55 protein-coding genes and 1 pseudogene (2 of these 56 only partly in view) are annotated in these 57,671 nt (G+C 38.9%); 23 read left to right on the top strand and 33 right to left on the bottom strand.

Going from position 1 to position 57,671, the window contains the following annotated elements:
- Positions 1-931: the 3' portion of an Hsp33 family molecular chaperone HslO gene (hslO, locus tag AC2D3N_RS06070; RefSeq protein WP_079677195.1), read on the top strand. Its footprint begins 2 nt before the window's first position; only the last 931 of its 933 coding nucleotides appear in the window; the start codon is cut by the window's left edge — 1 of its three bases falls inside, at position 1; its stop codon occupies positions 929-931.
- A gap of 168 nt (positions 932-1,099) precedes the next feature.
- Here the strand turns inward: hslO and AC2D3N_RS06065 are convergent, their stop codons facing one another.
- From AC2D3N_RS06065 to AC2D3N_RS06050, 4 genes are all read right to left on the bottom strand, one after another.
- Positions 1,100-2,083: a GNAT family N-acetyltransferase gene (locus AC2D3N_RS06065; RefSeq protein ID WP_079677396.1), complete on the bottom strand. Its 984-nt coding sequence runs from the start codon at positions 2,081-2,083 to the stop codon at positions 1,100-1,102.
- 669 nt (positions 2,084-2,752) lie between these two features.
- Positions 2,753-3,880: an esterase-like activity of phytase family protein gene (locus AC2D3N_RS06060; protein WP_484693085.1), complete on the bottom strand. Its 1,128-nt coding sequence runs from the start codon at positions 3,878-3,880 to the stop codon at positions 2,753-2,755.
- A 50-nt stretch (positions 3,881-3,930) separates the two neighbouring features.
- Positions 3,931-4,404 carry a YidH family protein gene (locus tag AC2D3N_RS06055; protein ID WP_079677193.1) on the bottom strand — a complete coding sequence of 158 codons (474 nt, stop codon included), beginning with the start codon at positions 4,402-4,404 and terminating at the stop codon, positions 3,931-3,933.
- 48 nt (positions 4,405-4,452) lie between these two features.
- Positions 4,453-6,003, bottom strand: coding sequence for a TM0106 family RecB-like putative nuclease (locus tag AC2D3N_RS06050; RefSeq protein ID WP_079677192.1), 1,551 nt, complete (start codon positions 6,001-6,003; stop codon positions 4,453-4,455).
- A 91-nt stretch (positions 6,004-6,094) separates the two neighbouring features.
- Between AC2D3N_RS06050 and AC2D3N_RS06045 the strand changes: the two genes are divergently transcribed.
- Positions 6,095-7,270, top strand: a complete 1,176-nt coding sequence (locus AC2D3N_RS06045; protein WP_484693084.1) for an aminotransferase class V-fold PLP-dependent enzyme — start codon at positions 6,095-6,097, stop codon at positions 7,268-7,270.
- A 185-nt stretch (positions 7,271-7,455) separates the two neighbouring features.
- Here AC2D3N_RS06045 and AC2D3N_RS06040 read toward each other — a convergent pair whose 3' ends face one another.
- Positions 7,456-8,841 (bottom strand): helix-turn-helix domain-containing protein, encoded by a 1,386-nt coding sequence (locus AC2D3N_RS06040; RefSeq protein WP_484693083.1) that lies wholly within the window; start codon positions 8,839-8,841, stop codon positions 7,456-7,458.
- Between the two features lie 223 nt (positions 8,842-9,064).
- On the opposite strand from AC2D3N_RS06040, the gene AC2D3N_RS06035 reads away from it, so the two are divergent.
- From AC2D3N_RS06035 to AC2D3N_RS06025, 3 genes are all read left to right on the top strand, one after another.
- Positions 9,065-9,625 carry a hypothetical protein gene (locus AC2D3N_RS06035; RefSeq protein ID WP_484693082.1) on the top strand — a complete coding sequence of 187 codons (561 nt, stop codon included), beginning with the start codon at positions 9,065-9,067 and terminating at the stop codon, positions 9,623-9,625.
- Positions 9,626-9,820: 195 nt separating this feature from the next.
- A complete protein-coding gene (locus AC2D3N_RS06030) occupies positions 9,821-10,087 on the top strand; it encodes a hypothetical protein (protein ID WP_484693081.1) in 267 nt (88 codons plus the stop codon).
- Positions 10,084-10,404, top strand: a complete 321-nt coding sequence (locus AC2D3N_RS06025) for a type II toxin-antitoxin system RelE/ParE family toxin (protein ID WP_484693080.1) — start codon at positions 10,084-10,086, stop codon at positions 10,402-10,404. The genes AC2D3N_RS06030 and AC2D3N_RS06025 overlap by 4 nt, the downstream gene beginning before the upstream one ends.
- Before the next feature lie 227 nt (positions 10,405-10,631).
- Here the strand turns inward: AC2D3N_RS06025 and AC2D3N_RS06020 are convergent.
- Together AC2D3N_RS06020 and AC2D3N_RS06015 are read right to left on the bottom strand one after the other, a co-directional pair.
- Positions 10,632-10,910, bottom strand: a pseudogene (locus AC2D3N_RS06020) (type II toxin-antitoxin system VapC family toxin); the annotation flags it as partial.
- A 131-nt stretch (positions 10,911-11,041) separates the two neighbouring features.
- Positions 11,042-11,305, bottom strand: a complete 264-nt coding sequence (locus AC2D3N_RS06015) for a hypothetical protein (RefSeq protein ID WP_234996596.1) — start codon at positions 11,303-11,305, stop codon at positions 11,042-11,044.
- A 597-nt stretch (positions 11,306-11,902) separates the two neighbouring features.
- Here AC2D3N_RS06015 and AC2D3N_RS06010 point away from each other — a divergent pair.
- The 3 genes from AC2D3N_RS06010 (at position 11,903) to AC2D3N_RS06000 (ending at position 13,668) form a co-directional block, all read left to right on the top strand.
- Positions 11,903-12,343 (top strand): KGK domain-containing protein, encoded by a 441-nt coding sequence (locus tag AC2D3N_RS06010; protein WP_079677180.1) that lies wholly within the window; start codon positions 11,903-11,905, stop codon positions 12,341-12,343.
- Positions 12,344-12,581: 238 nt separating this feature from the next.
- Positions 12,582-13,184, top strand: coding sequence for a hypothetical protein (locus tag AC2D3N_RS06005; RefSeq protein ID WP_079677179.1), 603 nt, complete (start codon positions 12,582-12,584; stop codon positions 13,182-13,184).
- Positions 13,185-13,443: 259 nt separating this feature from the next.
- On the top strand, positions 13,444-13,668 hold the full coding sequence (locus AC2D3N_RS06000) for a DUF4327 family protein (RefSeq protein ID WP_079677178.1): 225 nt from the start codon (positions 13,444-13,446) through the stop codon (positions 13,666-13,668).
- 167 nt (positions 13,669-13,835) lie between these two features.
- On the opposite strand, the gene AC2D3N_RS05995 is transcribed toward AC2D3N_RS06000, so the two are convergent.
- The 7 genes from AC2D3N_RS05995 to AC2D3N_RS05965 all read right to left on the bottom strand — a co-directional run bounded on the left by AC2D3N_RS05995 (position 13,836) and on the right by AC2D3N_RS05965 (position 23,168).
- The gene (locus AC2D3N_RS05995; protein ID WP_079677177.1) at positions 13,836-15,044 is read right to left on the bottom strand and encodes a protein kinase domain-containing protein; all 1,209 of its coding nucleotides are present in this window, start codon (positions 15,042-15,044) and stop codon (positions 13,836-13,838) included.
- A gap of 213 nt (positions 15,045-15,257) precedes the next feature.
- Complete coding sequence (locus AC2D3N_RS05990; RefSeq protein WP_079677176.1) at positions 15,258-17,291, bottom strand: serine/threonine phosphatase; 2,034 nt, start codon at positions 17,289-17,291, stop codon at positions 15,258-15,260.
- A 130-nt stretch (positions 17,292-17,421) separates the two neighbouring features.
- Positions 17,422-19,797, bottom strand: a complete 2,376-nt coding sequence (gene recJ / locus AC2D3N_RS05985) for a single-stranded-DNA-specific exonuclease RecJ (RefSeq protein ID WP_484693079.1) — start codon at positions 19,795-19,797, stop codon at positions 17,422-17,424.
- 16 nt (positions 19,798-19,813) lie between these two features.
- On the bottom strand, positions 19,814-20,623 hold the full coding sequence (locus AC2D3N_RS05980; protein WP_484693078.1) for a PD-(D/E)XK nuclease family protein: 810 nt from the start codon (positions 20,621-20,623) through the stop codon (positions 19,814-19,816).
- A 182-nt stretch (positions 20,624-20,805) separates the two neighbouring features.
- A complete protein-coding gene (locus tag AC2D3N_RS05975; protein ID WP_484693077.1) occupies positions 20,806-21,732 on the bottom strand; it encodes a glycosyltransferase family 2 protein in 927 nt (308 codons plus the stop codon).
- Between the two features lie 15 nt (positions 21,733-21,747).
- The gene (gene mraY, locus AC2D3N_RS05970; RefSeq protein WP_484693076.1) at positions 21,748-22,854 is read right to left on the bottom strand and encodes a phospho-N-acetylmuramoyl-pentapeptide-transferase; all 1,107 of its coding nucleotides are present in this window, start codon (positions 22,852-22,854) and stop codon (positions 21,748-21,750) included.
- Positions 22,855-22,922: 68 nt separating this feature from the next.
- Positions 22,923-23,168, bottom strand: a complete 246-nt coding sequence (locus tag AC2D3N_RS05965) for a DUF3134 domain-containing protein (protein WP_079677171.1) — start codon at positions 23,166-23,168, stop codon at positions 22,923-22,925.
- A gap of 152 nt (positions 23,169-23,320) precedes the next feature.
- Here AC2D3N_RS05965 and AC2D3N_RS05960 point away from each other — a divergent pair, with 152 nt between their 5' ends.
- From AC2D3N_RS05960 to AC2D3N_RS05930, 7 genes are all read left to right on the top strand, one after another.
- Positions 23,321-23,914, top strand: coding sequence for a PAP/fibrillin family protein (locus AC2D3N_RS05960; RefSeq protein WP_079677170.1), 594 nt, complete (start codon positions 23,321-23,323; stop codon positions 23,912-23,914).
- Positions 23,915-23,937: 23 nt separating this feature from the next.
- Positions 23,938-24,639 carry a Uma2 family endonuclease gene (locus tag AC2D3N_RS05955; RefSeq protein ID WP_079677169.1) on the top strand — a complete coding sequence of 234 codons (702 nt, stop codon included), beginning with the start codon at positions 23,938-23,940 and terminating at the stop codon, positions 24,637-24,639.
- A gap of 270 nt (positions 24,640-24,909) precedes the next feature.
- Positions 24,910-26,205, top strand: a complete 1,296-nt coding sequence (gene purB, locus AC2D3N_RS05950; protein WP_484693075.1) for an adenylosuccinate lyase — start codon at positions 24,910-24,912, stop codon at positions 26,203-26,205.
- A 166-nt stretch (positions 26,206-26,371) separates the two neighbouring features.
- Entirely contained in the window at positions 26,372-27,079 is a 708-nt protein-coding gene (locus AC2D3N_RS05945; protein ID WP_079677167.1) for a M15 family metallopeptidase, read from the top strand.
- 166 nt (positions 27,080-27,245) lie between these two features.
- Positions 27,246-27,434, top strand: coding sequence for a hypothetical protein (locus tag AC2D3N_RS05940; RefSeq protein WP_079677166.1), 189 nt, complete (start codon positions 27,246-27,248; stop codon positions 27,432-27,434).
- Positions 27,435-27,451: 17 nt separating this feature from the next.
- Positions 27,452-28,261, top strand: a complete 810-nt coding sequence (gene menH / locus AC2D3N_RS05935; RefSeq protein ID WP_484693074.1) for a 2-succinyl-6-hydroxy-2,4-cyclohexadiene-1-carboxylate synthase — start codon at positions 27,452-27,454, stop codon at positions 28,259-28,261.
- Positions 28,258-29,211, top strand: a complete 954-nt coding sequence (locus AC2D3N_RS05930; RefSeq protein WP_484693073.1) for an o-succinylbenzoate synthase — start codon at positions 28,258-28,260, stop codon at positions 29,209-29,211. The genes menH and AC2D3N_RS05930 overlap by 4 nt, the downstream gene beginning before the upstream one ends.
- A gap of 93 nt (positions 29,212-29,304) precedes the next feature.
- Here AC2D3N_RS05930 and AC2D3N_RS05925 read toward each other — a convergent pair whose 3' ends face one another.
- The 7 genes from AC2D3N_RS05925 to AC2D3N_RS05895 all read right to left on the bottom strand — a co-directional run bounded on the left by AC2D3N_RS05925 (position 29,305) and on the right by AC2D3N_RS05895 (position 35,881).
- Positions 29,305-30,111 carry a hypothetical protein gene (locus tag AC2D3N_RS05925; RefSeq protein WP_079677163.1) on the bottom strand — a complete coding sequence of 269 codons (807 nt, stop codon included), beginning with the start codon at positions 30,109-30,111 and terminating at the stop codon, positions 29,305-29,307.
- An 82-nt stretch (positions 30,112-30,193) separates the two neighbouring features.
- The gene (locus tag AC2D3N_RS05920; RefSeq protein WP_079677162.1) at positions 30,194-30,673 is read right to left on the bottom strand and encodes a tellurite resistance TerB family protein; all 480 of its coding nucleotides are present in this window, start codon (positions 30,671-30,673) and stop codon (positions 30,194-30,196) included.
- 34 nt (positions 30,674-30,707) lie between these two features.
- A complete protein-coding gene (locus AC2D3N_RS05915; RefSeq protein WP_484693072.1) occupies positions 30,708-32,495 on the bottom strand; it encodes a M61 family metallopeptidase in 1,788 nt (595 codons plus the stop codon).
- A gap of 101 nt (positions 32,496-32,596) precedes the next feature.
- Entirely contained in the window at positions 32,597-33,277 is a 681-nt protein-coding gene (locus AC2D3N_RS05910) for a Crp/Fnr family transcriptional regulator (RefSeq protein WP_079677160.1), read from the bottom strand.
- Between the two features lie 153 nt (positions 33,278-33,430).
- Entirely contained in the window at positions 33,431-33,784 is a 354-nt protein-coding gene (locus tag AC2D3N_RS05905) for a DUF1257 domain-containing protein (protein ID WP_079677159.1), read from the bottom strand.
- A 151-nt stretch (positions 33,785-33,935) separates the two neighbouring features.
- Complete coding sequence (ycf46, locus tag AC2D3N_RS05900; RefSeq protein WP_484693071.1) at positions 33,936-35,456, bottom strand: stress-responsive protein Ycf46; 1,521 nt, start codon at positions 35,454-35,456, stop codon at positions 33,936-33,938.
- 74 nt (positions 35,457-35,530) lie between these two features.
- On the bottom strand, positions 35,531-35,881 hold the full coding sequence (locus AC2D3N_RS05895) for a slr0373 family blue light stress response protein (protein WP_484693070.1): 351 nt from the start codon (positions 35,879-35,881) through the stop codon (positions 35,531-35,533).
- 287 nt (positions 35,882-36,168) lie between these two features.
- Between AC2D3N_RS05895 and AC2D3N_RS05890 the strand changes: the two genes are divergently transcribed.
- On the top strand, positions 36,169-39,930 hold the full coding sequence (locus AC2D3N_RS05890; protein ID WP_484693069.1) for a class I SAM-dependent DNA methyltransferase: 3,762 nt from the start codon (positions 36,169-36,171) through the stop codon (positions 39,928-39,930).
- Between the two features lie 361 nt (positions 39,931-40,291).
- On the opposite strand, the gene AC2D3N_RS05885 is transcribed toward AC2D3N_RS05890, so the two are convergent.
- Together AC2D3N_RS05885 and AC2D3N_RS05880 are read right to left on the bottom strand one after the other, a co-directional pair.
- On the bottom strand, positions 40,292-40,501 hold the full coding sequence (locus AC2D3N_RS05885; protein WP_079677155.1) for a type II toxin-antitoxin system HicA family toxin: 210 nt from the start codon (positions 40,499-40,501) through the stop codon (positions 40,292-40,294).
- Positions 40,498-40,701 (bottom strand): type II toxin-antitoxin system HicB family antitoxin, encoded by a 204-nt coding sequence (locus tag AC2D3N_RS05880; protein ID WP_079677154.1) that lies wholly within the window; start codon positions 40,699-40,701, stop codon positions 40,498-40,500. The genes AC2D3N_RS05885 and AC2D3N_RS05880 overlap by 4 nt, the downstream gene beginning before the upstream one ends.
- 130 nt (positions 40,702-40,831) lie before the next feature.
- Between AC2D3N_RS05880 and AC2D3N_RS05875 the strand changes: the two genes are divergently transcribed.
- The 4 genes from AC2D3N_RS05875 to AC2D3N_RS05860 all read left to right on the top strand — a co-directional run bounded on the left by AC2D3N_RS05875 (position 40,832) and on the right by AC2D3N_RS05860 (position 45,733).
- Positions 40,832-42,814: an ABC transporter ATP-binding protein gene (locus tag AC2D3N_RS05875; protein WP_079677153.1), complete on the top strand. Its 1,983-nt coding sequence runs from the start codon at positions 40,832-40,834 to the stop codon at positions 42,812-42,814.
- Between the two features lie 105 nt (positions 42,815-42,919).
- A complete protein-coding gene (locus AC2D3N_RS05870) occupies positions 42,920-43,759 on the top strand; it encodes a YaaW family protein (RefSeq protein ID WP_079677152.1) in 840 nt (279 codons plus the stop codon).
- Between the two features lie 34 nt (positions 43,760-43,793).
- Positions 43,794-45,107 (top strand): O-antigen ligase family protein, encoded by a 1,314-nt coding sequence (locus AC2D3N_RS05865; protein WP_079677151.1) that lies wholly within the window; start codon positions 43,794-43,796, stop codon positions 45,105-45,107.
- 35 nt (positions 45,108-45,142) lie between these two features.
- Positions 45,143-45,733 carry a Uma2 family endonuclease gene (locus AC2D3N_RS05860; RefSeq protein WP_079677150.1) on the top strand — a complete coding sequence of 197 codons (591 nt, stop codon included), beginning with the start codon at positions 45,143-45,145 and terminating at the stop codon, positions 45,731-45,733.
- 3 nt (positions 45,734-45,736) lie between these two features.
- Here the strand turns inward: AC2D3N_RS05860 and AC2D3N_RS05855 are convergent, their stop codons facing one another.
- The 5 genes from AC2D3N_RS05855 to AC2D3N_RS05835 all read right to left on the bottom strand — a co-directional run bounded on the left by AC2D3N_RS05855 (position 45,737) and on the right by AC2D3N_RS05835 (position 50,842).
- Entirely contained in the window at positions 45,737-46,033 is a 297-nt protein-coding gene (locus AC2D3N_RS05855) for a putative quinol monooxygenase (RefSeq protein WP_079677149.1), read from the bottom strand.
- 39 nt (positions 46,034-46,072) lie between these two features.
- Complete coding sequence (locus AC2D3N_RS05850; RefSeq protein ID WP_079677148.1) at positions 46,073-46,942, bottom strand: sensor histidine kinase; 870 nt, start codon at positions 46,940-46,942, stop codon at positions 46,073-46,075.
- A gap of 72 nt (positions 46,943-47,014) precedes the next feature.
- Positions 47,015-48,238 (bottom strand): geranylgeranyl reductase, encoded by a 1,224-nt coding sequence (gene chlP, locus AC2D3N_RS05845; RefSeq protein ID WP_079677147.1) that lies wholly within the window; start codon positions 48,236-48,238, stop codon positions 47,015-47,017.
- Between the two features lie 156 nt (positions 48,239-48,394).
- The gene (locus AC2D3N_RS05840; protein WP_079677146.1) at positions 48,395-49,063 is read right to left on the bottom strand and encodes a response regulator transcription factor; all 669 of its coding nucleotides are present in this window, start codon (positions 49,061-49,063) and stop codon (positions 48,395-48,397) included.
- A 192-nt stretch (positions 49,064-49,255) separates the two neighbouring features.
- The gene (locus AC2D3N_RS05835) at positions 49,256-50,842 is read right to left on the bottom strand and encodes a glucose-6-phosphate isomerase (protein WP_079677145.1); all 1,587 of its coding nucleotides are present in this window, start codon (positions 50,840-50,842) and stop codon (positions 49,256-49,258) included.
- A gap of 139 nt (positions 50,843-50,981) precedes the next feature.
- Between AC2D3N_RS05835 and AC2D3N_RS05830 the strand changes: the two genes are divergently transcribed.
- Positions 50,982-51,629 carry a ParA family protein gene (locus AC2D3N_RS05830; RefSeq protein WP_079677144.1) on the top strand — a complete coding sequence of 216 codons (648 nt, stop codon included), beginning with the start codon at positions 50,982-50,984 and terminating at the stop codon, positions 51,627-51,629.
- Here the strand turns inward: AC2D3N_RS05830 and AC2D3N_RS05825 are convergent.
- Complete coding sequence (locus tag AC2D3N_RS05825) at positions 51,622-52,581, bottom strand: M48 family metallopeptidase (RefSeq protein ID WP_079677143.1); 960 nt, start codon at positions 52,579-52,581, stop codon at positions 51,622-51,624. The two genes, AC2D3N_RS05830 and AC2D3N_RS05825, sit on opposite strands and share 8 nt — an antisense overlap.
- Before the next feature lie 73 nt (positions 52,582-52,654).
- Here AC2D3N_RS05825 and AC2D3N_RS05820 point away from each other — a divergent pair, with 73 nt between their 5' ends.
- Positions 52,655-53,317, top strand: coding sequence for a chromophore lyase CpcT/CpeT (locus tag AC2D3N_RS05820; RefSeq protein ID WP_484693068.1), 663 nt, complete (start codon positions 52,655-52,657; stop codon positions 53,315-53,317).
- Position 53,318: 1 nt separating this feature from the next.
- On the opposite strand, the gene rimI is transcribed toward AC2D3N_RS05820, so the two are convergent.
- The 4 genes from rimI to AC2D3N_RS05800 form a co-directional block, all read right to left on the bottom strand.
- Complete coding sequence (gene rimI / locus AC2D3N_RS05815) at positions 53,319-53,915, bottom strand: ribosomal protein S18-alanine N-acetyltransferase (RefSeq protein WP_079677141.1); 597 nt, start codon at positions 53,913-53,915, stop codon at positions 53,319-53,321.
- A gap of 123 nt (positions 53,916-54,038) precedes the next feature.
- On the bottom strand, positions 54,039-54,395 hold the full coding sequence (locus tag AC2D3N_RS05810; protein ID WP_079677140.1) for a PEP-CTERM sorting domain-containing protein: 357 nt from the start codon (positions 54,393-54,395) through the stop codon (positions 54,039-54,041).
- 23 nt (positions 54,396-54,418) lie between these two features.
- Positions 54,419-55,495 (bottom strand): site-2 protease family protein, encoded by a 1,077-nt coding sequence (locus tag AC2D3N_RS05805; protein ID WP_484693067.1) that lies wholly within the window; start codon positions 55,493-55,495, stop codon positions 54,419-54,421.
- A 19-nt stretch (positions 55,496-55,514) separates the two neighbouring features.
- Positions 55,515-56,519, bottom strand: a complete 1,005-nt coding sequence (locus tag AC2D3N_RS05800) for a hypothetical protein (RefSeq protein ID WP_484693066.1) — start codon at positions 56,517-56,519, stop codon at positions 55,515-55,517.
- A 490-nt stretch (positions 56,520-57,009) separates the two neighbouring features.
- Between AC2D3N_RS05800 and AC2D3N_RS05795 the strand changes: the two genes are divergently transcribed.
- Positions 57,010-57,671 carry the 5' portion of a DUF8189 domain-containing protein gene (locus tag AC2D3N_RS05795; protein ID WP_484693065.1) on the top strand. It continues 12,652 nt past the right edge of the window, so the window shows 662 of its 13,314 coding nt (coding positions 1-662); it begins with the start codon at positions 57,010-57,012; its stop codon lies beyond the right edge, outside the window.

Below are 57,671 nucleotides of genomic sequence, written 5' to 3'. Positions count from 1 at the left end.
GGCAGATCAACTGATTCGGGCAACGGCGGCAGAGGGCGGAATTCGGGCTGTAGGAGTGATTACCACCCGTCTGACGGAAGAAGCCAGACAACGACACAAACTCTCCTATGTGGCAACCGCAGCCCTAGGACGCACCATGGCCGCCGGGTTGCTCTTAGCATCGAGTATGAAACGGGCTACATCCCGAGTTAATATCCGCATCAAGGGCGATGGGCCATTGGATGGAGTCTTAGTGGATGCCGGGTTAAATGGCACTGTCCGAGGTTATGTGGGCAACCCCGAGGTGGAATTACCGCCGAATTCCCTGGGCAAATTGGATGTCGGTGGGGCCGTCGGCCAGAATGGTTATGTGCGGGTGGTGCGAGATGTGGGTTATGGCTATCCCTATACCAGCACAGTTGAATTAGTTTCCGGTGAAATTGGTGATGATATTACCCACTATTTGGCTAATTCTGAACAGACACCTTCGGCTTTAATTTTAGGGGTATTTGTGGATAAACAAGGGGTACAAGCGGCGGGGGGTTTATTATTACAAATCTTACCAAAAGCAGCAACGGATGAAGAATTAATTGCTAAGTTAGAATCCCGGGTGGCGAGTTTATCTGGGTTTACTCCTTTATTGAGAGCGCGTCAAACCCTACCGGATATTTTACAGGAATTACTAGGAGATATAGGATTAGTAATTTTGCCCGAATCTCAATTAGTTCGCTTTGACTGTAGTTGTTCTTTTGAACGGGTATTAGGGGCTCTAAAAATGTTCGGGACGGAAGAACTTCAAGATATGATTGAAAAAGATAACGGTGCGGAAGCTAAATGTGAATTTTGCGGAGAAATGTATCAAGCCAATTCCGATCATCTCCACCAACTGATTGAAGATTTACGCATAAAACCAGAACCGGAAGAAGTGAGAAAAAATTCAATTTTATTTTAAAGGAATATTAATGGTTGACAATTAATACTTCCCATATTTTCCCCTAAAATATTTAATGAAATTGAGAGAATTTTAGGAGAAAATCTAATATGAAATCTGTCAATGTTTTCTACACATTCCCCGGTAGAGACGTTGTATGCAACGTCTCTACCTTATTTTATACCTGATTTAAGCCGTGACTTGTTGGGGGAAAAGTTGGCTGATATTTTGACGGGATAAGGGTTTGACCCAGGATAACCAAGTGGCTACTGGTCGGAAACCAACGGATTCATAGAGCTTAGTGGCTCCGGTCAAACTATCGGCATCTACGCTCAGTTTTGCGGTAGTTGCTCCGGCTTTTTGCAGTTGGGATAAACCAGCAAAGAGCATGGCTTTTCCTAGACCTAATTTCCGAAATCCTCGTCGAGTTCCTAACCATTGAATCCAACCGATTTGATCAGAGTTTAATTGAGCCTTACAGAAGGCTGCAAAGGTGCCATTAGGAGCAACGGCGACTAAATCTAATTCAGGTTGATATTCAGGTTGATTCTGCCAATATTTGGCTTGTTCTAGGGTGAGTTCATGATGATCCCAATGATCAATAAAGGATTCATTAAATAAATCGACCCAAGCAGAAATATCTTGTTTTCCTTGGCAATGAGATAATCTAAAATCCGAGGGAAATGGGGGAATGGAAAGGGGAGATTCTAAGGATTTCGCCATGGTAATAAATTGACGATCTACTTTGAATCCTTGTTTTTTTAGGAGTTGATTTTGTTGGTTTTGGTTTTCTAAAGTATAGGTTCGTAGTTGTACGGGTTGTCGTTTTTGTTGTCCGATTTCTCGCAGGCGAGTTTCACACCAGCGCAACATTTCTTTTCCTAAATTGCTAGAGCGGATACTCGGATGAATATATAGACCAAAATATCCATCAATTACCAGTTTAGAGGCTAAGGGTTCAATCCCAATTAACCCTAAAAGTTGATTCTCCGTATCTGTCCACAGACGAATATCTTTTTGAGGATTAACATTAGGAGAAGATAGTCCTAATTTTAATTCTGCTAAACTTTCATCTTCGCTAAGATGATCAACGGTTTGACAGGCTTTAAATAAATGAGCGATCGCAGACCAATCTTTTTGACCTTCGTAGGATTTAATCATTAAGGTATTCATAATAAACTTTTCCGAATATTCGGAGGGTTTTAACTTAATCTTGAACTGAAAAATTTGTACCAAAAACTGGAGGTTGTTGTAGGAATACAACCTTTGATTCTTCTCCATTAATATTAATAACGGAGAGTTTTAAACCTAACCAAAGCTTCGCCGGAAATATCTCAAGACTGAGGTTTTCCGACTTCAATTGATATAGTTCTAGGGTTAAAAATTAATGCTGATGATAAAACTCTGCCCTGTGTGGGGACACAGTAATAGTCAGGTTTTATCGAGTTAGACACTCATAAAAATGGGTTAATAAATTAATTAAATTTTGTTCTTTTAATCGACTTTATGCACAGGTTAAATGGATATTGCCAGTTCGACCACTGGCCCTTGGAAAGTCACCAAACCCGATACAAAAGTCCTTATAATCCGACGAAAAAGGTGTTGTCCTGCTAGGTAAAGAAGAATTTCACCCCCAATGAGGTTTGGTTTTTGATCCCCTCTCAAACCCGACAAGCGCGGGCTGGACTACTCCATTTAAGAGCGAGAGACTGAGTACCGACGTTTCTCCCTTAAGCATAGCCGATCACCCCAATCGGTTGTCAAGTCTCCCAGGTTAAACTTTGGTTATGCTCTTGTAGTCAGGTGTTCACGCCTCAAAGCTTGTAGTGAGGCGTTTACGCCTCAAAGCCCTGAAGGGCTTACTACGTTGGGATTAATTCTTAATGCGATAATTTGGGTAGTTTGTAAACTCATAAAGTTATTATCACTAATTAGAATGAGCGATCGCCCGCCGTCGGGTAAGGGAGAACCCCAAGTTAATCCTTCTATATTATCAATTAAAATATTTAAACGGTTTAAATTGAGTAATAATGTTTTTTCTGCGGGTATAATTGCTGATTTTGCTGGTTTTATACTCTCCAATTCTTGAATATTATCGGCTAGTTCTAAGTTAACTAAAAATAATTTAATCGTATATCCTAAGCCCAAGGAAAAAGATCGTTCTAAACTGATTAAATGCTGATCGTCAATTGCCAATAAATCAACTAAACCCTGTCTATTATACTGTTCTGCAATAAAAGAAGAATTGGCTAAGGGATCGGTAATATATAAAAACTCTTGATCCGGTTGATTGGTTTGCAAATTATATCGCAAAATTCGAGAGGGTGTTCCCCGATCTAAATTCGCTATTTCTCCATCCTGAATTAAGGCATTTTCACTCGCTGTAAATAAATAGTTTTGATCGGGCGTTAGAGTTAAACTTTCTAAGGATAAATTAGAACGGAGTCCTTGATTTTTATTTCCATTCTCATCCATAAATTTTTCAGGAATAGGTAAAGAACGCAATAGTTTACCCTCTAAAGAAAACTCCTTAATAAAAGCTGGAATATTTTGATAAAGATTCCCTTCCGAAACAATAAAAATACCATTTCCAGAAAAAGCAATTCCTTCAGGATCAAGACTATCTTTAGTAAAGGGTTCTCCGGTTTCTGTTAATAACGAAGTCACGCCAATTACACTTACCCCTGTTTCCGTAAGAGAACCGGAACTTAAATCAATCTTTAGGGTATAAAATCGAGCTTTATTGATATTACTAGGGTCATCGGATATAACATAATAAACCTGTTGTTCGGGGTTATAGGTGATTCCTGATAAACCACCGACTTCTGTATTATTATAGATCAATCCCGTGGATAAATCCCCTTGACCCATAAAATCAATTATTGTGGAAATCGCCACACTTGAGGTACTAAAAATCAAGAAAAAGGTTAGGGTTAAAATTATGAATAAAATAGATAATAAAATTCGCATGAAATTCACCTATGCTTTTATTTTTGCGAGATCATCTAAGGGATAGGAAATTAATATCGAAGCCCAATTAAAATATTGGCAATAAAAGGTAAAGATCGATTACTTTGTAATTCCAAAGAATTAGGAACATTTTTTTGAGGTAAATCTCGACGGAAAAATAACGGTAAACTCATCAATCCTAGGATAATAACAATGGCTGTCATCATCCAAATTAACAAACGGTTGGGTTGATAATTTCCCTGTTCAATTTGCCAAAAAACTTGATTATAATTCCAAGCTGCAATTACAATAATAATCATTCCGGTAATCACTAGAATAATCCCAATATTATCGGAGTTAAAAATATGATTATTATAAAAACTTTTTTCTGAAAAAGAGGATTTTAATTGATGTAAAAACAAACTAAATTGAGTGATAGCAAACCCCAAAGCAATTAAAGAAATAGAGGTTCTTAACCAGGCTAAAAATGTCCGTTCATTGGCTTGATGTCCTCGTTGACGATCGGTTTTTTGTTCTTGAGTCATAGATTTAATCTTCCTTTAAAGCTCTATAATTTTCATGATTAATCTATATTACATTGAATCATTAAGAAACTCTGTTAACCATTTTTTAACATGAAATGTAGCGCGACAGTCATCTTCATTATATTGAACAATAGCATCTAATAATTTGCGATCGCCTGTTTTTAACCATTGTTCATACCAACAAACAGATTGAGCCCCATTTGCTTTCGGATCACGCCATTCAAATCCTAACCATTTCGCCACGGGTTTCAGAGCGTAACTTTCCACCGGAAGGGTGACGGTTTCTGTCATTTTGGCATGAAGATCAATAAATCGGTTTAACACGGGTTTCCACCAATAATCTGGGGTATTATAAACCATTGCCAATCGTTTAATGGTTTTAGGTTCATAGTCACAAAAATGGAAAATAGGAGCGATGGGATACATCCAAACTAATTCTAAAAACTGTTTCCAAATCAATTCCTCTTGGTTCTGATTTTCTGCTAAAAACGGATAAAATTTTTGTTGATTTGAACGGTTATCTACCACTAAAATTCCATGGAGATAATCCAAGTTTAATTCGGGTTGAGCTTCAATATCAAAATAAATTTCAACGGGAAATTTTTTTAATTTTGTTTGAGAGTTATCATTAAAAATATCAATCCATTCGCTAGAATTAAAATGTTGTTCAAAACTGATAAATTCTTCCCGACGTTTAATCGCTTTATTCTCTGAATTTGATTCTGCTTGTTTGATAATTTGTAAGGCAATTCCTTCGGCAAATTCGGGATACACTTCTAATTGTTCCTGGGTAGCCTTTGCTAAGGTTTCAACGGTGGTTAAATTAAGTTCTTGTAACCGTAAATAACGGGTCGGAGTCACCCCCGGAATTAAAGAAATATGATTTTGCGATCGCGCCACCTCCAAACAATAACTATGCCATTGACATAAATTACATTTTTGTCTCGCAATAAAGACCTCCGGTTCCTGACCCGATAAAACCATGTTTAAATAATTATTTAAAACCTTCTCCATCTGCGGCAGACGTTGCTCTAAATTAACCGCATAGGGTGCTTTTCCTCGTAAAATCAACCAACCTGTTTCCGGCTGTATTCCTTGAATATCTGTTAATAAATAAGCATGAAACGCCGATATCACTTGATAATCGAGTTTAGGACGTTTACCTAACTTAATATCCTGGGAAACATAAATCCAATCTCCAAATTTAGAAATTCCCGGCTGTTTAACCAATAATTCAGGAGAACTCAATAATCGGATCTGAATCATCTCATCAGATTCTATGGATGACCCATCTACAATAAAATCAGAAGCATTAATTACCTCTGACTTCAGCAAAACCCCTTGGTAGATTCGCTCCACTCCTTGCTGCATTAATTCTATCGTTTGTTTTGCCCCCAACTCCCAATTTCTAAAAAAAGAATTTAGTTTAGAATAGGGATAATTTGATAAAATACTTTGCTGATAGGCAAAACTATCCTGGATTAGTTTGAGTAAAAAATCACTCGGCGGATCTTGTTGAGAAATATCGCCATAACGGTCTAAAAATGCCCGCCTCTGACAGCGTTGATAAAGTAACAGTTGTTTATCGGTGATTAACATGATGATTTGAGTGTCAATAATAAATTCAGATATCCCCTTCAGATTAAACTTAAAAGTGTTCCTTAACAAAAAATAACGAATACTCAGGATTATGACAACTCCGTCCCTAGAAACCCATCGCCAAAATTTTCCCGCATTAACGAATAAAGCCTATTTTAATTATGGTGGACAAGGGCCATTGCCCCAGGTGTCAATAGATGCCATTGTTGAAGGGTATAAATATATGCAATCCCATGGCCCTTTTTCGGGAAAAGTCAACCAATGGCAAAACCAAGAAACCCAATTAACTCGCCATTTACTGGCTACGGAATTAGGAATTTCACCGGAAACCCTAACTTTTACCGAAAATGTTACCGTAGGCTGTAATATTGCCCTGTGGGGAATTGATTGGCAATCCGGAGATCATCTGTTAATTTCCGATTGTGAACACCCCGGAATTTTGGCGATTATTCAAGAAATTCAACGTCGTTTTGATCTGGAAGTTTCGTTTTTTCCCCTGAGAGAAACCTTAAATCAAGGTGATCCCGTAGCGATGATTTCTGAGTATTTAAAACCCCATACTCGTCTATTAGTCATTAGTCATATTTTATGGAATACAGGACAAGTATTACCCTTGACAGAAATTGTTAACCTTTGTCACAATAATTATAACACAAAAGTATTAGTAGATGCGGCTCAATCCGTAGGAGTTTTACCCCTAAACTTAACAGAAACTGGAGTTGATTTTTATGCCTTTACGGGTCATAAATGGTTCTGTGGGCCAGATGGATTAGGGGGGTTATATATTAGCGCTGAATCTTTATCAGAATTATCCCCAACCTTTATCGGATGGCGGAGTATTATGGGGGATGAACAGGGAAAACCCATCTCTTGGACACCGGATGGAAAACGCTATGAAGTGGCAACTTCCGCTTCTCCATTATATGCGGCTTTACGCCAGGCGATCGCTCTCCATCATCAATGGGGAACGGCAACAGAACGCTATCAAAAAATTTGTCAAAATAGTCAATATTTATGGCAAAAATTATTAGAAATTCCCCAAATTAAATGTTTAAGAACCTCTCCCCCAGAAGCGGGTTTAGTTTCCTTTAAACTCACTGATCGAAAATCCCATAAATCCTTAGTTAATACTTTAGAAACCCAAGGTATTTTCCTGAGAACTCTCCTCGATCCTAATTGCGTTAGAGCTTGTGTTCATTACTTTACCCTAACCTCAGAAATTGATCAACTTATAGACGCCATTAACCGGTTTATTGCTGTTCCTTAAATGCCTAGGGTGCGTGAGATACATCTGACGCACCACGCCACTACAATATCCCCAAAAAAATCTCCGACAAATTAATATAAATATCGTTAAAACCTGGAACTAAAACCAATTCATCTTTAAGAAAAATTCGTTTAGGTTTGTAGGGGCGAGGCGCGCATCGCCCCTACGATTATTTAGATTCCCAGCTATTTGTACAACTGATTTAGACTTTCTATATATTGCTTAATTAAAGGTAAAACAGTATAAAAATTCCCTTGTTGTTCGATTAAACACCGTTTTAATAAAGACTGTAGGGCATTAATTAAATCCGATGAATTAGTTTTACTATTTTGTAACAATTTAACTAAATTAACCGGATGGTTTTCCTTTGCCAATAAAGATATCACTTGTTTTTCTATTTCCGATAAGCGATCGCACTGTTGCTGTAAACTCTCCTTCACATCTTCAGGTAACAATAGAGTATTATTTAGTAATGCCTCAATGTCACATTTTCCCAAATCCTGCATCAAATTTGCTATACTTTTTAACCAGAAGGGATTGCCTTGATAGCGTTGAATTATTGCATCCCAGTGAGCAATTGCTGTTAACCCATTATCTCTCAATATTTCCCGCGCCGCTACAATATCTAAACCCGTCAGTCGTAAAGTCCGAATTAGAGAATTTTCGCTTTTAACCTCAGTTATAATTCTAGGTTGTTCCCAACCCGTTAACACCACACAACTTTGATGATGTAATTCTTTAATTTGTTTAAATAAAGTGCGATAGTCTTCATATTCTGGTTTATATTTTCCTGCTAATTCGCCGCTACTAAAAAGATTTTGAATATTATCTAAAATAACTAAACAGCGATACTTTTGCAAATATTTAATTAGAGGTAAAAATTTCTGATTATTGGCAGATAAATCTAACTGTTCAGACTGACAAATTATCTGAATCAAATTACTTTGAAATTCGGCTAAAGTCGGCAATGAGTCAAAATCACACCAAATTACAGACTCAAATTCATCCTTAATTTGTTGAACCAGTTGCACTGTTAACGCCGTTTTCCCAATACCACTAATACCCGCAATAGCAATTAGGCGACATTGTTCTTGTAAAATCCAATTTGTCAGGGTTTCTAGTTCAGGAGTGCGATCGTAAAAAACACCCAAATCAGGCATTTCACTTAAATCATTATGCAGAGTTTCAGTTGATTTAGACTGAGAAATATCCTCATTTTGCTGATAGGGGTTGGGTATATCTGGCGGATGTCTACTTTCTCCACAAATATTAAAACTATGATTAACAGTTTGACCAATGTTAAAAAAATTAGCGTTTTGTAACCTCTCCATTGCGGCTCTAAAATTCGATTTATTAACATCTTCGCCTATCTCTTTTGAAAGAATCTGCCATAATTTTGAACCCGCATTTCTCACATTACTCTCGGAACAATCAAAATCCCTAGCAATTTGTTTGTATGTTTCCCGTTCTAGTGTTCCCCGCAATACCGCTTCCTCTAAATCATCAAGATGCCTACCCGTTTTAGCAAATACTATTTTATCCGCCACTTTTAACATTTCTTTAAGGTTCATTTGGGCCAGGAGATACGAGAGTTTTGTATATCATAGCGTACATGGGCTGATTTTTTTAGACAATTTTGTATATTTTTGTATAAAACTAGATTTCAAGAAGACAAAGGTCGGTAAAAATTGTTGTCAAAATAGGATGTTTTTGACCTAGACAAATCTGTGATTTATAAATATTATAAGGGAAATATTTAAGATATTTTGGGTAATTTGGTAAGAAAAATATTTTATGTTTAACAAAACGGTAGCAATTAGTTTAGCAACAGCAATGATCAGTTTTGCTCCATCTCCTGTCTATGCTGATGGCGTATTTTCAACTGCAAATTTGAAGATTGGTAATATCAATCTTTCTTTGAGTAATTCGGGTAAAGTGCTTACTAAAACAGACGCAGATACAGGAAAATGGTTGGGTCAGCAAGACTTTGTTGAGTTTTATGGCATGATGTGGGAACCTCAAAACAGTGTTCTCTTTGTAGCAGGCAAACTAGCGGGAAGTAATCAACCTGTCCTTGTGAAAATTCGATCTACTGGTGGAGGTGGACAGAATATGTTTGCTTTAGCACCAGATGGAAGCTCAGTTTCTGGATATAATTATCGCTTAGGGTCGCAGTTGATGAAAGTCAAAAATATGAATTATAATGGCGTGTTAGCAATTGATAACGGTTCAGGAGTTATCTACAGAATCAACGGTGTAGGTGGTACTGGAAATAATATGTTTGCACTTGCTAATAATACAGCGTGTCAGACATTGCCAAACTATAATTACTTTGTCGGTTGCAGCTACTATTAATCGCACTCTTAAAAAAAGAGCGATCGCTCTTTCTTGTGATAGTTTTATAGGGAGCGATCGCGTTTCACCAGAAACCGGGTTTCTCAGAAAGCTTTTGTATCCCTACGGAGATTGTTGTTAAGAAACCCGGTTTCTCAGCTTTGTCTGGAAAAACTCGTTATAATCTAAAACTATCAATCCTCTTGAGATGTGGCGATGACTATCAAAGAACTCCTCCTCCAAGAAATCAATAGCACCCCTGACGAACTGCTCACCGATCTTCTCAGCCTGGTGCGATCGCTCAAATCCTCTCCAAACCACCAACTCAATATCTATGAACAACTGCTGGATCGAATCGACTACCTCGAAGCCATCATCGGCATCCGCAAAGGACTCGAAAGCTTCGATCAAGGTGAAGGTATTCCAGCCGATCAAGCCATGACATCGCTACAGCAGCAGTTCAACATTCCCCCTCGTCTATGACGTATCAAGTCCTAATTCAACCACCCGCCTTTGAAGAAATTGAAACCGCCTATCGTTGGATGTGTGACTATCTGAGTGCTAATGCCGCAAACCAGTGGTACTACGACCTCCAAGACGCGATCGCATCACTGCAACAGTTTCCTTACCGTTGCCCAGTTGCACCCGAAGCTGACATAATTGGTCGGGAAATTCGACAACTGTGGGTTGGTAAAGCAAGAACCTATCGGATTCTGTTTGTGGTGGAGGGCGATACCATTGCGGTATTACACATTCGTCACCGCCGTCAAGCTCCTCTAGGTACTGGGCCCTCAGAGTAATCGCATCAAATATTTCATCAAGGGTGATCGCGCTTGTCTAGCGTTAGGGATTTCTCTTAATCAACCTGTTCTGACAACTGATAGATTGGGTCGCAATCTTAGCCTTGCAGTTGAAGTCCGAGTAGTGCGTTAGATTAAAGCGAATTAATTAGAATATTCGGTTAATCGGTGTAGTTTTAATTGTAGGGAGAGCGATCGCCTTCTTAAAAAAGAGCAGTTATCTAACATTAATTAGCAGCCCAAAGAACGGAAATATCGCTGTATTGCTTGAATATTGAATCAGCACTCACCAGCGTCATATTCTCAATTTGAGCCTGAGCAATCAACATACGATCAAAGGGATCTCGATGATGTATTTGAACAGCGTTACTCATTAGATCTTTTGTTGAAATGACTTTAAATCGTAGTGCTTTTAAGTCACTTAAATCGGCTTTAACCTGTTCAGCCGTGTAGAGGTTGGCGCGTACATACTTCCAGAGAACATTAGCACATTCAATATAAAAAAGATCGGGTACAAAAAACTAAACAGAAGGATCATCAAGATGAGTAAATAGTTGATTAACTTTAGAGGTCAATAGATCAGCAACAAATAACTTAATACAAATATTTGTATCAATTACGCATCGTAAAGCAACGGTCATCTATTCCGATCCTCTTGAATTAAAATAGTGCTATCTGTTAATCCAAAATCCCTGGGGTTAACTCTCGGACGATTACTAATTCTTTGTAGAATTGCTGACATAGGTTGGTTATTTATCATTATTTTGTCAGGCTCAAATGATAAGGATTGCGTCAACAGATGAATAACTGCGTCATTAAGAGTAAAATTTTTCTCTGAGGCAAGACACTCAATCTGACTATATAGTTCATCAGGCAAGTTTTCAATCTGAAGTTTAGCCATGGCGATTCCAGAATTACTTAATTTATTATATCACCAGTTTCCATCATATCAATATGATAATTGTAGGGAAAGCGATCGCAGTCTTAAAAAAGAGCGATCGCACTTTATTGGGATAATTATAGGGAGAGCGATCGCATTCTTAAAAAAAGCGATTGCAATTTCTTATAATAATTTTAGGATAAGTGAGTGCTTGAGTTAAAAGAAATAGCACTCGATGTTTGCGGTACAATACCAATGTAGCGATCGAGAGTTAAACTATGCAAACCATCCTTTTAAGTCGTGAAGAAGTGGCACGGCGTGCAAGACAGTTGTACGAAAACACCATCCGTCAACAAGTCGAGGTGAGTAGACATGAGGGCATATTTTTTATAATTTAATTGTGCTATTGAAGAAATAAAACCAGTTAAAATTACATAATTTTTTTAAACTTTATCAGATAAAATCTTGAGGACAAAACAACATGAACAATATATTTTATACGCTGAGTGATGATTGTATGTTAATGTATAAAAAGAATATTTAGATGAACTTAGACAACAACTACAAATTTACAAATAAAACCAACTTTTTAGCTCAAATCTTGAGGATAATATCAAAATGAATAATTCGTTTTATCCGTTAAATAATGATGATATTTTGATGTTCAATAAGAATACATTTACCGTGGAAAATTTTAAAGAAATCCTGATAGATATTCTTAACAAAAAAATGTATATTAAGGGGTATAAAACCGATGGCATAACTGCTTTTGATTTTCATTTATTAGAGAGAATTAACTCCGAATATAATATTGAAAAAAAGGTGATTTTAACAGTAAATCAAAGTAGCGTAAATACCGTCAGTGAAGAAATTGATTGTAAACTCTTAAAATTAGGTGCTGCCTCTTGGAAAACCGGAAAATTGAGATTTAAAGCGATCACCAGCTATCATAACTTATCAGAACCTCAACTTGCCATTGAAATTGAACTAGAATTTTGTCCCGAAGAACCTGAACCATCAGAAACCTCCGATGCTTTCCCCGATAAATTGATACAATAATTACAAATTTACAAATAATACTAGGATTACGGTATTTTTCATAAAACATAAACCTGTAATATCCTGAGATAATTTTTCTTAGTACCTTAGTTTATTTGGGTTTCCTTATATCATAATAAGTACCACAAAAATCCAATTAATTCTGTTAATTTTTATAATATTTTTTGCAAATAATCTTGTGAGTTTTTAAAGACTCAAGTAGAGTATATAAAATATTGTTAACTGGAGATCAACATTGATGTTAGTTCCTAATCGAGACCAATACCGTCCTTCGGAAGAAGAAATTGAGCAAATGTGGCAAGAATTACAAGTCGTATATACCCCCCTAGAAGATCCATCTGTTAATAAACTCCTGCAAGAATTAAGAAAAATTCTGGTTAATGGGGGGGCGGAGTTCGCCCGATTTAAGGTTTCTCCTCACGCGGTGTTAAATTGGTTTGGCTCCAGGGACTTACTGAATGAAATTAATTTTTTTGAACAATTTGTCACCCTACCCCCAGTGATGGATGGTTTATCAGCTTTAGAAATTGAAACCCCCTTAACCACAGACTTAGATCTAACGGAAGACACCAGTGCCTTCACCTTAGATGGAGAATTAGCAGAGGCCTTATTTTTAGGGGGAGCAGATGAAGAATTTGAAGGAACTGCCAAACAAGCGAAGGATATTGGGATAAAATTTTGTGAGGCTTTGTTTGGGAGTCGCTATGATGAAATTCAGATGTATATTTCTCAAGAACCTTGGACAGAGTGGTTTGCGGGTGTTTCTTGGGATGTGACTTGGTTTGGCATCGATAAGCGAAACTATCAAATTTGGGTATTGTGTATTACGGATACCGATTAATTAGAGATCGATTCCTGGTCAATCAGTTGGGATGACACTTTTGGGTTTTCCCCGCTATAATTGGCTTTAGGGTGAAATTCCAGCCATTGTCATCGAGAATTAACACCTAAATTCAAAAAAAAGATTGCTTTTTCAAAGTTTGTGCTATACTCATGATCGAGGAAGTTGCTTTGAACGGCATCAGCCCTGTATGCAAAGAAAAATCGTTCAGGTTGGAAAGCGTTAACCCTTTAGAAATTAGAACAATTTAAGAGGTATTATGAGCCAAAAGGTTATACACCCGATGGATAAATTACAACGTCAGGTGCATTCCCTAGTCAAGTCTGACATTATCAAACCTTCCGATAGTGTATGGAAAATTGCCCTTCTCTATGGCGATGACTGGAAATATTGGAAACAGGAATTGTTAGAGTTTGGTTTCTCCATGCAAGATCCCCTCAGCGAGCTATTAGCCGTTGAAGCGTGGGACGAAGACGAAGATTAGAAACCTATTTATCAAACCCTCCCTGATTTCAGTTAGTCTGTAATCAATCAGGAATTCGCCCTTTCAAATTCCACTGTTTAAAGTTTTGTATTCCTGTCTATCCATAGCTTTTAGTCCTTTGCCCTTTCCTCCTCCTCTCCTTTGCATAAATCTTCCTCACGATTTTATCAATTTAGGCACTGGGCTAAGGCTTGAGATAGATGTTGAGCCGTTGGATAGCGATCTTTGGGTCGGTATTCCGTGGCTTGTTCAATTACTTTTCGCAGTTGAGGCGTAATAGTCGGAACGTTATCGAGTTCAAAACCATAACTGTTTCCTCGTTTACCATAGAATTTGAGGGGTGTTTCGGCGGTCAGTAAAAAAATTAAGGTTGTACCGATCGCGTATAAATCCGATTGAGTCAGGGGTTGTCCCCGATCCTGTTCCGGGGCGCTGTATCCTTCCGCCCCAATGCGGGTTCCAGGGGGTGTTCCGATTTCCTTCACGGCTCCGAAGTCCAAGACGACAATTCGATGATCTCGTCGTCGCAAAAGCAGGTTTGCAGGTTTGATATCTCGGTGGATCAGAGGCGGATCGAGGGAGTGAATATAGTCTAATATCTCGCAGGTTTGGATCATCCACTGAATCGCCTGTTGGGGAATCACTGGCCCCCGTTGATGGATATACTTTTCCAGATCCGTGCCATGGATCATTTCCATGACTAAATATTTTTTGCCATCTTCGACAAAAAAGTCATAAAACTGGGGAATTCCCTCATGGTTTAAGGCTTTTAGGGTACGGGCTTCCCGTTCAAATAATTCTTGGGCTTTGGCAATTTGTGCCATATCCGCATTCATTTCTTTGAGCACAACGACAACAGGTACAGCCGATTTAGCGGTGGTAGAATCCCAGGCTAGGGTGGTTGTTCCCATTCCTCCCCGTCCGATGGTTCTCAATACTTGATACTGTCGGATTGTGCGTTCAACCTGAATGGGAAGCCCACAATGAATACAAAATAAATTCCCTGGCGTATTCCCCTCATGCTTACAGGAGGGAGGAGTAGCCGGAATCGCAATTACACTGGCCTGGAGTTGAATTTGTAATAAGGGGCCATCTTTTGCTAATTCAATTAAAGCGCCATCCCCCACTAATCCCTGATTCGTGAGAACCCCATTCACAAAGGTTCCATTCGTTCCCTTGCTCACGAGTAACCACGGTGAATTCTGGGTTTCATCCGTTGGGCGGTGTAACTCCAGATGATAACGGGAAACCAAGGTATCAACGATTACAACTTGATTATCCGCCGCCCGTCCAACTCGAATTACCGCCTCCTGTGCAAATGTCCACTGTCTCAGGGGGGTTTTTTGTTTGGAGTCTAACAACGTTAGAATTAACATAAATCAGTTATAGCGCTACGCACGAGGGAACAGGGAACAGGGAACAGGGAACAGGGAACAGGGAACAGGGAACAGGGAACAGGGAACAGGGAACAGGGAACAGGGAACAGGGAACAGGGAACAGGGAACAGGGAACAGGGAACAGGGAACAGGGAACAGGGAACAGGGAACAGTAGAGACGTGCCATGGCACGTCTCTACCAGCCCAGATTCACTACACCCAAGCTCGAACCACAATGGCCGTAATGTTATCGTGACCATTATGTTGATTCGCCAGAGCAATTAAACTGTCTACGGCTGTGGCTAAAGAGGTTTCGGGCTTAAGTAGGGGAGCCAGTTGAGTTTCGCCGAATATTTCTAAGAGGTTATTATCCGTTAAGCCGTCCGATGCTATAATCAGAACCGTATCTTCCTCAATTTCCAAAAACTGCACATCGGGATGAACAAACTGCTCCTCCCGCGGCCCTAGGGCTTGAGTTAATTGATAGGCGTCGGGACGAGAGTAAGCCAGTTCAGGGTCAATTCCTTTTTGAATTTCCCGTTGTCCGACTTCATGGTCAACGGTGACTTGCTGTAACCCATGGGTGCGAGTTAAACGATATAATCGACTATCTCCCACATGAGCCACTGCCACTTGGTGACCAACCACTAAAGCCATCACTAGGGTTGTGCCCATGCGACCCACACCGGAACGGACTCCCTGTTGATTTTCAGTATAAATCGCTTCATTGGCTTTAAGAATTGCATCCTGTAGGATTTCTGCCGTGGGGAGTCCCTCGGGATATTGGTTTTGGAAATAGTCTTTCAGGGTGTCAACCGCCATTTGACTCGCCACTTCCCCTCCAGCGTGTCCTCCCATCCCATCACAGAGAATATATAAACCCCGGACGGAGCTTGTTTGTCCCAGGGGTGTTTCTTCGATCTTGATTTGGGTTTCCATGCCAAAACAGTCCTCATTGTGATCCCGTTGACGTCCGATATCCGTACGTCCCACCGCCTCTAGGGATTTGAGTTTCTGAGCCAGAATCACCGTTGGAGCTTGAGTTAAGCTCGGTAATAGGGGTTCCGTTGGGTCGATGGGTCGGGAGGCTGGAGTCGAGGGACAATTAATTTCTTCTAAAACCACCGTTAAGGCCTGTTGCAATTGTTCAATAGTTGTAATTTTTCCTTCGAGTAAATCGCGTAATATTTCTGTTAAGGAGCCCACTAAAGTTCGTTGGGATTGTTGAAATAACTCCTGCCATAATAATCCTAAATCCGATAAACTCAGGGCAGAATTGGGCGATTCAAAATACAATTGTTTTAAACACAACTGTTGAGAATCTTCAGAGAAAACTCTTAAATTCTGGGTTTCCAATAAACTTTGACGACAGTTCCAAGGTTCCAACAATACCCAGAGTTTTACTAAGTCCTCTAACCAATAAACAATTTGTTGGGCTGTGTTTTTCTTGTTACTCCACAGGTCAGATAATAGGGGTAAATTAGTAAAATCTTCTAAAAGAATCACACTATAAAAAGGCTGTTCCCAGGCATCTTGTAACCGAGGGAAATAGTTAGAATGCTCGGAAGCCAAGGAAAAATATGGCCCGGCCGCCGTAATAATAAAGGTCTCTAATTGGGGGTCTGAGGGGGTAGATGCTTGTTTTTCTAGGGCGTTTAGGGGAGACACCTGCAAGGGCTGGGTATCTAAAACCTTCACCGTAACGGTTTTTCCTGACTCTAGGGGCGGTAAGGAATCAAGGAGTTGATAACGCTGCTGGGGGTCTAAATAGGCTCCAATGGGGAGTTCGAGCGATTGTAGACTATCCTCCTGCGGTGACGGGTCTGCGACGGGACTCAGGGCATCCTGGGGCGCGATGGTAATGGCCTCGATATCCGCTTGGGAGAAAATTTCTTCTTCAGGTTCAATGGCCGCAGGTGTTGGGTCTGACTCTTGAGGAGTATCAGGGGTGAGGGGTTCAGTCTCAATTCGATCTAAAATCGATTCTGCGACGGTATTAGCCCCCTCTAAATGGTCATTATTTAAAGATTCTAATTGATCGGGTTGAGAAGCAACTAAGGACGAAGGGCTAACCACGGCCAGATAAACTGTTCCAGTTACTGTCCCGCAGTTGTGACATTCCAGGGTGTTTAAGGGAACAGTCGCCCCACATTCAGGACAATATTTCTGGGTGAGGGAAGTACCGCAGCTTTGGCAAAACTTATTTAGATTTGGGTTTTCAAATTGACACTGGGGACAAACGACCATAGTTAGATTCCCTGCCTTTTTAGAAATCACACAGGGATATTTTAAGAGTACAATTTTTTATTGTACAACAAGATTAGGAGAAATGGGTCATTCCCAATTCAGGAATTTTTAACACCATTATGTTTAATGGTTAATTTAAGTTTTTGTTTTCTTCCTTGATGATGGTTTGAATCGCGATTGATTCCAGGGTTGATAAAGGAACATTACAGAAATATTGACGACGGAATTGTTCTTCTTGGATGGTAGCCAAGAAGGTTTGGATTAATTGATTGAGGGTTTCAGAAGGATGAAAACTGGATAATTTTTGCCAGCTAATATCTAGCCTCTGATCTTGATATTCAATGTTAAAGCCTAATCGTTTTAAGATTTTCAAACCAATTTTTAAGGGAATTATTCCTAAGTTTAATTGATTTCGGAGTTGTTGAGTAGTAACGGGTTGGTGAGTGCGACTGAGATATTTGGCAATGCCGATCAGTTGTTCCCAAATTTTTTCGGGAGGTAGTAATTCTGGTAGGGTATAAGCGATCGCTAAGGGTTTTTTTTCAGTATGGGCGCGTCGAAACCAAGATTGTAAGTCCTCCCAACAGGTGGGACAGTCTTTAATAATTAGTATATCGGATAAAGGTTGATTAATGTTTTGATTACGATAATCTAAAATAGGATGATCAGCCAGATGAATCGATGCTGGGGGAGTCTGATCTTGAGCAGATTGTAATTCTAAGATTCTAATTTCATATTGTTTTTTAAATGTATTAAAATCTAGTTCTACAATCACATCTGATATTCCAACGGGTAACTCATCTTTATAGTGTCCCCACCATACCCCAGGAAATCCCGTTGATATGGACTGATCCCATAGTTCAAAGGTGGTTTTAATATATTGAACTTTTTGTCCTCTTAAATCCTTTTCTGAAGTATTCCAAGCATTAGTAAACCAACAATTTTGAATTAAGATTTTAGGAACTGGGTTTCCCATCCCACAGGGTTCTAAGAGTTTTAATTCCTGGAATAAATCAAACCCCAATTCGGCGACGGTACAAACCAAATCCACTTGAATATTTTGTTGTCCAATCTCCTGTAAATTAGTATCTAATTGTCCTCGCATTTGGCGATTAATAGCATCTATAAAGATCGAAAGATTTTCCATCGGTAAACTCAACCCGGCGGCGAAGGGATGTCCTCCAAATCGATGCAAAAGATGGGCTTGACTTTTGACTAATTCATATAAATCAATTTGATTCACTGAACGAGCAGAACCCCGGGCTAATTTAACTTCTGAATTTTCGCTTACTTCTTGCTCATAATTGCTTAAATCTATGGTTCCTTCTGTACTTAATAAAATAGTCGGTCGTCCATATTCTTGAGCCACTTGACCCGCCACTAAACCTAAAACTCCTCCTTGCCATTGGGGATCGGATAACACAATAACTTGAGTCGTAGATAGGTCAATTTTTTTCAATTTTGTCATCACATCAAGACTAACTTCTTTTTGTAATCCTTTGCGTCGGGTATTAGCTAATTCGGTTTCTATCGCTAATTCTTGACAGCGTTTTTTATCCTTGCTGGTTAGGAGTTCGACGCAGAATTTAGCATCCCCATAAATGCGACTCACGGCATTAATTCGAGGGCCAAGACCAAAGGAAATATCGGTAGGGCGATCGCCTGTTCGTTTACATAAATCTAACAGTTTGGCAACCCCTGGACGGGTAGTTTTTTTTAATTGTTGTTGTAATTTTTCGATTCCTAATTGAGCTAAATAGCGACAATCCCCTTTAAGTTGGACTAAATCTGCAATTAAACCAATGGCGACTAAATCTAATAAATCTTCTAAGGGACGTTGGGGAATATCGGGTAATGTTTCATATAAGGCTTCAATTAATTTATAAGCAACCGCCACCCCCGATAGATGATATAAAGGATGATCTAAAGACAAATAACGGGGATTAATAATAGCAACTACCGGGGGTCTTTCTGCGAGTAAAGTATGATGATCGGTAACAATAATATCAATGCCTAATTGATTTGCATATTCAATTTCTTTTAGGTTGGTACTTCCGGTATCGCAGGTAACTATTAACTGACATCCCCGTTGATGTAATTGATCAATTCCTGCATGATTTAACCCATGGGATTCGGTTAACCGATTGGGGATATAATAGGATAACTGCTGATTTTCTCGACTAAAAAATTGTCCCAAACCATCCCATAATACGGAAGTTGCTGTGATTCCGTCAGCATCAAAGTCCCCCCAAATTGTGATAATTTCTTGTTGATTTCGGGCTAAAATCAATCGTTCAATTGCTCTTTCCATCTCTATTCCAAATTCAAAGGGACTGGATGGTTGATAAAAATTATAGTTGAGAAACCCTACCAATTGTTGAGGGGTTTGTATACCTCTATGTAATAATAATTGAGCAATATATTTTCCTGAAATTTGAGGGGCGTATTCTTGAATAATCGGGATAATCCAATCAGGAGTCTCTAAATTGGGTTGAATTTGCCACATAGGAATGATGATTTATTTAAATTATAACTTCTTGAACTTGATCAATATTATATAGATTCAGAGAATTTAAAGGCTGATCAAGAGTTAATTCTTCAGAAACCCGTTGACAACGGATAGCAAATTGACAGGATTTACAATGTCCTTGACTTCTATCAACTTGGGGGAAAGATTCACCTTTTTGATAATGGTCTAAATAGTGATGAAATTGATCAATTAGTTGATTTAAGTCCTGTTGATTTTTCTGATGTTGTTGTTGAGTATAGGGAAAGTGTAAATATTGAGGTGGTTGTTTTTGGGGAGACTTAACAAACCAATAGGTCATTGAAACTTGTTCAGGTAAATATTGACTGGTTTCAACTAAAAGATAAGGATATAAACGAGTTTGCCAATTATTTTCTAAAAGCTGGCGATTTTGAGGGCGGGGATAGGTTTTCCAATCAAAGATTTGGGCCTGTTTTTCTTCGGCTTTAATTAAATCATAAATAACGACTAATAAATCCTGATTAAAATTTAAACTGCGATAATGTTCTGCTTCTCTAAAAACGCAGGTTGCAGGATCGGAATTTAACCTAAAAATATCCGATGCTACACCTAAAAACTCAGTATAACAGCGTTTTAATTCTTGATCTTGGGTGAGTAACAAATCCACAGGTAATCCTAACTCATGTTGCTGCATTAACAGGTGAAACTGATTACCCCAGGCGATGCGTTCTTCCTGTTCTGGAGAAGTGGGTGAAACTAACTGATCTAAATAGGTATATTGAAATTTGCGAGGACATAGAGACAACAAATTTAAGTGTTGTTGAGACAGTCTAAATTGAGTCATAGCGATTGGATCAACAAACAGGTCTAATCTGAATTATCCCCTAAAAAAAGTTAAAATAGTTGTGATATAGCAAGAGGCAATAGGGAATAGGCAATCTCGCTATAGGTAAATACTTACTGTGAGCAGCTTTTAGCTTTCAAGAATGTCCTAATAGATGTGGCGACTGTTATAATACTTCAATTTTAAAGTCGTTCAATTACTTTTGCTTGATCTGATAATTTGGCTTGTTGTTGTCCTTGGAAACGAGCATTTCTATTAAATAAGGAGATGGGGGTACTAATTAAATCCACGATTTCTGCTTTTCCGGTTGAAAGTTTGACCATATCCAGGGGTAATTCTTTTAAAACCCAACGTCCTAAGCGATACAGATAATCGGAAGGAGTTAAGGATTCCATTAAATCAATCCCATGGAGTTCATGCAAATACCGATTCGATTCTCCATAGCGTCGCCACTGACTTTTTAATGCTTTTAAGGTAGACCGATGACGGTGTTTAACTATTGCTTGGGATGCTAATTCTAATTGATAATTGGTTTGTTGTTGAATCCGCCAACACATATCAGCATCGCCCCCGGTGGTGAGGTAGGGACGAAATAAACCCACCTGTTCAAAAATTTTACGCCGAATGGCTAAATTAGCGGTTTGACCATAGGGTAAAAAGCTATTATTTAAGGTATGTTTTTGGGATAAAGTTTCTTGTTTATCGGCATATTTTTCTAATAGATTTTGACTGGGTAAGGCGATGATTTCACCTGCTACCAAACCAATATTAGGGTTAGAAAAGGGTTGAATTAATTGCTCTAACCATTGGGGTTCCGGTCGGCAATCCATATCGGTAAAGACAATAATATCACTGGTTGCAACTCTAATTCCGGCATTGCGAGCGGCATAGGAACTTTGGATATTATTTTCTGATAATGAACGAATATTAATTGCAGTAGATGTGGCTAATTCCTGAACAATAGAGACAGAATTATCCCGACTATTGTTATCAACTAATAAATATTCTACTTGATCTGCCGGATAGGTTTGCGATCGCAAATATTCAATTAAATCCGGCAAATCAGTCTCGCCATTATAAACCGGGATAACAACAGAAAGGTTAATCATGATTCGGCAAAAAACCTAGAAAGGATTGTATCCTAGAAGCAGGGTAATTAACACTAAGATAGCATTAATTAAATAAAAACTCCCGACCACTTGGGTTTCTTGCCATCCTGATAATTCTAAATGGTGATGTAGAGGAGCCATTTTGAACAGACGTTTGCCCACACCCTCGGCGTTTTTTGTAGCTTTATAATAGCTAACTTGAGCAATCACAGAGAGGGTTTCCACAAAGAAAATTCCGCTAATTATTAATAACACCCATAAACTATTGGTTAATAGGGCAACCGTGGCTAAACCGCCTCCCAATGCTAAGGCTCCCGTATCTCCCATAAATACTTTTGCGGGGTTGCGGTTGTGGGTGACAAATCCTAAACAACTGCCACTCATACAAGCACAAAAAGTGGTTAATTCCGGTGCGTTGGGGGCGACATAGGCTCCTAAACCCAAAAATGCGATCGCACCTAACCCGCCCATTAACCCATCCACACCATCGGTTAAATTGGTGGCGTTACTTTCAGCAACCTGGACAAAAATTGCTAGGGGCCAGAATAACAATCCCAGAGGAATTGCCAGTCCTAAAGGTAAAGCAACGGTGGTGAAAGTGGCAGATTGAGTCACTGCTAACCACACACAAAATAGCGTTGCAAAACCTACCTGCAACGCCAATTTCATTCGAGGAGAAATCCCTTTATTTGATTTACGTCTTAAAATCTGCCAATCATCTAACCAACCAATAAATCCGTAGGCTAAGGTGAGGGCAGAAACGGCGATCACATGGGGATGAAATTGAGTTAGAATTAAAGATATCGCCACTCCCACAGGAATAAAAAATATCCCTCCCATGGTTGGAGTTCCGGCTTTTTGTAAGTGAGCTTGGGGGCCATCTTCTCGAATAAATTGTCCGGCTTTAATCTTGACTAAAAGCGGGATTGCCCAATATCCTAAGACAGAAACGGCGATCGCACCAATCAAAGCGGGTAAAAATAACGAGCCTTGAACTTGAAATGAATTACTGTTCACCCGGTCTAAACTAAAAGCGAACACACCCAACCCTAAACTTAAGAGGAACAATAGGGTTTGTCCAGACCAGTTGGACGATTTAACCGAATAAAGTTTGCTATCCACAGAAATTTTTAATCCTCAACACCACAAAATCACAATCCCAGAAATCGCTAGTTTCCTAGCGTCTATTTCTAGCTTTCTGATAGATCATCATCATCATCATCATCATCGTCATAGGCAGAGTCATCAACGGAAATCAGATCGGTGATTTCTTCTTCCTCCTCCAAATAGTCAACGGTTGTGGTACTACTGACGGTATCTCGTTCGATTAGACGTCCGGTGGACTCCAACCAAGCTATCAGTGAAATTTCTTGTTTGGAAGGAATCACATCAGCCGGTTCATGGGCTGGGATTTCTCGCAAGGATGGGTTAAGCATTTTTAGTTTTCGGCGTCAAATAGAATTGAGTTAGACTTAATCTAATTTTACACAATCATTGGTTATGGACAGTATCATATTTTTTTAATCTATTTTGAGTCTTATAGATTTAAAAAATCTAACCAATAATTCATTAAACATAAGATAAAACTATGATCAACTCCAAAAAAGCCCTTTTATTAGAAATGATTGCCGGGAAAAATCGCGGTCTACTCGCCACCCCGGGGGATAAAGCGGCTATTTTATCCGCCCTGACTCAACTGGAAGAATTTAATCCCAACCCCCAACCCCTAGAAGTTCCTGAACTCCTGAATGGAAATTGGCGACTATTGTACACCAGTAGTGATGAATTACTCGGAATTGGTCGATTTCCCTTGCTTCAGTTGGGGCAAATTTATCAATGTATTCGGGTGGCGGATCGAAAAGTTTATAATATTGCAGAAGTGCAAAGTTTACCATTATTAGAAGGAATAGTCAGTGTAGCTGCCGAATTTGAACCCGTTTCGGAAAAACGAGTGAATGTTAAATTTAATCGCTTTATTATCGGTTCTCAAAGATTTATTGGTTATCAATCTCCTGATAGTTTTATTGCGGATATTGAAGGTGGGAAAAAGTTTATTGCAATTGATTTTAGTTTACAAGCGCGTGATCAAAAAGGTTGGTTAGATATTACCTATTTAGATGAAGATTTAAGAATCGGACGGGGAAATGTTGGGAGTGTTTTTGTATTAACGAAAGTTCTTTAATTACCCATTACCCAAAATCCATTATGCTATTAAAATACGATCTGAATCTTTGTTTACCTTCTGCGGAAGATTTGCCCGACTCCGACGATACCCCTGTGGATAACGAACTGCAAGATTTAATCCCTGGACTGTTAAAAATCCTCCTGGCTTCTATTTGGTCTGAACGCATGGATTGGTTTTTTGGCGTGGATATGGGAATTTATTATGATCCTGAACAACCTGCTATTGTCCCTGATGGTTTTTTAAGTGTGGGAGTTCCTCGAATTATCGATGAAGATTTACGCTTGAGTTATGTACTTTGGGAAGAACAAGAAGTTCCTATTTTAATCATTGAGGTTGTATCCCATAAACGCCGAGGAGAATATACGAAAAAGAAACAGTTTTATGCAGAAATGGGGGCATTATATTATGTGGTTTATAATCCCCTACGGAAACGTAAACCGCCTTTAGAAGTTTATAAACTAGAAAAGGGTGAATATAAATTACAACCTGGGGAACAGGTTTGGTTGCCGGAATTACAATTAGGAATAGGTCGAGAACGGGGAACCCATGTAGGAATTACGAGGGATTGGCTATATTGGTATAATCAACAGGGAAGCCGTTATTTAACTGCCGAAGAACGTCTACAACAATCTCAAGAACAAACCTATTTAGCCGAACAAAAAATACAACAACTGGAAGAACAATTACGACGTTTAGGAATTAATCCCAATCAACTCGATTAATATTAATTCCAGGTAATGGTTAACCCCTGAAATGAATTTTACCACGGAGAGAGACGCGCCATGGCACGTCTCTACCATGATTTCTTTTTTAAGGCTTGCGATCGCTAATCCACATCAAAAGTTAAAATAGGACAGTTGTGCTAAATGGGATGTGAGTGACCGACCTCGGATGCAGTAGATAGGAAATTGGGCTACAACTGTTTCACCCGTCTACTGTTGAACGATTAACGTCTGTTTTAACATCAAAGCGATCAAATCCAAACCCAGAATATGATAGAACGGTATACTTTGCCTGAAATGGGCAATTTGTGGACAGAGACTTACAAGCTGCAAACTTGGTTACAAGTAGAAATAGCCGTCTGTGAGGCTCAGGCGGAGTTAGGATATATCCCATCGGAAGCCGTTGCAGAAATTAAGGCTAAGGCGAATTTTGATATCAAGCGGGTGCTGGAAATTGAGGCAGAAGTCCGCCATGACATGATTGCCTTTTTAACCAATGTCAACGAATATGTTGGGGATGCCGGACGCTACATTCATTTAGGCTTAACCAGTTCCGATGTCTTGGATACAGCCCTAGCTTTGCAATTGGTAGCCAGTGTGGATGTGTTGTTAGAACGTACGGAAGCCTTAAGTCAGGCCATTCGTTACCAAGCGCAACAACATCGAGATACGGTGATGATCGGTCGATCCCATGGTATCCATGCTGAACCTATCACCTTTGGGTTTAAATTGGCCGGATGGTTAGCGGAAGTTTTTCGTAACCGGGAACGTTTGGTGCGTCTGCGTCAAACCGTGGCGGTGGGCAAAGTCTCTGGAGCCGTGGGAACCTATGCTAATGTTGATCCGAGGATAGAAGCGATCGCTTGTCAAAAATTAGGACTCGAACCCGATACCGCCTCCACCCAAGTCATTTCCCGGGATATTCATGCGGAATATGTGCAAACTTTGGCCTTATTAGCCGCTAGTATTGAACGGTTTGCCGTGGAAATTCGCAACCTGCAACGGACGGATGTTTTAGAAGTAGAAGAATTCTTTGCCAAAGGTCAAAAAGGTTCCTCTGCCATGCCCCATAAACGCAACCCTATTCGCAGTGAACGCTTAACCGGAATGGCGCGAATTATTCGGGGAAATGCGGTAGCTGCATTAGAAAATGTTGCCCTTTGGCATGAACGGGATATTTCCCATAGTTGCGTGGAACGAATGATCTTACCTGATTCTTCAACTGTGGCTCATTTTATGTTAGTTGAACTGACGGATTTAGTCAAAAATCTGTTAGTTTATCCTGAAAATATGCAGCGCAATATGAACCTTTATGGTGGTGTTGTTTTCAGTCAACGGGTATTATTAACCTTAGTTGAAAAAGGGATTAGCCGCGAAGAAGCCTACAAAATTGTCCAATCTTGCGCTCATATTGCTTGGAATAAAACCGACGGGGATTTCCAATCTTTAATTAGGGAAAATGATCAAGTTAAAGCAACATTATCTCCCGCAGAAATTGATGCTTGTTTTGATCCAAAACATCACCTGAAAAACCTTGATCAAGTTTACCAACGGTTAGATATATAAACCTCAAGAAATCGGGTTTTTAAACCTAATTTTGGGGATATATAGCAAGTCTAATCAGTTGCACATAAAAGTATGAAAATCTAATTCATCTTATTCATCGTAGGGGCGAAGCGCGCCTCGCCCTTACGGGAATTTGTACTAATCACATCACCATCATTTTAACCTTATGCTTTCTAAACTCATGATGCGATTATTCTTATTTTTATTCCTAATTTTGGGTATTAACTGTAATTCCGTTCATGCTCAAAATTTAACCGCCCCTCCTGCTGCCCCTCCTAAGTCTCCTCCTTTAGTTATCCAAGATTATAACCAAGTGCCAGAAGCAGACAAATTAGTTGATATTAGAAGCGTTAACCTGAACATTCGTCACGATATTCGCTACGCCACAACTAACAATTTTTTAAAGAAAAAAATATATTCCACCCCTCGATGTTTATTACGTTCTGATGTTGCCCAACGCCTATCAAGAGTTCAACAGGATTTAGAACAAATGGGGTTAGGATTAAAAGTCTATGACTGTTATCGTCCCCTATCTGTAACTCGGCAAATGTGGGCAATTTTACCCGATAATCGTTATGTTGCTAACCCCGCCAAAGGGTCTCGTCATAACCGAGGGGCAGCGGTTGATTTAACCTTAGTTGATTTACGCACCGGGGCAGAATTAGAAATGCCAACCGCCTTTGATGATTTTACCAATAAAGCCGCCAGAGATTACTCTGGAAATTCTCCCCAAGTTCGTCGGAATAGTGACTTACTAGCTGCTAAAATGAAGCAACAGGGATTTATTCCCTTAATTACAGAATGGTGGCATTTTGATGCTCCAGGATGGGATAAATACGGCCTTTTAGATATTCCTTTGGAAAATATTCGTTAAAACTCATTTATTATTAATATCCCGGCAAGTAGAGACATTCCATGGAACGTCTCTACTACAGCGTTTTTTCAAGTTATTTCAAATCTGCCCCTATTTAACAAAAGTTTAGTACAATAATTAGTAAAGCTACTTAAAAGTGGCCGAATCTAAATTGAGCTAAAACACAATGCAATATTATTTTACCGCATTCATCATTACTTTTTTTATCGCCTGTTATGGTTACAGCTATTTAATTGTTAAACTAGCTAAACAAAAAGGAGAAGAATTTCTATTATTTGGAATGTTATTCGGATTATTTGGATTTATGGCGTTTTGTGCCGCTTCTGTTCCCTTTTTACATTGGCTACTAGATTAATAAATTCACCAAATTCCATGCCGTTCTTAAAGCTAAAGAACTACGATTTTCATTATACCCTAAACGGCTATCTTAATCAACCTATTATTCTATTTCTACATGGATTTTTGGGAAATAGTCAGGATTTTGATGCCCGAATTTCTCCACTTTTCCCCCAGTTTTGTTGTTTAACCCTTGACCTGCCTGGACATGGAGAAACCCAAGTTTTAGGAGAGGATAGCTGTTATAAAATGCCGGAAACAGCAGCCGCATTAATAGAGGTTTTAAACCGTCTGCATATTTCTCAATGTTATTTAATGGGATATTCTATGGGGGGAAGATTAGGATTATATTTAACCTTATATTTTCCCCAATATTTTAAAAAAGTAATATTAGAATCTACATCCCCAGGACTTAAAACCGAATCTGAACGCTTACAACGGTTGATTTCAGATACCCAAAAATCCCAACAACTGCAAACCATAGAATTTTCCATATTTTTAGAACAATGGTATCATCAACCTCTATTTAAAACCTTAAAAAATCATCCTGAATTTGATCAAATTTTTGAGCGTCGGTTAAAGAATAATCCCATGGAATTATCAAAATCTCTGCGTTATTTGGGAACCGGAAATCAAATGTCCCTCTGGGAAAAATTACCCAAAAATCAAATACCCCTATTGCTGTTAGTGGGAGAATTGGATCATAAATTTAAACAGATTAATCAAAAAATTAACCAATTATGTCCCGTTTCCCAGTTGCAAATTATCCCAAATTGTGGTCATAATATTTTAATCGAAAATCCTCAAGCGTGGATTAATGTAATTGTTAAATTTTTATCGGAATGAATTATCAATTTCAATTTAAATCCTATCAACGTCCGTTTAAAACCCCGCTTAAAACCGCTCACGGAATTTGGAATATTAGAGAGGGAATTATTTTAAATTTAACCGATGAACAGGGTAATATAGGATGGGGGGAAATTGCCCCTTTAAGCTGGTTTGGGTCGGAAACATTAGAAGATGCGATCGCTTTTTGTCAACAACTTCCCTGTCTGATTTCAACAGAAACTATTTTTACTATTCCTGACAATTTACCCGCTTGTCAATTTGGGTTTGAGTCTGCATTAATAGAGTTAAATCCTAACAGTTTATTTGATTTAGCTAAACTTCAATATAGCGGATTATTACCAACTGGAGAAACGGTATTAACTACTTGGAAAACCCTATTTCAGCAAGGATATCAGACTTTAAAATGGAAAATAGGCGTTGATGATATTACGGAAGAAATCAATATTTTTCAACAGTTAATTAATAGTATAACTGAAACTTTAGAAACCGTGTTTCTGAAAATCCGTCTCAGGTTAGATGCAAATGGCGGTTTAACCTTTGAGCAGGCGCAAAAATGGTTAGAAACCTGTGATTTAATTAATATTCATCAAGACTTGATTGAAATTGAGTTTTTAGAACAACCCCTATCTATTGATCAGTTAGAATTAATGTTAGAATTATGCGATCGCTATTCTACCCCCCTCGCCTTAGATGAATCCGTTGCTAATTTAGAACAATTAAACTATTGTTATCAGCAGGGATGGTCAGATATTTTTGTGATCAAACCCGCTATTTTTGGATCTCCTAAAAAACTCAAGAACTTTTGCCAAAACAATAAAATTGATACCGTTTTTTCCTCAGTTTTTGAAACCGAAATTGGTCAAAATTCGGCTTTAAAAATTGCCTCTGAACTGTTATTATATGATCGGGCAGTTGGATTTGGCATTAATCATTGGTTGGTGTCCTAAATTAGATCCCCCTGAAAAAGAAAAATCATTTCTCATAAATAATCAAACTAATTCAATTGATGGCAAATTAGACTTGGGTTTTTTGGTAAAACCTTAATTATTCATCGCATCAGCTTCTCCTTTAGCCTGTTCTTGATTTCGACGATATAATGCAGCCCGATTTTGGGCGGTAGCATAGCGTTCAAAATCGGGAGAAACTGCTTCCATATAATCGGCGGCTTGCTGCCATTTCTGGGCTATTTCTAACCATTCTTGACGGGTATCAGCAAATTTTCCCTCGGCGGAGGCTTCTTCTGCTATTTTCACTCCTCGACTAAATTGTTGGGCTGAAGATAAAGTTTCTGATGGTTTAGGAGATGATTCTATATCGGTTTGTGGCTTAGATTGTAGGGATTCTAATAATTGAAATTGTAACGCATTGTACAGAAGAAATCCCATTAATATTAATACCACAGTAACAGCGATCGCCCAAATTAAATTTTGTTGTAATTGACCTAATTTTGGCTGGTTAGATAAGGATTCAATGGGTAAATCACTTTGATTTGAAACCGAAATTTTCTTAAAAATATTAGGCTTTTTAAGAATAATTTCTTCAGACCATAATAGTTGATTTTCAGGATCTTGAGTAATATCTTCTAACCAGAGTAACTGTTTTTCTTGTCGGATGCGACCATAAATCCTAACTCGACGAATATTACGCGGTGAAATTGATTCTAAAATCCCCCAAATTTTCTTAACAATGATTGATTTTTCTAAGGATTCCGCATTTTTTGCTTCACAAAGTAATTGCAAAACATCATTAATAAAAATAGCCCGATTAGTTACCCCTAAATCCGCCATTTGTTCGTTAAGGATTTGAATGATAGCTGCAATCCGGCCCCTGTGAGCTTGTTTATTCATATTTTGAACTCGATAATGCGGTTTTTCCCCTGAAAAATATAAGGGGGATTTAGAAGTTATCCCCCATCTATTGAGTCATCTTTTATTTTTGAATAAACTCTCCTAATTTACGAGTCATGGTTTCAATTAGTTCCGCTTTAGAATGAGAGGGATTATCCATCTCAACTTCTAAGCGTTGAACCACCTCTGGAGGGAGATTCAGTAAGTCTAATAACTTTTGATACGCGGCGGCTTCTTCGGGGTTAATTTTAGGTTCATCTGGGGTACGAGAACTGGAGTTAATCACTTCATATCCTAAAATGAGTACCAATTCCCGTTCGGCTTGGGTTTCTAGTTTAGGAATTAACTCCTCTAAGGGGATATTTTGCATTAAATAATCCCTTAATTCCTGTTGAAGTTCCTGGTGTTGTTGTTCCTGTTTGGCAAACACACGGCTCAACTGATCTAGCATCAGATTAACTTCTTCAGTGGCTAATTCTCCATCTGACCAAGCCATCGATGCTACAACCCGCAGAAGATTCATTTGACGGGGTGTAATTGAAGGAGGCGGCGGGACTTCCATTAACCTAACCTGTGAATATTTCCCCCTAATCATCTCATAATTTGTGATAGGGACAGCCTAACCAACCTTCAAAGTTTCGTTTCTGTTGGGGGGTGAGTTGCGCCACGGAAACAATTTTGTAATGATTAGGACGGGGAGCGGTCAAGGTAACTTGACAAGTTCGCAATAAATCTTGATGAAAAAATGTTAATTCTATTCTATCCCCTGGTTTGTAATCTTTTAAGCGCTCATGGAATTGGTCGGAGGTGACTTTAAATCCATTGAGGGCTAAAAGTTCATCATTAATATCTAATCCGGCGGTTTCTGCGGGACTATGGGCTTCTACAAATTTGATTATTTCTCTGCCTTTTTCCGATACAACTTTGCAGCCCAAATAGGGGGTTTCATCGGTGGTTTCTGCAACTACTTGTAAACCAAAGGGTTCTAAATATTCATTGTAAGGAAGTTCGGTAACTCCATACAAATATTCTTGGAAAAAATCGCTTAAAGATATTTCCGCAACGGACTCTATAATCTGTTCCAATTGTTCGGGAGTAAAGCCAATTTCTGGTTGACCAAAGGTTTCCCACATTTGACGCATCACATCATCCAGAGAACGGGCATTTCCATGTTTATTTCTAATTAATAAATCTAGTAAAAACGAAACTAATTCCCCTTTTAAATAATAGGAAATTTGGTTATTATCACTATGGGATTCTCGCCGATAAAGTTTAATCCAAGTATCCCAACTGGATTCACTTAAAGGTTGAACTAACCGCCCGTGAGTGGTTTGTAGACGAGTAATTTCTTTGGAAATGGCATGAAAAAAGCCCTGAACATCAAAAATTCCCGCCCGATAGGGAATGACCATATCATAATAACTGGTGGTTCCTTCGGAAAACCACAGGGAGGGAGTATAGTTTTCCTGTTCATAATTAAACACTTCCAAAGCCTTCGGACGAATGCGTTTAACGTTCCATAAATGGAAAAATTCATGGGCGACTAACTGCATAAATCGATTATATTTATCGGAGCTACGGAAGCCAAATCGAGAATAAATTAAAGAGCAAGACTCTTTATGTTCTAAACCACCAAAGCCATGATTAGAAAGATGTAATAAAAACAAATAACGTTCGTAGGGGAGTCCTCCAAATAATTCCGATTCCACGGCGATAACTTTTTGGAAATCCGTAATTAACCTTTCAGGATCAAGATTTCCCTCTCCCCAAATGGCTAATTGATGGGATTTTCCCTCAACTTCAAATTCATATAAACGATGGGTTCCGATTTCAAAGGGACTATCCACTAAGGTATCAAAATCAGGAGCATAAAATGTATTAGATTGATGGGAAATAGGCGGTAAAGTAGTGCTCACCTTCCAATTTTTAGGAGGTTCTATGGTAACTTGAAAGGGTTGTTGTTCATATCCTGGGATATATAAAAATAAAGCCGCCCCATTAAAATAACCGTGAGAACTATCTAAATGATTGGTTCTCACACTTAATTCATTCGCAAAAATTCGATAATAAACGATAATTTCTGTGGCGGAATTAGTTTGAATTTGCCAATGATTTTTACTGATTTTTTGCCAATTTAAAGGGTTTCCATCCTGGTCACGAACAGCAAAATCCTGTAAATGTCGGGAATATTCCCGCACTAAATAAGAACCCGGAGTCCAAACGGGCATTTTTAAATCTAATACGGAGGATAAAATAATATCTTTTTGAATGCGTAAGGTGACTTCAAATAAATGGGATTCGGGTTTGGGAAGGGCTACCCAATACTGTAAGCTAGGAATAATTGTAGCCTGATGATCAGCAAGGGTTTGAATCGCTTCAGTCATAATTTTTATAGCTAAAAAATTGTTAATAAACAATAATTTTCCCCTCCGTTAACAGAAGGGAAAATTAACAACGCTGAATTTTAGCGTTGAATGTTTTTGATTTATTGGCTAGAAAGATGGTTTAAATGTTTGAGATTGAGTAAATGAATGACTTGTCGTTCTTCATCAATATTCATCCAACCTTTACTCATAATTTTATCCATAATTTTAGTTGTTTCTTCCAAGGAAATATCTGTAACATCCGCTAAATCTTGGAAAGGAATATTAAAAATATCCGCCCCTTTTTCCGTGGGCTGACCGTAATTTTCAGCTAATTCTACCAGGGTATTGGCAAGTTTAACCGCCGGAGGACGGTGACGAATTTGATAGCGTTGGTTGGTTTGACGCAAACGACGCACCATCAACTGCAACATTCTATGGTGAAGTTGGGGATCTTTAAACAGCGTCTGGATAAAGCGTTGGGCCGAAACACTAATTAATCGTACGGAAGATAGGGCGATCACATCATTGGCTCGGGGAGATTCATCTAAAATTGCCATTTCCCCAAAGAAATCCCCTCGCCCCAAAATGGCTAATGTGACCACTTCATCCCCTGATAAGCGTCGGACTTTCACCCATCCAGAAACGACAAAATAGACTGCATTTCCCCACGCATCCTCCATGACCACCGCCCTATCAGCCGGATATTCATGTTTGACAGCAACGGATAGCAGCCATTCTAACGTTTCAGGATTGGCTCCTTTGAATAGTGGAAAAAGCTCGCTAAAAGCTTCAGTTTGCATGAGAATTTGCTACGTTTTTTAAGTAGTAGATTACCGATCCACTTTGATGAATAGTACCAAGATATCCTATAAATTGATCTAGTTGCAAATAGAAAAACGGGTCAACCCCTATAAATTTAGGTTAACCCGCAAGCTTGGGAACGCTTAGACCAACTATTTTTGGACAACCAATTTCACGTTGGCGTTTTGCAGACCGCGCTGTTTAACATCAGCTAAGGTCTTGTTAACGGCGTATTTTTGGTTGATAGAGTTGATCAGTTCGGTTTGGTTGTGTTTTTTAGCCACACCCCACAGATCAGCAATTAAATCGAAAGTACCATCGCTGTTGCGAGACCAACCGAGGTCATATTCGCCTTCAAGGACTGCAACCAAGTCGGCACGAACCCGTTGGCCATTATAGCCACGGACATCAGCATTAGTTTTAGTGCTGATACCCAGATCACTCAGAGAAGCTTTCAGGATTTCGGAATCGGCGATTTTAGTACGCAGTGTGCTAAAGTGAGACATTTCGGTATCCTCCGTGAACTGAAAACGAAACAACAACGGTTTGGTTAGAATCGATGCCGTCTTTATAAGGGGACGGCTTTTTTCGTTTTTGGGAACTGCTAGTCAGTTTTAGGGACTAGCCTTAACTCCTATTTGGACTAGGAGCAAGCCTTTAGAACTCCATGCGCTGATATTCAGCGACGGAGGACGCAGCCGGACGTGCACGCTGTCTTGCCCAATCTCGTAGTGCGGTGACCTGTTCGTTCATGGTCTTGGACAAGGGCAGGGTGGACTTAATCGCGGCAATGATATCAAGCTGCGTAAACTCGCGGTCTTGAGCAAAGGCTTCGTACATCGAAGCGATTACGGCCTGCTCAATTTCTGCTCCAGAAAAGCCTTCGGAAACCTTAGACAGTTGTTCTATGTCGAAGCGTTCGATTTCCCGACGACGTTTGGACAGATGAATTTTGAAAATATCTTGGCGTTCTTCTTGGGTGGGTAGATCCACAAAGAAGATCTCATCAAATCTGCCTTTTCTCAGAAATTCTCCCGGCAGGCGTTCAACGCGGTTGGCCGTTGCCATCACAAATACGGGAGAGCTTTTTTCCTGCATCCAGGTGAGGAATGATCCAAAGATCCGGCTTGAGGTTCCACCATCGGAATCTGCTGATCCGCCACTACCCGCAAAGGATTTATCTAATTCATCGATAAATAAAATCACGGGGGAGATTGATTCAGCCGTCTTTAAGGCGTTTCTCAGGTTGGCTTCGGAACGGCCCACCATGGAACCGTCATAGACCCGACCCATATCTAACCGGAGTAGGGGCAATCCCCATAACCGAGAGGTGGTTTTAGCAATCAGGGACTTTCCGCATCCGGGTATCCCTAAAATTAACATCCCCTTGGGTTGGGGTAGACCATATTCCCGTGCTCTTTCGGTGAAGGCGTTGGAACGTTGATGTAACCAGCGTTTCAGTTCTTCTAAACCGCCTACGGAATCGATGGTTTCATCGACATCAATGTATTCTAAGATGCCATTGCGTCGAATCAGTTGTTTCTTTTCGGTCAGAACAACACCCACTTCTTCTTCTGTGAGGCGTCCGGCGGTGACTTGGGCTTTCCGGTAGACTTTTTCGGCCTCATCCTGGGTTAACCCTAAGGCTGCTTTGAGCAGTTTTTCTCGTCCTTCGGTGGTTAAACGTCGAGACCGGGCTTGCTCCAGTTGGGAGGTTAATACTAGATTCAGTTCCTTCATATCGGGCAGAGCGAAGTCCAGAACCACAACTTCTTTCTCTAGCTCGATAGGAATAGATTGGATCGGCGACATTAAGATGATGGTCTTATTTGTGCCTTTGAAACTGGCGATCGCATCCCGCAAACACCGGGTCACTTCAGGGGAATCCTTGAAGGGATGCAAGTCTTTAAATATATAAATACTTCCGCTTACGTTAGGCTCTTTGTGCCGAATCGCCCAATCGATCGCCGCCTGGGGAGAGACTGTGTTAGATTGAACCGCCGTTCTCGTCTGATCGTATTTGACTAAACCGCGAGTGACTGTCCACACATAAACCTCTCTCTGGCGCTTGGCTTGTGCGATTTTGGCTATAGCCTGCTCAGACCGCTCTTCCTCAGAGGTAACGAGGTAGATCAGAGGATATCGGGCTTCAATTAAGATACTGAGTTCTTCTTGCATAGTCCTCGATCCAATAGAGACGGTTTGACGTTTACAGAATCTGCTAGTCCTAACCTTAGACCAAGCTTAAGGATTTAGCAGGGAACCAATTCTTCTTCTCCTGGTTGGGCTGTGCTAGATTCCATCTCTCTCACAGACCCGACAGGCAGTTCATCATCGTTATTAATGCTGGGTTGCTCTGTTAATGAGGCTAATTCCCCGTCCTTAATAATGATGGAACTAGAACAGTCTGGACAGGAGTAAACCCGATGGGTTTGTCCATAGGATGCCTCCACTTCATCTACCAATTCGGAATTGTTCAGGTAAAAAACAATTGCCCGTTCAGCAATGGATGACATCGGCTCTGATTCAACTGCCGCTTTTATTTTTAATTTGCGATGCAGTTCCGGCGGAATATAGAGAGTGACTTTTTGCTTATTTTGCATAAGACTGTGAACTTGTGTACCCGGGTATGTGTCCCAAGATAACGAACCTTTTTCAAGATGTCAAGACGTTATGCCTCTATGACGGCATTTTTGTAATATTTCGTTACATTGTGTCGGTGGGCGGGTAATATAGCTATCCGAATCATCGTAGGGGCGAGGCGCGCTACTACACTACACTACACACCGAATTTGTGTCCATTTTTTAGGGTTAATAGTCTTGATCATTATGAGTGTACAATTCATTTAGACTTGCTATATAAGTAGTTGAGTAACTTTGTTGCTGATACATGAATAACCAAAGACAACCCAGAGAATCCTTAAATAAAGCCTTTCTGAAAGTCAAAGTCAGCCGCAGCGATATTGAACAATTTAAAGCTAATTTGATTAATCTCCTAGAGCAAATCAATGAAAAGGAATATGAAGAATTTCATAAAAATTTGATGGCTGATTTCCTGAAAAATACCTATTATAGCCCTAATTATTTTATTAATACCAAAGAACGTAAAGATCTAGTGATTCACAATCAAAAAGATTCTAAAAGCAGTGTAGGTATTATTCTGGAAGTCAAGAAACCTAAAAATAAAGCGGAAATGGTTAAGATTGAAAACCTGAACGCCAAAGCCTTACAAGAGTTAGTTTTATATTTTTTGAGGGAACGAATTACCCATAATAACCTAGAAATCAAACATTTAATTGCTACTAATATTAATGAATGGTTTATCTTTGATGCTCAGATTTTTGAAAAATATTTTTGTGAGAATAAACAATTAATTCAACAATTTGAAGATTTTGCAGCCGGACGCTTAACGGGTAAAACGACCGATTTTTTCTATAGGGAAATTGCCAAACCTGCCATAGAAAAGATTAAACATGAACTACAATTCACTTATTTTAATATTCAAGACTACGAAGCATTTGTTAGAGATGATAACCCCGAAAATGATGAAAAACTGATCGCTTTATTTAAGTTACTTTCGCCGCAACATTTATTAAAATTACCGACCGCTAATGATAGTAATACCCTGGATAAAGGCTTTTATAGTGAATTACTCTATCTGATCGGTTTAACAGAAACCAAAGAAAAGAATAAAAAACTGATCAAACGTCAACCCGAAGGACAAAGAAATCCAGCTTCACTACTAGAAAATGCTATTTTACAACTTGATAGTTTAGATAAAATTTCCCGACTAGAAAAACCCGAACAATTTGGAGAAACTGCACCCGAACAGGTTTTTAATATTGCTTTAGAGCTATCAATTACTTGGATAAACCGAATTTTATTCTTAAAATTATTAGAATCTCAACTCATTAGTTACCATAAAGGCGATCGCAATTTTGCCTTTTTAAATTTAGATAAAATTCATGATTTTGATGATTTAGATCGGTTGTTTTTCCAAGTATTAGCGGTTAAATCTAGTGAGAGAAAGCCCGATATAAACAAGATATTTGCTAATGTTCCCTATCTAAATAGTTCCCTATTTGAACCTACCGAACTCGAACATCAAACCCTAGTTATTAGTAACCTGAGAGCCGAAAAACTCTCGATTTTATCATCAACCGTCTTAAAAGATCCTAACGGAAATAAACGCACCGGAGAACTGAATACCCTACAATATTTATTTGAGTTTCTCGATGCTTATGATTTTAGTAGCGAAGGGTCAGAAGGAATTCAAGAAGATCAGAAAACCTTGATTAATGCTTCGGTTTTAGGACTAATTTTCGAGAAAATTAATGGTTATAAAGACGGGTCATATTTTACCCCTGGTTTTATTACCATGTATATGTGTCGGGAAACCTTACGGAAAGCCGTTGTCCAGAAATTCAATGAAATTAAAGGTTGGAATTGTCAAACTCTTGATGATTTATATGATAAAATAGAAGATAGAACCGAAGCGAATCGAATTATTAATAGTTTAAAAATTTGTGATCCGGCGGTGGGTTCGGGACATTTTTTAGTGTCGGCTTTGAATGAAATAATTGCGATTAAAAATGATCTAAAAATTTTACAGGATCAAACTGGAAAACGATTAAAAGAATATCAAATTGTTGTAGAAAATGATGAATTAATTATCACCGATGAAGATCATCAACCGTTTACCTATACACCGCAAAACCGAGAAAGTCAACGCATCCAAGAAACCCTATTTCACGAAAAGCAAACGATTATCGAAAATTGTTTATTCGGTGTGGATATTAACCCCAATTCGGTTAAAATTTGTCGGTTACGGTTATGGATAGAATTGTTAAAAAATGCCTATTATCAAGCGGAGAGTAATTACACGGAATTGGAAACCCTCCCGAATATTGATATTAATATCAAGTGCGGTAACTCTTTAATTAGTCGTTTTCCCTTGGATGCGGACTTAAAACCGGCGTTAAAGAAAAGTAAGATTGATATTGAAACCTATCAAAACGCTGTCCAGACCTATCGCCATGCGGAGAATAAACAGCAAAAGCGGGAGATGGAAAGGTTAATTAATAGTATTAAAAGTAATTTTAAAACCACACTTCAAGGAGTTGACCCTAGAAAAACTAAGTTAAGACAGTTAGAGGGGGAAGTTTATAATTTAGAGAATCAACTTTCGCTATTTGAGGAAACTAAAACTGAACAAAAAGCCCGGGAGAAGAAAGTTATTAAGTTGAATAATGAGATTGATAAGTTAAGGGTGGAAATTGAGGAAATCGAAAGCGGTAAAATTTATGAAAATGCGTTTGAATGGCGGTTTGAGTTTCCTGAAATTTTGGATAATCAAGCTAATTTCATTGGTTTTGATGTTGTTATTGGAAATCCGCCTTATTTTTCTCTATCCAAAATCAAGGAAAAATATCAAACTGCTTATTTTGAGAATAACTATCAGACATATACAAAGGTTTCAGATATTTATTGCTTGTTTTATGAAAAAGGAAATTGTGTTTTGAGAAAAAGAGGATTTTTAGCTTACATTACTTCTAATTCTTGGTTAAAAACTATTTATGGTGATTCACTAAAGAAATATTTCATTGAAAATATGCAACCTCAGACTTTATTAAATATTGAAGATATTCAGATTTTTGAAGAAGCAACTGTTGAATCAAATATCATAATTCTCAAAAAAGATAAAGTAAATGAATATTTTGATGTTGCTAGTCTAACGAATAATTATCTTATCGGTTATTCATTAGATGAGTATTTTGATAAAAACTGTTTTCAATTTAAAATACCTAGCAGATCAGAATGGATTATAGGTAATATAAAAACAACTGATTTAAAATTAAAAATAGAGCAATCTTCTAAACTTTTAAAAGAATTTAATATTAATATTAATAGAGGTTTACTTACTGGACTAAACGCGGCTTTTATTATAAATGAGGAAACTAAAAATAAATTAATCTCTGAAAGTTTTAATTCTGCTGAAATAATTCAGCCAATTTTAAGAGGTAGAGATTTAAAAAAATATAGTTATACTTTTTCAAGTCAATGGGTAATAGGTACATTCCCTAGTCTAGCTTTAGATATTAAAAATTATCCAGCTATTATGGCTTATTTTGAAAAAATTGGAAAAAAAAGGTTAGAGCAGTCTGGTATTGAAGGTAGTAGAAAAAAGACAAATAATCAATGGTTTGAAACCCAAGATTCTATTGCTTACTGGAAAGATTTTGAAAAACCTAAAATTGTTTGGGGTGAGATTTCTGATCAACCTAAATTTGCTTTTGATGACTCTAACTATTATGCTGAAGCTACTACCTTTTTGATGATGGGTGAAAAACTTAAGTATTTGTTAGCAATTCTAAATTCAAGATTATCAGAATGGTACTTTAACCAAATTTCAACTACCACAGGAATGGGTACAAATAGATGGAAAAAGTATAAAATTGAAATGTTACCTATTAAAGAACCTACGGAAACTGAAGAATTGTTATTAGAAAAATTAGTTAATCAAATCCTCACCGCCAAAAAATCCCACCCCAATGCAGATACAACAATATTAGAACAACAAATCGATCAACTGGTTTATGAATTGTATGGATTAACAGAAGAAGAAATTAAAATAGTTGAGGGTAAAACCTAAAAAAGATTATCCATTTCCCCTCGTTTCTAGGTTCTACCTAGAAATGCTATTCATGGAGGCTCCGTCTCCTATTATTACTTGAGGCAGAGCCTCAATATTAGTATTCCAATGCTCTGCATTGGAACAAGAAGATCAGGAAAAAAGGGAACATCCGTTAAATTTTTTCTAGCTTCTATAGCAAGTCTAAATGAATTGTACACTCACAATGATCGGGGTTATTAACCCTAAAAAATACTTACATTCCCTTGTAGGGGCGAGGCGCGCCTCGCCCCTACGATTATTTGGATTTCGAGCTATTTTTATAACTGATTGAGACTTGCTATACTTCAGAATAAATAGCGATTGATTCAAGAAAAGTTGATTATTTTAGCTCATCTTCAGATATGTTTGCAGTTTTCATAAGAACACCTAATATTCCGAGCTTTAAATCTTGATTCCGATGAACTGGAACAGAAACAATCCTATTATTTTGGGGATTTTGATAAATATGATGACTACCTTTGATTCTTTTCAAAATCCAGCCTTTTCTTTCCAAAATCTTACAAAAATTTTTCCCAGAAATTGATTTCATACTGCAATTTCCACAATGCGGTCAGTTTCTTTTTCCTTTAGACTTTCATTTGCCACCTCTAACCAACCTTCTATCGCTTCTTGCAGATTTTCCATCACTTCTTCCCACGTTTCTCCTTGAGTCACACATCCAGGAAGTGCTGGAACTTCTGCCCAATATCCTCCATCTTCTGCTTCGTGAACAATAGCTTTAATATTCATAATTGGGTAAAGTAGATATTTTCTTATTTTAGCATTGATGCTATCCTTTCCGGTTAGTGCGACCCCCTTCTATCCCCTATTTCCCCATCTTCTGTTAAATTGATTCATATATATGTAGATGGTAACTTCCATGCAATATCCTGTCCTGAACGTGAATAATCTGCGGGTGGAGTTTGAAACCGACGAACGGACGGTCGCCGCCGTTGATGGTATTTCCTTCCAGGTCGGACGGGGACAAACCCTGGGAATTGTGGGCGAGTCCGGTTCAGGAAAATCCGTCACAGCATTAGCAATTATGGGGTTACTTTCCACCGCAACCACTCAAGTTAGCGGGGAAGTTTGGTTTCAAATTCCCGAATCTGAAGACTATAACTCCTATTCCCAACCCGTTAATTTATTACAACTTTCATCAACTCAAAAACAAACCTATCGAGGCGGTCAAATTTCTATGATTTTTCAGGAACCTATGACCTCCTTAAATCCCGTATTTACTATTGGGTTTCAGTTAACAGAAGCTATTATTCAGCATCAACAAATCTCTCCCAAACAGGCGATGTGGAAAGCCGCATCCTTATTACAGGAAGTCAAATTACTTCCCAGTGATGATCAATTAATGCAGCAAGCATTAGAAGAACAAAACCATCAAGCAACATCCCGTTCTCCCCAGGAATTACAGGATAAACGCACCAGAAAAAGAGAAGTAATTCAACAGGTGAATGCTCAAAAACGAGCCATGTTAGATCGCTATCCCCATGAATTATCCGGGGGACAATTGCAACGGGTAATGATTGCTATGGCTATTTCTTGTAACCCCATATTATTAATTGCGGATGAACCGACAACGGCCTTAGATGTGACGGTACAAGCCACAATATTAGAGTTACTTCAAGAGTTACAAGAATATCGGGGAATGGCGATGATTTTTATTACCCATGATTTGGGAATTGTCGCTCAAATTGCTGACCAAGTGGCGGTCATGTTCCAGGGAAAAATAGTCGAGTCAGGAACGATTAAGCAAATTTTTACAGCCCCTCAAAATCCCTATACTAAAGGATTATTAGCTTGTCGTCCTACCTTAGATAACCCGGCGGTCAGACTACCCACGGTGGCGGATTTTATGGAAGTTGTTACCTTGGAAAATGGAGAAAAAGAAATTCGGGAAAAACCTCAATCGGAAGTTAATAAAATTTATAATAATATTTCTAATAGTGCTTTAAGTTCTAAATCCTTTTTATCAAGTCTGGCCTCAGATCATCCGCTTTTATCGGTTAAAAATTTAAGGGTTGGTTTTAAAATCCCCGGAGTATGGGGTCAAACTAAACGGTTATTTATGGCGGTTAATGATGTTTCTTTTGAGGTTTATCCCGGGGAAACCTTGGGATTAGTTGGAGAATCAGGCTGTGGAAAAAGCACCTTAGCCAGAGCGATTTTACAACTGATTAAACCCTTGAGTGGTCAGGTATTATTTGAAGGTCAGGATATTACCGCACCTTATTTAGAAACAGCTATCTTTAGTGGATTTACCAATTATCGAAATCAGCAACAGTTTAATCATAAAATGCGTTGGGTGCGGCGGAATATGCAGATTATCTTTCAAGATCCGTTTAGTTCCCTTGACCCTAGAATCAGCATTGGGGAGGCGGTAATGGAACCTTTAATTATTCATCAAGTGGGAGATAGTTTTAAGGAAAAATGCGATCGCGTGGCTTATTTATTAGAAAGAGTCGGATTAAATCCTGATTTAATACGCCGTTATCCCCATGAATTTTCCGGGGGACAAAGACAACGAATTTGTATTGCTAGAGCTTTAGCATTAAATCCTAAATTTATTATTTGTGATGAATCGGTTTCGGCCCTGGATGTGTCGGTACAGGCGCAGGTTTTGAACCTCTTAAAAGAGTTACAATCTGAATTTAATCTGACTTATATTTTTATTTCCCATGATTTAAGTGTAGTAAAATTTATGAGCGATCGCATGATTGTGATGAATCAAGGAAAAATCGAAGAAACCGGAACCGCCGAAGAAATTTATCGTCATCCCAAACAAGCCTATACTCGCCAATTAATTGCTTCTATTCCTTCAGGGAATATTAGAAATAGTAACTTTAATTGACAGGAAGACAAACACGGATTATGGATAATTTCAAGAATAACAAATTTTCCCAAATTGTAGTAGAATGGTAAACGGAAAAACTCCCAATTGAGGAGGATATCAACATTGGACGAACTTAGATCTGGATTAGAACTGGCAACAGAAGATGAGTTGGAACAGTTAACGGAACTCTTGTTTAGTCGGGGTTTGAACCCTTTAGACTATGTAAAAACTCCCACCCCCATCGACGTTCAAAGTCGAGACAGGGAAGCCTGGTTAGATGCTTTAGAACAGCGTTTTCGCTATCTTGCCGCCGATGGGGTGACGGTTTTACGGGGAAAAACTCAACAGGTGACTTACCGCCAAGCCTTAATTCAAGTCTGTCATTATTTGAGAATTTCCTATGCAAAAAACCTGTCAACTTCTGATTTAGAAGCGGAGGTTTTTTTGCATCTTTTAGGTCAAGTTTGGAAACGTTTACCCCAGTCAGAACAAACTAACCTCACCCAAAAAATTCAAAAAGCATTAACTGAAACAAAACCTTTACAACCCTTACCAATTTCTGCCCAAAAAGATCCGTTAGGATGGTTATTTAAAGCTGGAAGTTTGGTAGCCGTTAATTCTGTTATTCGACCGATAATTTTAGGACAAATAGCCCGTCAATTTGCTTTACATTTTGCTAAATATCAAGTAGCAAAAGAAGCCTTAATCACAGGAGGCGCAACCGCAGCCACTCAATTTCAAAATTATGTTGCAATTCAAGCCGCAAATCGAGGAATGGCGGTTACGGCAACTAAATATGGGTTAACTCGCAGTGTATTTTCTTTCCTGGGGCCGTTATTATGGACGTGGTTAGTGGCTGACTTAGGATGGCGAGCAATTTCTACCAATTATGCTAGGATTATTCCCACCATATTTACTTTAGCACAAATTCGTTTAACCCGTTCAGATTGGGCTTATTCTTAATACTGATTTAAGGTTTTTTGACCGATTTTAACCCATGCAATCCATACTTTTACCCCACCCAGAACGACGATTACAGTTACCTTGGAATTGTTTACAATGGGGGGTGTTTTTATTTCCTATTCTACCAATATTTGGCAGCATTTCTATTTTTTTAGGGATAATTATTAGTTATCAACGACGGTTTCAATTTATTCGGAAAAATCCCATTAATCAAGGGTTAGCTATTGTTAGTATTTTATTAGTTATTATTTCTATTTTAGCAGATAATCCCCTTGAATCTTTCCTGGGTTTAAATAATTTTATTCCCTATTTTATTATGTTTGCGGGGTTAAGTGAAATTATCCAAACCCCTAGTCAATTGCGACAGTTATCATGGTTAATGATATTTGGTGCTATTCCCGTGACAATTTTGGGACTAGGACAACAATATTTTAGCTGGTCGGGAATTGATAGTTTACAGGGTATTTTAGGCTGGAGTTTACAACTAAATGGTAACCCGGTGGGTCGAATGTCCTCGGTATTTATGTATGCTAATATTTTGGCAGCATATCTAGTGATTGTTTTCACATTAACCCTAGGGTTACTCATTCAAGAATGGCAAAATAAATCCCAGAATGACGATGGTTATATTCTGAATAAAAACCAGAAAATAACACTATTAATTATCACAATATTATTAACAGCAATTGACTTGATTTTAACCAACTCCCGTAATGCCTGGGGATTAGCAGTTTTATCAAGTTTAGCCTATGCTTTATATTTAGGATGGTGGTGGTTAATCTTATTAGTGACTACAGGAGTAACGGCTGTTTTCGGGTCAGCTTTTGCACCTTCTCCGATTAAAGAAGGGTTAAGAATGATTATCCCCGCTTATTTTTGGCAAAGAATTACCGATGAAAATTTTGTGCGTCCGGTAGAAACCCTCAGAATTACCCAATGGAAATTTGCCTTAAATTTAGCCCAAACTCGCCCCTTAACCGGATGGGGATTAAGAAATTTTACGCCCCTATATGAAGCTAAAATGAATGTTTGGTTAGGTCATCCCCATAATTTATTTTTAATGCTGTTTGCTGAAATGGGGATTCCTACAACAGTATTTTTTATGGGAATAATAGGTGGGATTTTAAGTCAAGGATTTTTGTTATTAAAAAATAGCTTAACTAATCCTTCAGAGCGATTAATTTATTATAGCTATTTAATTACCTTTTTAGCGTTAATTTTGTTTAACTGTTTTGATGTCAGTTTATTTGATTTTAGAGTAAATACCTTGAATTGGATAATTTTATCAGGAATTTGGGGAGTTGTTTGTAATACTATTGGTAATTCTACCAAAAACAGTTATAATTAAATCATCTTTTAATAGTCCTAAAAAGGGTAACTTTTATGGTGGAAAGATTAACTCTCAATTTACCCTCTATTCACAATTTAACCGATGAACAATTTTTTGAACTTTGTAGCGAAAATAGAGACTTACAATTTGAAAAAACTGCTGATGGAGTTTTAATAATTATGCCACCAACTGGAGGAGAAACAGGACGAAGAAATGTTTCTATTTTGTTTCAGTTAGAAACCTGGAGTCAACAAGATAAAACTGGAGTTACCTTTGATTCTTCTACCTGTTTTAAACTTCCTAATGGGGCAAATCGTTCTCCCGATGGGTCATGGATACAACTACAAAGATGGCAACAATTAACACCAGAAGCAAGAGAAAAATTTCCCCCTATTTGTCCAGATTTTGTGATCGAATTACGGTCAAAAACCGATAGTTTAACCACGCTGCAAAATAAAATGAAAGAATATCAACAAAATGGGGTAGAATTAGGATGGCTAATTGATCCCATTCAAAAAAAAGTAGAAATATATCGAATCAATCAACCTGTTGAAATCTTACAAAACCCTTTTCAATTATCAGGAGAAAATATTTTAAAGGGTTTTATTTTAGACTTAAATCCTATTTTTAATCTCAACAATTAAACCCTATAAAATCCGATCATAACACCGAATATCCGGTGGACTAGCAACTAAATCCTTAATTGCAAGTGCAGCAGCTTGAAGATGAACATTTGCCAAATGGGTTTGTAAATGCTCTAAACTTTCCCATGTTTCCACAAAGGTAAAATCCGTTGAATCTTCCTGATTTTGTAATAAATCATATTGTAAGCAACCTGCTTCTTGGCGAGTCGGTTCCACTAACCCTAATAATACCGCTTTTAACGCTTCCACCTGATTCGGTAACGCCACAACACGAGCAACAACACGCAAGTTTTGAGTCATTTTCAAGTCCTCGTAAAATTTTGTCAATCTATTATTAACTCATGAAGACAGAGGAAGTTCAATAATAAATTCTGTTCCAGTTCCCACCGATGACCGACAGAGAATTCTGCCTTGATGCCGATCTTCAATAATTTGACGACTAACTGATAAACCAATTCCACTTCCTTGTAATACAGGTTTTGTAATTAATAAATCCTCAAAAATTGCATTTTGAACGTCCTCAGATATTCCTAAACTATTATCTTGAATTGATAAAACCACAGAATCTTGGTTTAAGTCGGTTTTAATGATAATTGTAGGTTTAAATTCAGGATCGCCAGGGTGAGCTTCTGCTTTTTTATCTAGGGAATTAATCCCATGATTAATTAAATAAGATAAAGCTTGATTGAAATGTCCCGGATAACAATTAATTTCAGGAATATTCCCATAATTTTTAACAACTTCAATCGGAGATCTAATTTTAGTGCCTTTGAAGCGACTTTTTAACATTAATAATACACTATCAATGCCATCATGAATATTAAATAAGACTTGGCGATCGCCTTCAAACCGCCCAAACGTCCGTAAAGAATTACTAATTTGATGTAACCGTTCTGCCCCATTTTCCATCGCAGCTAACAATTTTGGCACATCTTCGATTAAATACTCTAAATCAATAGAATCAATTTCATCGGTAATTTCATCGACCGGATTAGGATAATGTTCTTGATACAATTCAATTAAATTCAATAAATCTTTAACATAATCTTTAATATAAGTAATATTTCCGGTAATACAGCCTAATGGATTATTAATTTCATGAACAACACTCGATACTAAATGACTCAAGGTTGCTGTTTTCTCCTGTTGTACCAATTGCAAAATATCCGTCGCATTTAGTTGGGTTTCAGACGGGTTTGTTGAACTCATACTTAAATTTCTCCTTATAATCAGTGTAGAGACGTGCCATGGCACGTCTCTACACTGATAACTGATAACTGATTAAGGTGCTAACGCATTGCCGCGTAACAAACTCGCCAGGGTTTTTGCAGTAATTTTCATCTGAATTAAAGGGTTTGCCGGAACAACGGTTTTGTACAAATAGCTATCAAAGGTTAACTTCTGCACATCCCGATCCGAACACATTTCTACAAAGGCTTCCCGGGTCGCATCCGTCCGATAGAATACCCGTTGCAAAATATCTAACACCAGATAAGTAATGCCATATTTCTTATCCCAGAGTCTAATATAGTCCTTCAGATCCGCTTCTGTCGGAATGCGTTTACCGCTATTGCTGCGTTCCACAATAGTTTCGGCGCACATCCGGCCCGACTTGGCGGCGAAGTAGATCCCCTCTCCCGAGGACTTGGTAACTGTCCCGGCGGCATCTCCCACCAAAGCCACTCGTCCCACCACCCGACGGGGACGGGGATGTTCGGGGATGGGGTGAGCCTCCACCTTAATAATTTTACCGCCTTCGATCCGGTGGGCTGCCCGGGCGCGAATTCCCGCTTGCAGTTGTTTGATCATGGCTTGGTTGGGTTTCATTGTCCCCGTTCCCACGGCTACATGGTCGTATTTGGGGAATACCCAAGCGTAGAAGTCGGGGGAAACATCGTTACCGACATACATTTCCGCCCGATCTTCGTAATAGGCCATTTTATCTTCGGGAATGCGGATGCGTTCTTGGAAAGCGATCGCATAATTATAATCCCCGGCATCAATGGCTTTAGCAATGCGGGAGTTCGCCCCATCAGCCCCAATGACTACATCCACCTCTAGGGTTTTCGGTGTACCTACGCCATCCTCAGCCGTGCTGTGATCATGATAATGCAGCACATAGGGGGCGGAATTAGTTTGAGGAATTTTTAATTGATGAACAGTACCATTTATTAAAATTGCTCCTAAAGAGACGGCGCGATCGCGCATAAACCCATCGAGAATTTCCCGACGGCACATTCCAATATATTCGTCTTCTTTTTCAATGAAAATATCGACCTCACGGTTTGAGGGAGAGATCATTTTCATTTTTCTCACCCGCCGATCAATGACGTGAGCCGGTAAGTCAAACTCACTGACCATACAAAGCGGGATCGCCCCACCACAGGGTTTGGCGTTATCCAGCTTGCGTTCAAACAGGTAGGTTTCAATGCCTGCTTTAACTAGCGTTTCGGCCGCGGAAGCACCCGCAGGGCCAGAACCAACAACAGCAACCCGTAGTGTCAAAGGTCTTCCCCCAATATCTATCTTGTCTTTTTATTCTTGAGTGATGGTATCACAGACCCTCACCAGGAAACCATTTTTCCCCCTTCAGTTGTGACGCTTTGCAATACAGCTTAATATTTTGTAATAAATTATTGGCCATTCCCCATTCCCTCTAAATCAAGAAATCAAATTATTTTTTAGGGCAAATCGGATCAACTCTGTACGATTATTACTATCTGTTTTTCTTAATAAACTACTGACATATTTCTCAACGGTTCTGGGACTCAGGTGTAAGTGATCGCCAATGGCAATATTAGAGAGTCCCTCAGCTAACAACTCTAGGACTTGATACTCTCGTTGGGTTAGACTAATCTCAAAAGTTGGTTGCAACTGGGTAGCGACGGGATCTAAAACCCCATCGGAGACATCACTTACCGTATCCGCCAGACGGACTCGCCATTCCGACTCAATTAATTGCGATCGCTCTAATAAAGCCCTGATCACGACCCCCAACTCCTCTAACTCGAAGGGTTTGGGCAAATAATTATCACATCCGAGTTGATACCCCCGAATTCGTTCTTTGGTACTGGTATGGGCGGTTAAAAAAATCACCGGAAGCAGACGAAAAACAGGACGAGCGCGGACTTGCTTGATCAGTTCATAGCCATCCATCTCAGGCATACCAATATCTGTCACGATCAGGTGGGGCTGATATTGCTCCACCAGGCGCAGCGCCTCCCGACCATTCTCCGCGGCAATTACCGAATAGCCCGAAATGTCCAAGTAATCACTAATCGAGAGGCGAGTCCCTAAATCATCATCAACAACTAGAATTGTTAGAGGCATAGGGATAGGGGGGCAGAGGAGCAGGGAGCAGGGGAGATAGGGGGGCAGGGGGGGCAGGGGTGCAGGGGAGGCAGGGGGGGCAAGGGAGGCAGGGGGGGCAGGGGAGGTAAGCAGTGCGAGATCTCTGATCGCTAACAGTTAATAATTAACAGTTAATAACTAACACCTCAATATTTGACTGTCAACACTCAATTATTGATAACTTGCCATTAAGGATGCTGGTTTTCCTGGATTTCCTGCTAATAATACCCCGCGTTTATTCGTTGCTAAATGTCGCAGAATTTTATAAATGGCTTCAATTTGATCGGGGACTCCCGCTTGTTGGGCGAGGGTTTCCAAAGATAGGGGTTGACCTGAGTTTTGCAGAACTTGAATAATTTTATGTTGTAAGTCCAGAACCTCTGCGGCTGCTTTTTTCCCTGCTTCAACACCCGGTTGATGGTAAGCGTTAATATTCACTAAAGACGCATATAAACCCACCGCCCGATCGTACAAAGCAATTAACGCCCCGACAATTGTGGGGTTAACTTCGGGAACCGTAATAGTAATCGAATCCCGCTGATTTTCATACAATGCTTGCCGAGTTCCGAGTAAAAATCCCGATAAATAATCCCCAGATGTGACCCCAGGTTCAATTTCAATCGAAGGGGAAGATCGATCTTTCAACACTTCAATAAAGGTGGCAAAAAAGTTAGGAACTCCGTCGCGTAATTGTTGAACGTAGGCGTGTTGATCCGTTGATCCTTTATTCCCATAAACTGCAATTCCTTGATAGACAATATTGCCATCAAGGTCTTTTTCTTTCCCTAAAGATTCCATAACTAACTGTTGTAAATAACGACTAAACAACAGCAAACTATCTTTATAGGGCAAAACTACCATATCTTTTTCGCCCTTACCATTTCCGGCATAATACCAAGCCAAGGCCAATAATGCCGCCGGATTGGTTTTTACCTCCGGTGTGCGGGTGGCGATATCCATGGCTTTCGCCCCAGCCAACATTCCCCGAATATCAATCCCCTGTAGGGCCGCAGGCAATAACCCAACGGCCGATAATTCAGAAGTTCGTCCCCCCACCCAATCGGCCATGGGAAAGGTGGTTAACCAGCCTTCAGCATGGGCTTGTTGATCGAGTTTGCTCCCGACACCCGTAACAGCCACGGCTTGTTGGGCAAAGTTCAGGTTTTGAGCAGAAAAGACATTTCGTACCTCAATCATGCCGTTACGCGGTTCTGGAGTGCCACCGGACTTAGAAATGACCAACACCAGGGTACTCTTGAGGCGATCGCCAAGTTTAGCCAAAACCCGATCGATGCCTCTAGGGTCAGTGTTATCAATAAAATGGATATTCAGGACTGGGTGATCTGGGGCTAGGGCTTCCGCCACAAATTTAGGCCCCAAAGCCGATCCGCCAATGCCAATGGATAAAATATCAGTGAATTGGGCTGCATTCGGCGGTTTGATCTCCCCTTGATGAATCTTGGCTGTAAAGGTTTCTATTTTTTCTAGGGTTTCAACGATTTCTAGCTTGAGATCCTGGGTGGGGGCAAGATCGGGGTCGCGCAACCAATAATGGCCGACCATCCGGTTTTCATCGGGGTTGGCGATCGCCCCTTTTTCTAAGGCATCCATGGCTTTGAAAGCCTGATCAAACTTGGGCAATAAGGATGCAACAAAATCATCGTCAAATCGCATCCGACTAATATCCAAGTACAGTCCTAAGCTGTCATGGTAGTATAGCCAATCTTGGTAGCGTTGCCAGAGTTTAGTGGCATCCATAGTCTTACATTCCGCTATATTGATTTTTAGCTTAAAGGATAACGGGTTTAGATTAACTCTTTTTCAGTTAATAATTAACGGTCAAGGCTGTCTCTTGATCCGTTAAACTGAAATGTGCTTGCCACCGGATCCTATAACTATGGCCAAAATTCTTGCGATCGCCAATGGAAAAGGGGGAGTGGGTAAAACCACAACCGCCATTAACCTGGCTGCTATTCTCGCCCACAACTTTAGCACCCTTTTAGTCGATACAGACCCCCAGGGTTCCGCCTGTTGGTGGGCTGAACAGGGTCACGGGGGAGAAATGCCCTTTGAGCATTCTTCGGAGACTGACCCGAGTTTACTGTCTCGATTGCAGCAGGTACAGGACTATGAATTGGTAGTGGTGGATACGCCTCCAGCGTTAAAATCCGATGCGTTATTAGCCGTAGTGCAGGTGGCTGATTATTTGGTGTTACCGACCCAAGCCGCACCCATGGATTTAGTCGCTTTAATTGAAACCGTGAGATCAGCGATTACCCCGTCAAAGGTTCCCCATCGGGTCTTGATGACTAAAGTTGACCCCCGTAGTTTAGGGGATGCTTTTGATGCCCAAAAATCCCTACAAGAAGCGGGGATTCCGGTATTTAAAAACATTATTCGCGCCTATAAAGCCCATGAACGTTGTCCCCTGGAAGGGGTGCCAATTATTCAGGCAAAAAGTCATAATTCCAGGGAAGCCGCTTCGGATTATCGACGGGTAGCGGTGGAATTATTGCGGAGTTTAACGGAAAACAAAATTATTTAAACTTAATTCGATTAATTTGATTTTGTAACTCCTCAATTTGTCGGCGTAAATCTTCGACTTCATCCTGAGATTTTTCGGCTTTTACGTTAACCGAACCTTCTGCGGTGGCTTGTTGATAATGACCGGAACGAATTTCACCATATTCCACTGAATCATTCCACTCTTTTAAATATTGAATTCGTTCCACGGGAAAGGGATGACTTGACATCATGCCTTGACCCCCATTATAAAATAAAAACTTATAAACTTGATTTAAACCATCTTGATCTAAATCGCGATATTGTTCGGATTGACGGATAAATTCATCTAAACTACATTCATGGGCATATTTCGTACTCACTCCCGCTAATTGCATCATGGATTTCATCACAGATTTGAGATCATCCGTTACTAATAATGCCGCCCGGTCTGCCGATAATTCGGCTTTTCTTCGCCATTCATAGAAGGCATAAATTAAGCCACTATTGACTAAATTTCCTAACCCAAAAGTTAATTCCCCAATCATTGAAGCCACACCCATCGCCCAAATTGACATCTGATTTAAAATCGGATGACCACATTTTATATGTCCTAATTCATGGGCTAAAACGACTCTTAGTTCGGCTTCATCTACTAAGTCTAAAAGACCCGTATTCAAAATAATATAGGGGTGTTCCTGTCCCAAGGCATAACTATTAACTTGGGGATTTTGAGAGACAAATAAACCCGGTTCGGGAAAAATATCTAAATCTCGCACACATTCCCGAAAAACATGATAAATACTAGCATATTGTCTAGGCCCTACTTGCAAAGCATTTCCCATTAAGTAAACATATTGAGGACGTTCGTAGATAAATTCGACAAATTTACTCGCGATTAAATCAAAGCCTGGAACACTTCTTAAAGCAACTTCTGCTTCTTTATCTAGGGGATGACGAAAGGCTTCGCTAGAAATTCCGGTGTAAGTTGGCATAATAATAATTTACAGGTTATGTTAATACAATGTTGAGAAGCCCCCAAGGGCTTACGACCTTTTGGATATTCTCATGATCAAACTATCTCCTGTTTCTATTTTAGGGGTTCTGGTTATTTTAAGTGGATGTGGGACTCAACCTGATCCGATGGCGGGTCATGTTCAGCAGGTCACATCCTATTTGACGGGTATAATGGAGACTTCAGCCCAGGCTAAAGCAATTCCTGGTGCGCCCAGTGTTCGGATGACAACTTGTGAGGTAAAGTTGAACAATACAGACCTTTCTGTTCAACAATCTCAAGGGATTTTTCTCTATCAAGAACAAGCTTTAACTCGCAATTTATCAAAACCCTATCGTCAGAGATTTTTGGAAATTATTCCCAGTATTGATAAAAATAGGATTGAGTCTATTAGTTTTAAACCTATTAATCCTAAAAAATGGATAGATTTATGCAAGAAACCTCTATCAGACCGGGTGATCAGTGATCAAGAAATAGAGAATGTAAAGTGCAGTGTATTTTTGAAACCTGTGGGAAATCAATATATTGGTGAAACTCAACCCGGAGGCTGTGTCACTAATTTTAAAGGAGCGGTTAAAGTTACGAATACGATTAAGTTAGATCAAAATGGGATGGAAACTCAAGATCGGGGCTTTGATGCTCAAGGTAAAAGGATTTGGGGGGCTAAAAATCGTCCATATCAATATCAGAAAATAGAGGTTAAATCTCAACATTAAATTAATTCAATTTTAAACAAATCTCTTGATACCAATGATGGAGAGTGTTGGGAAAATGGGGATGATGGAGATCACCGCGCCACAGAATTAACGCATCTTCTCCGGTATCTTGATAATATCCTTTACGACATCCTGCTTCTTTGAACCCAAATTTCTTATATAAATTAATCGCAGGTTGATTAGAAACTTTCACCTCTAGGGTAGCTCGTTCTAGTTTACGTTTCCAAGCCGATACTAATAATTGAAATAATAACGCCTGACCTAATCCTTTTCCTTGATATTCTGGATCAATTGCTAAAATAGTAATATGAGCTTCCTCTAATATTGCCCACAAACAACCAATTCCAATTAGTTGATCACTCGAACTCTCAACATCAGTTAATTCTATTTGAGGGAGTTGGAATTCTTCTTTTTTAGGTTCTTGATCCCCGGTTTTTCCTTCCCGTTTCCAGATGATTAAATCACTATTGGGACTCTCTATTTCCCTTTGATATCCGTCTTTTGTCCAAAGTCCCCCTAAACACCGTTGATCGAGTTCCACAACAGCAGAAAGTTGATCAACCGTTAAGAGTTGTAATTTTAAATACTGTTTCCCCATTTAAACGAACATCTTCTAACTAACCTTCTATTCTATTATAGGGCATGGAAAAACTTCTGATCTTGTTAGTTATTTAATTCCAGATCAGAAGTTTTTCCTCTAATTAAATCAAGTCTCCTCAATTTAATATTGTTTCTGTCTTCTCCGTAAACCCAGTCCGAACACAACTATCAATGCTAAACCAGCCATTGTAGCGGGTTCAGGTGTTGAAACAGAATTTTGGTTTGGAGATGAACCCGGCAAATATGAATTTTGATTACAGGAATTAGCCAGTTGATTCAAATATTGAGAAAGGTTATAACTGGGTTGTTGAGTCGGGCTGCTCAGAGCCATTATTTCTGGAGAGTTAGTATTAATATTAGAGCTAGTTTGAGAGGTTGCTAGAGTTTGAGCTTGCACAGGAATTGTGCTAGAGGAAAAACTAGCAAGACTGAGTGTTAAACAAGCAATTCCTAATCTAACAATGCGATTTATTTTCATGGTGTTCCGTCTCCTTGGTTAAATTAATGAAATAAAATTCCTGAGTAAAAATCAAAGATTATGGCTGAATTTTCACTCAACCATAATCTTAAAGTTGAAACTAAATAATCCAATATCCAAAAGGTATAAACCAAACTTAAAGGGGTATAAAAAAATAACGTAATTTGGTTAGCAGGTGATTCCGAACTGTGTTCCAGGCGAAGAAGTTGTTGATAAAACTCTAAGGATCGCGCCCTTAAATTATTAATACCAGTCCAAGCCACTAACAAGTAATACCCATCAAATTTGTTCAGGGGATTGAGATTTAAAATCACAGTTAATAAAGCAGCCGTCATCAACAGATAACTATTTTGTTTGAGTTCACTATTAACAGGTGCAAATAGAAACAGCCAAAAAGCGATCGCCCAAATTATTAACTGCATAATTATCCCAGCCGCCACCACTAAAACCCGTTTTCGCCGAGAAATTAAACAATATTGGTCAGTAGTATTGGTATAAAATCCAGGAATAAAACCCATACACAATAACCCGATATCTGGCACAATTCCCCCATAATGTTTTAAGGTCAAAGCATGACCCAACTCATGGAATAAAATCACCAACAAACTGAATCCCAACAGTTTGAAAATAGGTGCCCAATTTCCCTGGGTAAAACTTCCCCAAACTTGGTCATGGGTGAGAATTAATCGATGAGAAAACAAGAACCAGATAATAATAGTTTGAATGAAGAAAACAGCCAGGATAATTGCAAATTGTTCTGTCCAAACCCATTTAAACTTATGAACCATTTGGGTTAACCAGCGATCCGGTTTAAACAAAGGAACTTTGAAGTAAAGAATTTGACTTAACTTAAATTTTTTAGCCGGGGGTTGAGTTCCTTCTAACATTCCCGTTGCTGCTAACATTTGTAGCAACTCTTGGATATCTTCTAAAGATACTTTATATTCAGCAATAATGTTCTGAATATTTGTTTTACCAAGTTGGCAAATAATTCGTTTATCGAGTTCATCGACTTGTAAAAATGTCACAAATTGAGGATTCCTTAAAATCCAGTATCCATCAGGATGTTTAATCCAATGTACCTCTGATTTTAACTGCATATTTCTCATCCCTATTCTCTTATCTTAAACTTAATTTAAACACGGGAAAACCTTCAGGCGTTCTGACAATATTGCCTTGTTGATCCCGTTCAACATCAGAGAATATATAATAACCATTTTCATCCTGTTGTAAAGACAAACTCCCATTAATAAATTGATACGCAGGTTGATAAAATTGGGGAATACCTTGATACTCAAAAACTTCACCTTGTTCATCCAATAAAACTGGAGAAACGATTAATTGACCGACCCGATCAAATACCCACTCATTGTTTTTTGGTTCGCGTAAAGGGATAGGATAAATTGGTTGTTGATTACTGGTTTTAACCAGTTGACCTTTTTCATCTCGTAAAGGGAATAAAAATACAGGTTCTCCCCGATCATTTCTAACTAATTCATTCGTTTCTGGGTTGCGTAAAGGAATCGCACTTGGTTCGGGTAATTCTAAATCTAATAACTCAGGATGGGCAGGATGTAAAGAAGGTAATTCTGCATCCGATGAAATGTCATAATGACGAGTATACTGCACGGCAGATTTGGTAAAACCCAAACGTTCTAATAATGATTGAATCCCCTTTTGTTCCGCCGAAATTAGTACATCAATGTCACTGACTTTTAATTGATCAACATACCCAATGCCTGCTAAAATTAATTGTTGAATCGCTTCCGCATTGCGATGTTGTTGCTGTACATATAAACCTAACGCCGAAGCAACACGTCGAGATAAAAATGGGCTTTCTTGTTCATATTGATGACGCAAATTTTCTGGTAATTGTGGGGGTGGGGCTTCATCATAAGCAAAAAAGAAGAAAAACCCCACAATAAAATTAGATTTTTGATCTTCTAAAACCAAACAAAAACAGTTAGATTTTTGCAATTGATAGGTGATATATTGACGAAAATCATAATCCTTTTTCAGAGTTAATGACGGATCAATACTAGAACGTTCTTCTGCGAAAGCTAACATTAAAGGTGCGATCGCATCCACATCTTCCAAAGTCGCCAAACGATGTTGATAAGCCATAATCAAGTTAAAAAATGTAAGTGAGTTAAGGGGTTACTATCGCCTCTGCTGATAGCGGTTTTATATGATATAGAGGTCAGTCAGGGAAGATGCTGGCACTTCCTACCCATCATCAATAATCACTTGAAGGGACTGTCTCTCAGCAATTCTGCCAACTGCTATCAGTCCTGAAGTTAAACCCTTTAAGTAGCTATACATTGTATAAGTTTAATCCAGAATAGTATAGCTTTGTTAATATAACTTAAAGTTTAATCCTCAAAAATTAAGTAGTTTACTATACAAAATACAGATTATCTTTACAAAATCTTTACATTAATCTAAATTTTTATCTAAAAATAAACCATATATAGTGTAATTAATACTCAAAAATCTAATAAAACAATATATATAGCGTAAATATGGCTTTACAAAATATTTACAATAATTGTGAGATAGTTGTGCTATACTCTGACTCACAACAATAAAATTCTTGAAATCAGGGGCGCAATCTATGGGTTGGTCTTGGTTAAATGATAAAAACGGCAGCAAAAATCAAGCTCCGTCGAAAACTCCCCGCAAAAAACGGCATTCAAAACGAAAAACCTTTATTTTAGAGGAAATTATCACCCCCAGTGTGATTATTCCCATAGCGGATTTAGATCCGAAGATGTGTCCTGTCGATGGAGGAAACATTGATATTTCTCCTATCAATGGTTTACCCCCTATTTTCACCGCAGAAGAACTAGGAATAGACCTTTTAATTCCTGATCATTCCCCTGGAAACTTTGATTATACGATACCAGAAATTACTCCTGACACCCCTAATTTAACCCTTGATTTAATTGCCAATAACCCCAATCTAAATAATGAAGACCTGATTAATCTTCAAGCAATTATTGACAAAATCAATCAAGACAATTTAGCTGGGATTATTAATGTTAATTACACCCCTTCTGTTGGGAATCAAACTAATATTATTGATGCAATTAATACCCTGCCAGAACCGATTATTATACCAATTGATCCTCCTGGTAGTCAACCTAATATTTCGGGAAATAATAATCCGATTAATGATTATCCTGACGTTACTCAACCCAAACCCAAACCCGAAGAAAACCCCAACCTTAATTTACCTCCGGCAACCTTGGCTAGTCTAAATCAAGATTTAGCCCA

It is taken from the genome of Planktothrix sp. PLAVEN19ND, from assembly GCF_057220675.1.
This window is presented reverse-complemented; position numbering and strand designations above follow the sequence as displayed.

What these genes read in the sequence shown, in the direction of transcription:
- AC2D3N_RS05865 (WP_079677151.1), top strand. Translation starts at nt 43,794, where the DNA reads ATGCAATCCATACTTTTACCCCACCCAGAACGACGATTACAGTTACCT.
- AC2D3N_RS05840 (WP_079677146.1), bottom strand. Translation starts at nt 49,063, where the DNA reads ATGCCTCTAACAATTCTAGTTGTTGATGATGATTTAGGGACTCGCCTC.
- AC2D3N_RS05875 (WP_079677153.1), top strand. Translation starts at nt 40,832, where the DNA reads ATGCAATATCCTGTCCTGAACGTGAATAATCTGCGGGTGGAGTTTGAA.
- AC2D3N_RS05820 (WP_484693068.1), top strand. Translation starts at nt 52,655, where the DNA reads ATGATCAAACTATCTCCTGTTTCTATTTTAGGGGTTCTGGTTATTTTA.
- AC2D3N_RS05860 (WP_079677150.1), top strand. Translation starts at nt 45,143, where the DNA reads ATGGTGGAAAGATTAACTCTCAATTTACCCTCTATTCACAATTTAACC.
- purB (WP_484693075.1), top strand. Translation starts at nt 24,910, where the DNA reads ATGATAGAACGGTATACTTTGCCTGAAATGGGCAATTTGTGGACAGAG.
- rimI (WP_079677141.1), bottom strand. Translation starts at nt 53,915, where the DNA reads ATGGGGAAACAGTATTTAAAATTACAACTCTTAACGGTTGATCAACTT.
- AC2D3N_RS05805 (WP_484693067.1), bottom strand. Translation starts at nt 55,495, where the DNA reads ATGCAGTTAAAATCAGAGGTACATTGGATTAAACATCCTGATGGATAC.
- AC2D3N_RS06035 (WP_484693082.1), top strand. Translation starts at nt 9,065, where the DNA reads ATGTTTAACAAAACGGTAGCAATTAGTTTAGCAACAGCAATGATCAGT.
- AC2D3N_RS06025 (WP_484693080.1), top strand. Translation starts at nt 10,084, where the DNA reads ATGACGTATCAAGTCCTAATTCAACCACCCGCCTTTGAAGAAATTGAA.
- AC2D3N_RS05850 (WP_079677148.1), bottom strand. Translation starts at nt 46,942, where the DNA reads ATGAGTTCAACAAACCCGTCTGAAACCCAACTAAATGCGACGGATATT.
- AC2D3N_RS05940 (WP_079677166.1), top strand. Translation starts at nt 27,246, where the DNA reads ATGCAATATTATTTTACCGCATTCATCATTACTTTTTTTATCGCCTGT.
- AC2D3N_RS05895 (WP_484693070.1), bottom strand. Translation starts at nt 35,881, where the DNA reads ATGCAAAATAAGCAAAAAGTCACTCTCTATATTCCGCCGGAACTGCAT.
- AC2D3N_RS05830 (WP_079677144.1), top strand. Translation starts at nt 50,982, where the DNA reads ATGGCCAAAATTCTTGCGATCGCCAATGGAAAAGGGGGAGTGGGTAAA.
- AC2D3N_RS05945 (WP_079677167.1), top strand. Translation starts at nt 26,372, where the DNA reads ATGCTTTCTAAACTCATGATGCGATTATTCTTATTTTTATTCCTAATT.
- AC2D3N_RS05915 (WP_484693072.1), bottom strand. Translation starts at nt 32,495, where the DNA reads ATGACTGAAGCGATTCAAACCCTTGCTGATCATCAGGCTACAATTATT.
- AC2D3N_RS05890 (WP_484693069.1), top strand. Translation starts at nt 36,169, where the DNA reads ATGAATAACCAAAGACAACCCAGAGAATCCTTAAATAAAGCCTTTCTG.
- menH (WP_484693074.1), top strand. Translation starts at nt 27,452, where the DNA reads ATGCCGTTCTTAAAGCTAAAGAACTACGATTTTCATTATACCCTAAAC.
- AC2D3N_RS06015 (WP_234996596.1), bottom strand. Translation starts at nt 11,305, where the DNA reads ATGGCTAAACTTCAGATTGAAAACTTGCCTGATGAACTATATAGTCAG.
- AC2D3N_RS06010 (WP_079677180.1), top strand. Translation starts at nt 11,903, where the DNA reads ATGAATAATTCGTTTTATCCGTTAAATAATGATGATATTTTGATGTTC.
- AC2D3N_RS06005 (WP_079677179.1), top strand. Translation starts at nt 12,582, where the DNA reads ATGTTAGTTCCTAATCGAGACCAATACCGTCCTTCGGAAGAAGAAATT.
- AC2D3N_RS06040 (WP_484693083.1), bottom strand. Translation starts at nt 8,841, where the DNA reads ATGAACCTTAAAGAAATGTTAAAAGTGGCGGATAAAATAGTATTTGCT.
- AC2D3N_RS05980 (WP_484693078.1), bottom strand. Translation starts at nt 20,623, where the DNA reads ATGACTCAATTTAGACTGTCTCAACAACACTTAAATTTGTTGTCTCTA.
- AC2D3N_RS05910 (WP_079677160.1), bottom strand. Translation starts at nt 33,277, where the DNA reads ATGCAAACTGAAGCTTTTAGCGAGCTTTTTCCACTATTCAAAGGAGCC.
- ycf46 (WP_484693071.1), bottom strand. Translation starts at nt 35,456, where the DNA reads ATGCAAGAAGAACTCAGTATCTTAATTGAAGCCCGATATCCTCTGATC.
- recJ (WP_484693079.1), bottom strand. Translation starts at nt 19,797, where the DNA reads ATGTGGCAAATTCAACCCAATTTAGAGACTCCTGATTGGATTATCCCG.
- AC2D3N_RS05880 (WP_079677154.1), bottom strand. Translation starts at nt 40,701, where the DNA reads ATGAATATTAAAGCTATTGTTCACGAAGCAGAAGATGGAGGATATTGG.
- AC2D3N_RS05810 (WP_079677140.1), bottom strand. Translation starts at nt 54,395, where the DNA reads ATGAAAATAAATCGCATTGTTAGATTAGGAATTGCTTGTTTAACACTC.
- AC2D3N_RS05885 (WP_079677155.1), bottom strand. Translation starts at nt 40,501, where the DNA reads ATGAAATCAATTTCTGGGAAAAATTTTTGTAAGATTTTGGAAAGAAAA.
- AC2D3N_RS05800 (WP_484693066.1), bottom strand. Translation starts at nt 56,519, where the DNA reads ATGGCTTATCAACATCGTTTGGCGACTTTGGAAGATGTGGATGCGATC.
- AC2D3N_RS05925 (WP_079677163.1), bottom strand. Translation starts at nt 30,111, where the DNA reads ATGAATAAACAAGCTCACAGGGGCCGGATTGCAGCTATCATTCAAATC.
- AC2D3N_RS05955 (WP_079677169.1), top strand. Translation starts at nt 23,938, where the DNA reads ATGCTATTAAAATACGATCTGAATCTTTGTTTACCTTCTGCGGAAGAT.
- AC2D3N_RS05835 (WP_079677145.1), bottom strand. Translation starts at nt 50,842, where the DNA reads ATGGATGCCACTAAACTCTGGCAACGCTACCAAGATTGGCTATACTAC.
- AC2D3N_RS05975 (WP_484693077.1), bottom strand. Translation starts at nt 21,732, where the DNA reads ATGATTAACCTTTCTGTTGTTATCCCGGTTTATAATGGCGAGACTGAT.
- AC2D3N_RS06050 (WP_079677192.1), bottom strand. Translation starts at nt 6,003, where the DNA reads ATGTTAATCACCGATAAACAACTGTTACTTTATCAACGCTGTCAGAGG.
- AC2D3N_RS05905 (WP_079677159.1), bottom strand. Translation starts at nt 33,784, where the DNA reads ATGTCTCACTTTAGCACACTGCGTACTAAAATCGCCGATTCCGAAATC.
- AC2D3N_RS06030 (WP_484693081.1), top strand. Translation starts at nt 9,821, where the DNA reads ATGACTATCAAAGAACTCCTCCTCCAAGAAATCAATAGCACCCCTGAC.
- AC2D3N_RS05995 (WP_079677177.1), bottom strand. Translation starts at nt 15,044, where the DNA reads ATGTTAATTCTAACGTTGTTAGACTCCAAACAAAAAACCCCCCTGAGA.
- AC2D3N_RS05990 (WP_079677176.1), bottom strand. Translation starts at nt 17,291, where the DNA reads ATGGTCGTTTGTCCCCAGTGTCAATTTGAAAACCCAAATCTAAATAAG.
- AC2D3N_RS06000 (WP_079677178.1), top strand. Translation starts at nt 13,444, where the DNA reads ATGAGCCAAAAGGTTATACACCCGATGGATAAATTACAACGTCAGGTG.
- AC2D3N_RS05965 (WP_079677171.1), bottom strand. Translation starts at nt 23,168, where the DNA reads ATGCTTAACCCATCCTTGCGAGAAATCCCAGCCCATGAACCGGCTGAT.
- AC2D3N_RS05825 (WP_079677143.1), bottom strand. Translation starts at nt 52,581, where the DNA reads ATGCCAACTTACACCGGAATTTCTAGCGAAGCCTTTCGTCATCCCCTA.
- AC2D3N_RS06065 (WP_079677396.1), bottom strand. Translation starts at nt 2,083, where the DNA reads ATGAATACCTTAATGATTAAATCCTACGAAGGTCAAAAAGATTGGTCT.
- AC2D3N_RS06060 (WP_484693085.1), bottom strand. Translation starts at nt 3,880, where the DNA reads ATGCGAATTTTATTATCTATTTTATTCATAATTTTAACCCTAACCTTT.
- AC2D3N_RS05930 (WP_484693073.1), top strand. Translation starts at nt 28,258, where the DNA reads ATGAATTATCAATTTCAATTTAAATCCTATCAACGTCCGTTTAAAACC.
- AC2D3N_RS06055 (WP_079677193.1), bottom strand. Translation starts at nt 4,404, where the DNA reads ATGACTCAAGAACAAAAAACCGATCGTCAACGAGGACATCAAGCCAAT.
- AC2D3N_RS06045 (WP_484693084.1), top strand. Translation starts at nt 6,095, where the DNA reads ATGACAACTCCGTCCCTAGAAACCCATCGCCAAAATTTTCCCGCATTA.
- AC2D3N_RS05960 (WP_079677170.1), top strand. Translation starts at nt 23,321, where the DNA reads ATGATCAACTCCAAAAAAGCCCTTTTATTAGAAATGATTGCCGGGAAA.
- AC2D3N_RS05920 (WP_079677162.1), bottom strand. Translation starts at nt 30,673, where the DNA reads ATGGAAGTCCCGCCGCCTCCTTCAATTACACCCCGTCAAATGAATCTT.
- AC2D3N_RS05855 (WP_079677149.1), bottom strand. Translation starts at nt 46,033, where the DNA reads ATGACTCAAAACTTGCGTGTTGTTGCTCGTGTTGTGGCGTTACCGAAT.